The organism is Erwinia typographi (assembly GCF_000773975.1).
In the GTDB taxonomy this organism is placed as follows: Bacteria; Pseudomonadota; Gammaproteobacteria; order Enterobacterales; family Enterobacteriaceae; genus Erwinia; species Erwinia typographi.
This window is the reverse complement of record NZ_JRUQ01000037.1, coordinates 115,344-164,333: the sequence shown is the minus strand read 5'-3', so window position 1 is coordinate 164,333 and position 48,990 is coordinate 115,344. Positions and strand designations below refer to the sequence as shown.

Genomic DNA, 48,990 nt, shown 5'->3' with positions numbered 1-48,990 from the left:
AGAGCGGTGCGGCAAGGGCCTGAGACCTTACTGCGAGGTGGCGTATATTACGCTTTCCCCCTTCAGAGTCAACTTCTTTTTAAGAAGATTTCCCCCGGCGGTTCAGCCTGCTGAACCTCTCAACCCGGCGGCCGGTAAGCCGTTGTTCCGTGTCAGTGGAGGCGCATTATAGGGAGTTTCTGACGGCTGACAAGTCCAGATTGAAAAAAAACGCTCAACCGCTCACTTTTCAACCCAAATCACCAAAAACCCCCCTTTTCCGTTCATTTATCGCACAAAAAATGGGCCCGAAGGCCCATTTTTTTCTGCATCAGAGGTTATTGGTGCGCGACAATGACCCCGTCCTTAACATCCATTTCGATCAATTTGCCCGGCACCAGTGCTCCAGAGAGGATCTGCTGCGCCAGTGGGTTTTCGATCTGCTGCTGGATAGCCCGTTTCAGAGGGCGCGCGCCGTAAACCGGGTCATAACCGTTTTCACCGAGCAGTTGCAGCGCGGCTTCGGAGATGTGCAGTTCAAACCCACGATCCGCCAACCGGTCATAAAGACGCTGTAGCTGAATCTTCGCAATCGAAGCAATATGCTGCTCGCCCAGCGGATGGAACACCACCAGCTCATCGATACGGTTGATGAACTCAGGACGGAAGTGCTGACCGACTACCGTCATCACCACATCTTTCATTTCCGGGTAGCTTAACGAACCAAACCGTTCCTGAATCAGATCGGAACCCAGGTTAGAAGTCATGATCACCACAGTGTTACGAAAATCGACCGTTCTGCCCTGTCCGTCGGTCAGGCGGCCATCCTCCAGCACCTGCAAAAGAATGTTAAACACATCAGGATGCGCTTTTTCCACCTCGTCCAGCAGGATCACCGAATATGGACGGCGGCGGACGGCTTCCGTCAGGTATCCCCCTTCTTCATAGCCCACGTAGCCCGGAGGCGCGCCGACCAGACGGGAAACTGAATGTTTCTCCATAAACTCAGACATATCGAGGCGAACCATCGCGTCGTCGCTGTCAAACATAAAGTTAGCCAGCGCCTTACAGAGTTCGGTCTTACCTACCCCGGTCGGGCCGAGGAACAGGAATGAGCCGATGGGACGATTAGGATCGGCCAGACCCGCCCGGCTGCGGCGAATCGCATTCGACACGGCCTCAACCGCTTCGTTCTGCCCAATCACCCGCTGATGCAGATCCTGCTCCATGCGCAGCAGTTTCTCGCGCTCACCTTCCATCATCCTGGCGACAGGTATCCCGGTCCAGCGGGCCAGCACGTCGGCAATTTCGACTTCCGTCACGCGGTTGCGCAGCAGACGCATTGTCTTACCTTCAGACTGCGTAGCCAGCGCCAGCTGTTTTTCCAGTTCCGGAATCTTGCCGTATTGCAGCTCGGACATCTGGGCCAGATCGCCGAGGCGGCGAGCCTGCTCCATTGACAGCTTGGCCTGCTCCAGCTCCGCTTTGATCGTTTGAGTCCCGGACAGCGAGGCTTTCTCCGCTTTCCACTCCTCTTCGAGTTCCGAGTAGTCGCGCTCTTTCTGATTCAGCTCGTCTTCCAGCATTTCCAGCCGTTTAATGCTGGCATCGTCGGACTCTTTCTTCAGAGCCTGCTGCTCCAGCTTCAGCTGAATAATGCGGCGCTCAAGCCGGTCCAGCGACTCCGGCTTGGAGTCAATCTGCATACGGATGCTGGAAGCGGCCTCGTCAATCAGGTCGATGGCTTTATCCGGCAGCTGACGGTCAGCAATGTAGCGGTGCGACAGCGTTGCCGCCGCCACGATAGCCGGATCGGTAATCTGCACATGGTGATGAAGCTCGTAGCGTTCCTTCAAGCCACGCAGGATGGCAATGGTGTCCTCAACGCTGGGTTCAGCGACAAACACCTTCTGGAAACGACGCTCCAGCGCGGCATCTTTCTCAATATACTGGCGATACTCATCAAGCGTAGTGGCGCCGACGCAGTGAAGCTCCCCGCGAGCCAGAGCAGGCTTAAGCATGTTGCCGGCATCCATCGCGCCGTCAGCTTTCCCTGCGCCAACCATAGTGTGCAGCTCGTCGATAAACAGAATAACGTTGCCTTCCTGCTTAGAAAGATCGTTCAGCACGCCTTTCAGGCGCTCTTCGAATTCGCCACGATATTTCGCACCGGCGACCAGCGCCCCCATGTCCAGCGCCAGCACGCGACGCCCTTTCAGACCTTCCGGCACCTCACCATTAATGATTCGCTGCGCAAGCCCTTCCACGATCGCCGTTTTCCCTACGCCGGGTTCACCAATCAGCACCGGGTTGTTTTTCGTACGGCGCTGGAGAACCTGAATAGTGCGACGGATTTCTTCATCACGCCCAATCACCGGGTCTAACTTGCCGGACTCCGCGCGCTCGGTCAGATCGATAGTGTATTTTTTCAGTGCCTGACGCTGATCCTCGGCTCCCTGGTCGTTCACGTTTTCGCCTCCTCGCATCTGGTCAATGGCCTTGCTGAGCTTGTCGCTGGTGGCGCCGCTGGACTTCAGCAGATCGGCCAGCGACCCACGCGAGTCGAGGGCGGCCAGAACAAAAAGTTCGGATGAGATGAAGTTATCAGCACGCTTCTGCGCCAGCTTATCGCAGAGGTTCAGCACGCGAACCAGATCGGCAGAAGGCTGGACGTCGCCCTCCGTGCCTTCTACCTGCGGCAGACGGCTGATAGCCTGTTCAACGCCGCTGCGCAAAGCGGTGACGTCAACGCCGGCGGTGGTCAGTAAAGGACGAACGGAACCGCCTTCCTGAGTCAGTAAAGCGCTCATCAGGTGGAGAGGTTCGATAAATTGATTGTCGCGCCCCAGGGCTAAAGACTGGGCATCGGCGAGAGCAAGCTGGAATTTGTTAGTAAGACGATCCAGACGCATAATTCCCCCATTCAGGTCAAATTGCTACTGGAGATTAAATGAGGTCATCCCTCAAATTTTCAAGTTTAATGACCCAAATATATTGGCGAAAAATACATCATTCTGGACCGTCTTATGGCGCTAGGTTATATCAGCCAGATCAAACTTGCCATACGACCGGTGACGCCATCGCGTCGGAAGGAGAAAAATTCAGCCGGTTCTGAGGCGGTACACAGGCCACCACCCGTGATGTGGCGCACTCCGCTGCAGGCCAGGCGCTCCCGGGCGAGCAGCCAAATGTCGGCATAATATTTTTCGCCGACGGCACGGAAAGCGGCATCAGTGTGCAAATTTTGCGCTAAAAAGGCCTCGCGGACCTCCGGCCCCACCTCGAAAACCGCTGGCCCAATCGCGGGACCGAGCCAGGCGATGATCTCCTGAGGAGGCGCCAGAAAAGTAGCCAGCGTCGCCTCTAAAACCCCCTGACAAAGCCCTCGCCACCCAGCATGGGCCGCTGCCACTTCCCTGCCATCCGCCGAACAAAAAAGCACCGGCAGGCAGTCCGCGGTCATCACCGCGCAGGGTATCCCCCGCTGGCGGGTATAAACCGCATCCGCACGCAAGGAAGAAGGCTCATCGCCGGTCAGCTGGAGCACTTCGCTACCATGTACCTGCTCCAGCCAGACTGGCGGGGAAGGCAGACCGCCAAGCTCAGCCAGGCGCTGCCGGTTGGCCTGCACATGCCGAGGATCATCGCCAACGTGCGCCCCGAGATTCAGTGAATCCCAGGGCGAGAGGCTAACGCCGCCCGCTCGCGTCGAGCTGTATGCCCGCACGTTAGCAGGCGGCGTCCAGTCGGGCTTAATCAGGCTCATTACCAGTCCAGCTGATCCTTAAACTCTTCAGTATCCGCTTTCATGGCGGCGATTAACTCCACCATATCCTGCGGCAGAGGCGCGTGCCATTCCATTTCAATGCCGCTAATCGGATGATACAGGCGAAGCATGGTGGCATGCAGGGCCTGGCGATCAAATTTGCGCAGCGTGGCGATAAACGCTTCCGATGCCCCTTTAGGCGGACGAGGACGGCCGCCGTATAAAGGATCGCCCACCAGCGGGTGGCTGATGTGCGACATATGCACGCGAATCTGGTGAGTGCGACCCGTTTCAAGGCGCAGACGCATCCGCGTATGGGCACGGAAGTGTTCCATGATGCGATAATGGGTAGTGGCCGGCTTGCCCATCGGATGAACTGCCATATGGGTGCGCTTAGTAGAGTGGCGGCTGATAGGTTCGTCTACCGTCCCGCCTGCCGTCATTCTGCCAATGGCTACCGCTTCATACTCACGGGTAATCTCTCTTAGCTGCAAAGATTCCACCAGGTGCGTTTGGGCTGGAACCGTTTTTGCCACCACCATCAGGCCGGTGGTGTCTTTATCAAGGCGATGAACGATACCCGCACGCGGCACGTCTGAAATTGCGGGGAAGTAATGCAACAGCGCATTCAGCACCGTCCCGTCAGGATTGCCTGCGCCGGGATGCACCACCAAACCGCGGGGTTTGTTGATCACCAGGATATCGTCATCTTCATAGACGATGTCCAGAGCAATGTCCTGCGCTTCCCAGCGGGCTTCCTCTTCAATTTCCGCATCAATAGCGATTTGTTCGCTGCCAAGCACTTTTTCTTTTGGTTTATCGATGATTACGCCATTAACGGCGACGCGACGGTCGAGAATCCACTCTTTTATGCGAGATCGAGAATAATCAGGGAACAATTCGGCCAAAGCCTGATCTAAGCGTTGTCCGAGTTGCGATTCGGATACCGTTGCGTTGAGTTTTACTTGTTGTGCCATAAACAGCTTCTTCGTTAACGTTGGGTTTTCACGGCGATGCCGTTTAATATAATGTGCTATTGTACCTGGTCACTATCGGGAGCTACACGGACAGCTTCCTGAATAACACTCTGAGGATAATCAAATCGTCATGACGCGTATGAAATATCTGGTGGCTGCAGCCACGTTGAGCCTGGCATTAGCTGGTTGTTCCGGCTCGAAGGAAACGGTGCCCGACAATCCGCCTTCGGTCATCTATGCCACAGCCCAGCAAAAACTGCAGGACGGTAACTTTAAAGGAGCAATAACGCAACTGGAAGCGCTTGATAACCGCTACCCGTTCGGCCCTTACTCCCAGCAAGTTCAGCTAGACCTGATCTACGCTTATTACAAAAATGCCGATTTGCCGCTGGCGCAGGCCGCAATTGACCGCTTCATGCGTCTGAATCCAACCCACCCGAATATTGATTACGTGATTTATATGCGTGGTCTGACGGATATGGCGCTGGACGATAGCGCACTGCAGGGCTTCTTCGGCATCGACCGCTCTGACCGCGATCCTACGCATGCGCGTGACGCCTTCCATGACTTCTCTCAGCTGCTGCGCGGTTATCCGAACAGTCAGTACGCCACCGACGCAAGAAAACGTCTGGTGTATCTGAAAGATCGTCTGGCGAAATATGAGTTATCCGTTGCTCAATTCTACACGAAGCGCGGGGCTTATGTTGCAGTAGTTAACCGTGTTGAGCAAATGATGAAAGATTATCCAGATACGCAGGCAACCCGCACCGCGCTGCCGCTGATGGAAAATGCCTACCGTCAGCTGCAGCTCACTGCGGAAGCGGACAAAGTCGCCAGCCTGATTGCAATCAATAAGGCTTAAGCGTTGTACATGAAAAATGGCAGCCGGTGGCTGCCATTTTTTTTGCCCGAAGTCGCGCCACGCTGGCGGTTTCTCTTGCGGGTTAACCTGTCAATCATGCCCGCTAAAATGCCGCCAGACAACCCCTCGCTGAGCAATTATCACCCCATCTCACAGATTTTTTACCCTTGACAAAAAGTGACAAAAAAACGTGATTTCGATCACCCATCAGGCCCTTTTTCAAGGTATGCTGGACCCACATTCGACGGAAATGACAGAGAGGTAAGCACTATGGTTCTGAACATTACCAGCAAGCACATGGAAATTACTCCGGCTATCCGCCAACATGTCGAAGACCGTCTGGCCAAGCTCGAAAAATGGCAAACTGACCTGATAAAACCCCATATCGTTCTTTCAAAGGAGCCGAAGGAATTTGTCGCTGATGCCACCATCAATACGCCTAATGGCCCGCTGGTCGCCAGCGCGAAGCATGATGATATGTATACGGCTATCAATGATCTGATCGTCAAGCTGGAGCGTCAGCTGAACAAGGTTCAGCATAAAGGCGAAGCCCGCCGCGCCAACGCCAGCGTAAAAGACCTGAGCGTCGTCGATCAGGAATAAACGTTAAAAGGGAGATAACGCGCCTCAGGGCGCGTTTTTTATTGACAGAGAGAAATTGCAGCGGTTACTTTAAACACTCGCTGGTTCTGGATACCACAATGAAAAAACTGCCGTTCTTCTTCGCATTCTTTTTTACCTTCCCCTGACTGGGAGGCAATTCGTCGTGTAAGAAAGAATGCGAAGACGAACTATAAAGCCTCCCAAACGGGAGGCTTTTTTTTTATGAACATCTGACAGGTAGCATTATGACCCCTGAGAATCCCCTGCTGGGCCTGCGCGATAAAATCAGCGCGCTGGATGAACAACTGCTGAATTTACTTGCCCAACGTCGGGCGCTGGCAGTTGAGGTTGCAACGGCGAAAATGGCCACCCACCGCCCGATCCGCGACATCGATCGCGAGCGGGATCTACTGGAGCATCTGATCACCCTGGGCAAAGGCCACAAGCTGGACGCGCACTACATTACGCGTCTGTTTCAGCTCATTATTGAAGACTCGGTGCTGACTCAGCAGGCGCTGCTGCAAAAGCATCTGAATAACACCACGGCGCTCTCGGCTCGTATCGCCTTCCTCGGTCCGAAAGGCTCTTATTCTCACCTGGCTGCCCGCCATTATGCTGCCCGTCATTTCGATACTTTTATTGAAAGCGGCTGCCTGAAGTTCCACGACATCTTCACTCAGGTGGAAACAGGTCAGGCTGACTATGCGGTTCTGCCAATTGAAAATACCAGTTCCGGCTCGATAAACGACGTCTACGATCTGTTGCAACAGACCAGTCTCTCCATCGTCGGTGAGATGACGATCCCGATCGATCACTGCGTTTTGGTCAATGGTCACACCGATCTACAGCAAATCAAAACGGTCTACAGCCATCCACAGCCGTTCCAGCAGTGTAGCCAGTTTATCAACCGCTACCCGCACTGGAAAATTGAGTACACCGAAAGCACTGCGGCCGCTATGGAAAAAGTCGCCGCGATGAACTCACCTGAAGTGGCCGCCATTGGGAGTGAAGCGGGCGGCGCGCTTTATGGCCTTCAGGTGCTGGAACGCAACCTGGCCAATCAGAAGCAAAATATCACCCGCTTTATCATTCTTGCCCGCAAGCCGGTTGACGTAACGCCACAGGTGCCGGCTAAGACCACGCTGATTATGGCAACGGGTCAACAGGCGGGGGCGCTGGTAGAAGCGCTGCTGGTGCTACGTAAGCACAACCTGGTGATGAGTAAGCTTGAGTCGCGTCCGATTAATGGCAACCCGTGGGAAGAGATGTTTTATATCGATTTCCAGGGCAACCTGCGATCCAATGAGGTTCAGCAAGCGCTCGCAGAACTGTCCCCTATTACCCGATCGCTGAAGGTACTTGGCTGCTATCCCAGCGAAAACGTCGTTCCTGTCGAACCGGAATAGCCCTGAGCCATCAGCCGTCTTGCGGCGGCTGATGCTTCTTTGCGCTGAATCATTTACACCCTGAAGCCTGACGCTATATCATTGCGTACATAACGCTATTCAGGGATATACCATGCCGCACATTTTCAGGGTTTCTGCTCTCACCGTCTTACTCGGTCTTCTCCCCTTCTGCTCCCAGGCTGCTCGTGAGGTTACCGATCAGCTTGGCCGTCAGGTCACAATCCCCGATCGCGTTGACCGCGTAGTGGTTTTACAGCACCAGACGCTTAATCTGCTGGTCCAGCTGGACGCCACCAGCACCATGGTCGGCATTCTTGGCAACTGGAAACAGCAGTTGGGAGATGGCTACGCACGCCTTGTGCCACAGCTTGCCAGTATTCCCGCGCTCGGTGATTTAACCCATGTGGATCTGGAGAAGCTGGTCGCCCTTCATCCACAGGTGGTTTTTGTCACCAACTACGCGCCCACAGAGATGATCGAGCAGATCCAGAAGCTGGGTATTGCGGTGATTGCCATCTCCCTGCGTAGCGGCGATGAGAAACAGCAGGGCAAGCTGAATCCTGAATTACAGGATGAAGATCGGGCTTATAACCAGGGACTTAAAGACGGGATCGAGCTAATCGGCGAGGTGGTTAATCATCAGCAGCAGGCGAAAGCGCTGATTAAAGCCACCTTTGAAGAACGTCAGCAAACGGCAGAGCGCCTCAAAGGTATTCCTGCCGATCGAAGGATTCGCGCCTATATGGCCAATCCTGACCTGACGACTTACGGCTCAGGAAAATATACCGGGCTGATGATGTCCCATGCCGGTGCGCTAAACGTGGCGGCAGCAACGGTGAAAGGCTATAAGCAGGTGTCGATGGAGCAAATTATTGCCTGGAACCCTCAGGTCATTTTTGTGCAGGACCGCTATCCGAAGGTGATTGATGAAATTAATCAGCAGCCCGCCTGGCAGGCGGTCGACGCGGTTAAAAACCATCGCGTCTATCTGATGCCTGAATATGCCAAGGCCTGGGGCTATCCCATGCCTGAAGCGCTGGCGCTGGGCGAACTGTGGATGGCGAAAAAGCTTTATCCTGAGAAATTCAGCGACGTGGACATGCAAACAAGGGCAGACAGCTGGTATCAGCGTTTTTACCGCACCCACTACGCTGGCAATAACTGATGAATGCATTAAAAGTGCTGGCGGCCGGGAGCCTGCGGGTCGTCTGGCCGAAGCTGATGAGGGCATTTGAGCAGGAAAGCGGCCTGCGCGTGCAAACCGATTTTGGCCCTGCCGGGCTACTTTTACAGCGCATTAAGCACGGCGAATACTGCGATCTGTTTGCTTCCGCCAATACCCTGCATCCGCAAGCGCTGATAAAGACCGGAAAGGCTTCGGCCACGGCGGTGTTCACTCATAATCAGCTTTGCCTCAGCGTCACGCCAGCGCTGGCGGCGGAAAACCGTAGCTGGCTGGAACTGCTGCTCGATCCTTCCCTGCGCCTCGCCACCTCAACGCCGCTAAGCGATCCTTCCGGGGACTATACATGGCTGCTGTTCGATCGGATTGAGGCGACGCATCCAACACAGGGTGAAGCATTGAAGCAGCGCGCCCTGAAGCTGGTCGGCGGCCCGCAAAGTGCGGCGGTTCCCGAGGGGAAGCTGGCAGCGGCGTGGCTGCTGGACAGTGGCCAGGCGGAGATGTTTATTGGCTATCAGAGCTATGCGCCCCGGCTGAGGGCGGAGGGAAGCGCGGTATGCCTTAGTATTCCCTCGCCGTGGCAGATAAAAGCAGACTATGCCTTTGCCCGCTGCACGGAAAACGCCGCGCGACTGGCCGACTTTTTGCTGTCGCCACAGGCACAAAAGCTGTTTCAGGAAGCGGGATTTAGTCAGTAAAAGAAAAAGGCCGTTTCCGGCCTTAGAGTATGGTTACTGGCGGCTGTCGTTTGCCTGACGCAGCAGCGTCCGGCTCTCCAGCATAAAGCGCTGGGCGTAATCGCCAAACCAGTGTTCGACCTTACGGAAGCTGTCGATAAACGCCTGCTTATCGCCCTGCTCCAGCAACTTGATAGCTTCACCAAATCGCTGATAGTAGCGCTTAATCAGCGCCAGGTTGCTTTCGGAAGACATAATGATATCGGCATACAGCTGCGGGTCCTGGGCAAACAGCCTGCCCACCATCGCCAGTTCCAGACGGTAGATCGGCGAAGACAGCGCCAGCAGCTGTTCAAGCTGCACGTTTTCTTCCGCCAGATGCAGGCCATAGGCGAAAGTCGCAAAGTGGCGCAGCGCCTGAATAAAGGCCATGTTCTGATCGTGCTCCACCGCGCTGATCCGATGTAAACGCGCGCCCCAGACCTGAATCTGCTCCAGCAGCCACTGGTAGGCTTCCGGCTGGCGGCCATCACACCACACCACCACCTGCTTAGCCAGGCTGCCGCTATCGGGACCGAACATTGGATGCAGCCCTAATACCGGACCGCTGTGAGCAGCCAGCATCGCCTGAAGCGGGCTGTTTTTCACCGATGCCAGATCGACCAGAATGCAGTCCTCAGGCAGCGGCGGCAATTCAGCAATGACCTGTTCGGTCAGATGAATAGGCACGCTGATAATCACCATGCCAGCATCGGCCAGCATGATGTCCGCCTGCGACCAGTCCTCTTTATCAAGGATTTTTACCTGATAGCCAGAAAGCGTGAGCATCTTTTCAAACAGCCGCCCCATCTGGCCTTTACCGCCGACAATCACCACCGGACGCAGGTCGGGATTCAGCGTTTTGAACCCTTTATCGTTTTCACTCGAATATGATTCACGCATCAGCCTGCGCAGAACATCCTCAATCAGATCGGGGGGAACGCCGAGCAGTTCCGCCTCTTTGCGCCGTGAAGCCAGCATTGAGGCTTCACGTTCTGGAACATAAATCGGTAATCCATAACGGCTCTTTACCTCGCCAACTTCAGCGACGAGATGCAGACGTTTGGCCAGCAGATCGAGCAGCGCTTTATCAACTTCATCAATTTGATCGCGTAGCGCGGTCAGTTCAGCCACCATAATTACTCCTCTTGCGCGAGACGCGCCGCCAGCACGCCGTTCAGATCCTGGTGAATTTCACGCAGCAGGGCTTCGGTGGTTTCCCAGTTGATGCAGGCATCCGTCACGGAAACGCCGTAGCGCATCTCGGCCCTGGGCTGCTCGGAAGACTGGTTGCCTTCGTGAAGATGGCTTTCCAGCATCAGGCCCATAATCGAACGGTTGCCGTCTTTGATCTGCGCTACCGCAGATTCAGCCACGCCGGACTGGCGACGAAAATCTTTGTTAGAATTGCCGTGGCTGCAATCTATCATCAAGGAGGGACGGAGTCCCGCCTGACGCATCTCTTTTTCACACTGCGCCACATCTTCCGGGCCGTAATTAGGGGTCTTGCCGCCGCGCAGGATCACATGGCCGTCCGGATTACCCTGGGTTTGCAGCAGACAAACCTGGCCGCTCTGATTGATGCCGACAAACCGGTGCGGCATTGAGGCTGCGCGCATAGCGTTGATCGCCGTACCGAGGCTGCCGTCGGTGCCGTTTTTAAAGCCAACCGGCATCGACAGACCGGACGCCATTTCGCGGTGGGTTTGGGATTCGGTGGTACGGGCGCCAATGGCCGACCAGCTGAACAGATCGCCCAGGTACTGCGGGCTGTTAGGGTCCAGCGCTTCCGTCGCCAGCGGCAGGCCCATCTCAACCAGATCCAGCAGCAGACGCCGGGCAATGTGCAGGCCCGCTTCCATATCAAAAGAGTTATCCATGTACGGATCGTTGATCAACCCTTTCCAGCCAACGGTAGTCCGTGGCTTTTCAAAATAGACGCGCATAACAATATACAGCTGATCCTTCAGCTGGTCAGAGAGAGTTTTCAGATGACGAGCGTAATCCAGAGCAGCTTCAGTATCGTGAATGGAGCACGGGCCGCAAACCACCAGCAGACGGTGATCTTTTCCACTGGTGATATCAGCAATAGTCTGGCGAGAAGCGGCGATTTGCGCCTCCAGGGCAGCATTCAGCGGAAACTGTTTTTTTAACTCTTCCGGCGTGATCAGAATTTGTTCGCCAGCGATATGGACATTATTAAGCGCGTCTTTTTGCATGATGGTCATCCTGTTTCTCTCGTTATGCGTAGTCAGCCCTCAGTGAGGTGGTGAACAATGTATCATATGCGGTACAAAACTCAATCCTTACATGTACACTTTTATTACCATAGACATAAAAGCAATAAAGAACATAAAAATAAAACAACAAAATCAATTAAATAACCAACAACCCACAAAAACAACCCGCAACCAATTCGTAAAATTAACTTTACACCAAACTGTTTGCGTGAAGCCTCTCGTTGAGACAAAGGCTTATCTACGAGGGACTTACGTTGGGCTAAGCGGCCCCGTCAGCAAAACCGCAGGCTGCAAACGGACGCCACTAAAAGACTGAGAAAAGAGACAGAGGGGCTGAGAAGGACTTAATGCAGAGGTAATCTGACAGCTACCGCTATAAACAGCCGGTGACTGTCAGACAAGAACGTAGAAACGGGGCAGGCTCTCAGAGATGAACCAGACGAAGCTTATTTGGCACTGCTAAGCGTTTTCTGGCGATGACCGGTTCCCATCCGGCAGGCGAGGTCAAACGCATTAGCCATCGCGGTGGTTTTGGCGATGCCCTTGCCGACAATCTCATAGGCCGTTCCATGGGCTGGCGTGGTAACAGGAATCGGCAAGCCGCCCTGTACGGTAACGCCGATATCGAAGCCCATCATCTTGGTGGCGATTTGCCCCTGGTCATGATACATCGAGACAATACCGTCAAACTGCCCGTCTCTGGCACGCAGGAAAATAGTATCTGCCGGGAAAGGCCCTTCTGCGGGATAGCCCTGGCTCGCGGCCAGCTCAATACCGGGGGTAATAATTCTGCCCTCTTCATCACCATAATTGCCGTTATCGCCGTTGTGAGGATTTAAGCCACACACGCCGATTTTGGGCTGCGCCACGCCAGCGTCTTGCAGCGCCCGCGTCAACATGCCGATGGCTCTGGCAACCTTCTCAGCGCTTAGCTGGCTGGAAACCGCCGACAGAGGAATATGCGAGGTCACCCGCGCGGTCCAGAGTTTATCCAGCACATTAAATTCGCCACAAACGCCTTTGTAATTCAGCTCATTGGACAGCCAGCGCATCTCATCCTCTTGCTGCATCCCCCCCAGACGCATCGCGCCTTTGTTCAGTGGACCAAAGCACAGCGCATCGGCCTGCCCAGACGCCACCATTGCTACCCCTATTTTTAGTGATTCCAGGATAAATAAGCCGTTTTCCTCGCCCACTTTCGCTGGGGTAATAACACGGTGTAATCCAGGCCACTGTGGAATAGACAACCAGTCAGATTCGGTCGGCAGCGGTACGCCTCTGCTCTTCGCCGCAGCTTCAAGCGCGGGCATATTAGCAATTAACGTTACGTTCGCCTTGCGGGCCGTAAGCGGGTCCGCGAGCAGTGTGACAATGATCTCTGGACCAATGCCCGCGGCATCGCCTACCGCCAGAGCTATATGCGGTTTATCTGTCACGGCGAACTGTTGACGGGCTGTTTCACTTGTCATGGTCATTTGCTCCTCAATGTATAACGGGCAGAGGCGAACCTCTGCCGATGAAATGGAATAAGGGAATAAAGGGGTAAGAGACAGCGTCATCCCACCAGCGATTGTTGCGCAGTGACTTTTTTCTGTTCCAGATGCTCGACTGTTATATCCGGGCGGATCCACTGGGTTAAAATAATCCCAATAATCAGGAAGCCAATCGCCCCCGCAAAGGGCAGCGTCCAGCTCCCGGTCATATCAATCATCAGGCCGAAAATAATCGGTGAAACGATGGTCGCCATCGCGGCGCCGAAGTTGAGCATACCGCTGGCTGTTCCCGCCGTTTTTGGCGAAACGTCCATAGGCACCGCCCAAATCGGGCCGATAGTCAGTTCCAGGAAGAAAAACGCCGCACTCAGGCACAGGGCGATAGTGACGACGTCATGGCTAATCAGTACGGGGATAAAGAAGATCAATCCACCGAGCAGGCTGACCGTGATCACCCCCTGACGAGCCAGCGCCAGGCGGCCAGTGCGTCGCAGAATCCAGTCGCTGACCACGCCACCGGTCAGATCACCCAGTACGCCAGCAAAGAACACCCCTGATGAGTAGAGCGCTGAACTTTTAATATCGAGGTTCAGCGACTGCATGAAGAAGATCGGCATCCAGCTGAAAAACAACGTGTTTGACCAGACCATGCAGAAATAAACCCCGATGGTGGCGCGCATACGACGCAGGATAGTCCACCATGAATGAGGCATTGCGCTGCTGCCTTCCTGAACGCTTTCCCGACGCGGCAGGAGTGCCATTTCTTCAGGGGAAACCCCGGCGTGCTCTTCAGGCGTTTCTTTGAAGTAAACCAGCCAGACCACCAGCCACAACGCCGACAGGATACCCACGACGATGAATGACGCGCGCCATGAATGCCAGGCAATCAGGATGGCTACCAGGGGTGGCGCCACGGCGTTACCCAGCCGGGAAAAGGAGTGCGTTAATCCCTGAGCCATACCGCGTTTAGGTTTGGGCACCCAATTCGTGATAGCTCTGGCCTGAGCAGGGAGAGCGGCCCCCTCACCAATCCCCAGCAAAAGACGCGCCAGGCACAGGGAAACCAGACCGCCGATCAGGCCGGTACAGACAGTGGCAACGGCCCAGATCAGCCCACAGGCGATGATGGTTCTGCGTGCGCCGAAGCGGTCCGCTACCCACCCGCCCACCAGTTGGAAAATGGCGTAGGTATAGCCAAAGGCGGAAAAAGCGATGCCGAGCTGGGTATTGGTAAGTCCGAGTTCGGCTTTCAGTGGCCCTGCGGCAGCGGCCAGGTTGACGCGATCCAGATAAAGGATAAACGACATGGCACAGAAGATAATCAGCATATTCCTGCTGATAGGGGACTGAGTTTTCAAAATTGCCTCCTGCTATTATGTAATTGGGGCAGTAGTTGTAGGGTATGTCGCCCGGTCAACTATGAGGCAATAATTAATACTCAAGCTATTAGCATTTTAGATATACAGCCTTAACAATACGTCAATGCGCAGCCTGGCGGATGCCGCTTAGCAGTGAAAGAATGTTGTCGGTCGCCAGCGCCAGCGAGGCTTGCGGCTGATGGCATAACACGAACTGCCGATTGGCCAGAGGGTCTTGAAGCGGTAAATGCGCAAACTCCGAAGTGGAGATAATCTGGCTGGCAACCGCTTCCGGCATCAGCCCTACCCCGATACCGCAGGAAATCATCGCGGCCATGCTATCGAAGCTACCTACGCGGATGCGCATTTTCAGCGGCTTGTCTAAGCGCCGGGCCAGCTGGGCGAGCATGATCGAAATGGAGGCGCCTTCAGTCAGTCCGATCAGATCGTGCTGAAGGAGTTCTGTCGCCGTTAACGGCTGATGTTGGGCGACCCATTGAGCCAGAGGATGGTCAACCGGCGTCACCACGCAGAGGCGATCCTGACGATAAGGGATCACCGGCAGAGAAACATGGCTTACCGTCTGTTCATAGATACCAATATCCGCCACCCCACGCTGCACCGCCTGAATCACGTTTTCGCTGTTCATCTCATGCAGATCAATATGAATGTTGGGATAACGCTGGTGGCTGATACGCAGATCTTCGGTGAGAAATTGCAACACTGCCGAGGTACAGGCCGCGATGCGCACCACCCCGCGGTTGCCTTGCAGAAACGATTGCATATCATCCTGCATTCGCTCAGCGGAGTGCAAAATAGCCCGCGCATGCGCCAGAATAGCGCGTCCCGCATCGTTCAGCGCCATGCCATGCGGTAAACGTACGAACAGCGCCATACCGAGCTGCTCCTCCAGCTCGCGGATACGGCGGGAAGCGGCGGCGGGAACCAGATGCAACTGTGCGGCCGCATGAGTAATTCCCCCCAGCTCTGCCGTGGCGACAAACAGCCTTAATGTCACCAGATCAAAACGTATGCTGGGGGCGATACGATAAACATTGCCCTCCCTGGACGACAAAGAGACCAGATTTTTGCTCATAGTGTATCCCCTGATAGTCAATGCCACGTCGCATTTTGTCTGCGTCTTATTCGGACAGGGGCTGAGCTAGAGCGGCCCCCCCTGCGGGTGATTCTATTCTGCCACTGAAGACCGAAAGGGTTGCCCCTTAATGTTCAAAAATGTGATATCGCCAGTAATACAATGCACGCATGTTAATTTTTAACAAAAATAAGCGTGATGACTGACATTTTTTCACATATGATGAGGGCCTTCTCATACAAGACTTAGCAGCAGCAGGAGGATATATGGCCTATTTAGGCGTCATTGCTGATGACTTTACTGGAGCAACGGATATCGCCAGCTTTTTGGCACAGAATGGCATGTCGGTAATCCAGTACAACGGCGTCCCCTCCGCAAATTCCGCGGTGAAAGAGGTCGAGGCGATTGTTATCAGCTTGAAATCACGCTCCTGTCCGCCGCAGCGCGCAGTCAGTGAGTCGCTATCAGCACTCAGCTGGCTAAGACAACAGGGCTGTCAGCGTTTTTACTTTAAATATTGTTCAACTTTTGACAGTACTGCTGAAGGAAATATCGGGCCGGTCACCGACGCCCTGCTGGCTGAACTGGGTGAAACCCAGACCATTTTCTCTCCCGCCTTGCCGGTCAATGGGCGTACCGTCTACCAGGGTTATCTGTTTGTCCATCAGCAGTTGCTGTCAGAATCGGGTATGCGCAACCATCCGGTTACGCCAATGCGTGACAGCAATCTGCTGCGCCTGATCGAGCAACAGTCTACGGGGCGAGCCGGGCTGATTCCTCTGGACGCTTTGCGCCAGGGAAGCGAAAACGTGGTCCAGCAACTGGCGCTATTACGCCAGCAGGGAGTCCGCTATGTAGTAATGGATGCAGTCAGTGAAGAAGATCTGCTGATTCAGGCGGTCGCCTCAGCAAATATGCGGCTGGTAACCGGCGGTTCAGGGCTGGCGATTGGCGTTGCTCGCCACTTTTCCGCATCACATCCTGGTAAGAAGAGTGAGCAACGCGGCCTGCCGGTCACGGGGCCGGGAGTCGTGCTTTCAGGCTCATGTTCAACAATGACCAACGCTCAGGTGGCCCGCTATAAACCCCAGGCTCCTCATGTTGCGCTGGAGATAGCCCGTTGCCTCGAAGATAACGATCGGTACGCAACCGAGGTTTGCCAGTGGGTGCGGGCGCAGCGCACCTCTTCTCTGGCCCCGATGGTATTTGCCACCTCTGAACCGGAAACGCTGCAACGTATTCAGCAGCAGTACGGTGCCGATAACAGCAGTCAGGCCATTGAACGCTTTTTTGCCCGGCTGGTCCCTCTGCTGGCAGAAGACGGCATTCAGCGATTTATTGTAGCGGGCGGCGAAACTTCCGGCGTGGTCACTCAGGCTCTGCATATACAGGGGCTGCACATTGGTCCGACTATTTCACCAGGCATTCCCTGGGTCAAAGCCACCGATCGTCCTCTGTCACTGGCCCTCAAGTCGGGCAATTTTGGCGATGAAAACTTTTTCGCCCGCGCACAACTGGAGTTTACGCCATGAATGAACAACAAATGCGTGAGGCGCTGGTCAGCCTGGGACGCTCGCTTTTCCAGCGCGGCTATGCCACCGGTTCGGCAGGCAATTTGTCAGTGTTGCTGGAAGATAACACCCTGCTGGCAACGCCAACTGGCTCCTGTTTAGGAGAACTGGATGCGGAGCGCTTATCTAAAGTAACCCTGGATGGCGAGCTAATTTCCGGTGATAAGCCCTCTAAAGAAGTCAGTTTTCACCGTGCGGTTTACCTGAATAATCCCAGCAGTAAAGCCATCGTCCATCTTCACTGTTTGTATCTGACGGCGCTCTCCTGCCTGGAGGATCTGGATACCAGCAACTGCATCCGCCCTTTTACGCCGTATGTAGTGATGAAGATGGGCGAAGTGCCGGTGGTCCCCTATTTTCGCCCTGGAGACAGGCAGATCGGTGAACATCTGGCCAGGCTTGCGCCGAACCACAACGCTTTTTTACTGGCAAATCACGGTCCGGTTGTCAGCGGCAAAACCCTGCGCGAAGCGGCCGATAATCTGGAAGAGCTCGAAGAAACGGCTCGCCTGATATTCACCCTCGGTGACCGACCGATACGTTATCTGACCCCGGCCGAAATCACTGCATTGAGGAGCTGAAAATGCCGAAATTCGCTGCTAACTTATCAATGATGTTTACCGAACTGCCTTTTATTGAACGTTTTTCCGCAGCGGCCCGCGCCGGGTTTGACGCTGTTGAATTTCTGTTTCCCTATGATTATTCTCTCAGTGACCTGCACTCTGTGTTACAGCAGACCGGGCTGAAGGTGGTGCTGTTTAACACTTGCGCTGGCAACATTGATCAAGGCGATTGGGGAATTGCGGCCCTGCCTGGACGGGAAGCCGAAGCCCGCCGCTATACGGACGAGGCGCTGGAGTATGCGCGGGCGATGAATTGCCCATCAGTACATGTTATGGCCGGCGTGATACCCAGTAATTTTTCGGCCGCCGCATGTCTGACCACCTTCGTTGAAAACCTGCGCTACGCGGCAGAACAATGTGCCGGGGAGAATATCCAGCTGCTGGTTGAGGCGCTCAGCCCAAAAACGCGCGCGGGTTACCTGTTTTCCAGTCAGTATCAGGCTTTGGAAATCATTAAAAAGGTCGATCGGCCCAATGTTAAACTGCAATTGGATCTGTTCCATGCCCAGCAGGTGGACGGTAACCTGAGCCATTTATTGCGTCAGTACGCCGGGCAATATGGTCATATTCAAATTGCTTCCGTCCCCGATCGTCATGAGCCTGACGAAGGTGAAGTGAACTATCCCTGGCTGTTTGAACTGCTGGACAGCCTCAACTACCATGGATGGGTAGGCTGTGAATATCAGCCGCGGGCGTCCACCGAAAATGGCCTCGGCTGGTTAGCGCCCTGGCGTCAGCCATGAAGCGACGGATGTCAGTACCGGAAAGGAGTGAAACCGCATGAAAATCCTGTACCGCCCTTATGCCAATTCAGATGCCCGAGACTTCGCCAGCGCCGTTAATGCCTCGCTGGATACGCTCAAGCCGTGGTTAGTTTGGGCCCACGAAGGATTTAGCGAAGCCGAAGCCCGCAGCTGGTTTGCCGCCACCCATACTTTGCGGGAAAAAGGGTTAGCGAACGAGCTGGGTCTGTTTACAGAAGAGGGGCGTTTACTGGGCGGTGCTGGGCTGCACTATTCGAGCGATCCGACTAATCACTGCTCAATTGGCTACTGGGTGCGCAGCAGCGAACAGGGTCAGGGTGTTGCCAGCCAGGCCGTTCTCTATTTGGTCAATCTGGCGTGGCAAAGTCCGGAAAGGGATACGGTGGAAATCCTCGCGGTGGAGGAGAATGCCGCCAGCCGCCGCGTGGCAGTGAAATGCGGCGCGGAATTTATCGGCATTCAGCATGGTTTGATCGTACTGGACAGCGGTCCGGTTAATACCGCGATCTACCACTTCCGACGTCCGCAGTAGCGTCGACAGGCATGGAGGCCCGTTAGCCCGCGGGGAAGAAATGACTAAAAGGTTCGAGATTGTCAATTGATGGGGCCTGCTGTAGCATCCTCTTTTACCTGTACAGGAAATTGAGATGAACCAGCCTATCCGCCTTGCCCTTGTTGGTGATTATCGTTCTTCTGCCGTTGCCCATCAGGCCATCCCGCCCGCCACCGAACTTGCCGCCGCCTGGCTGAACCTTCCGCTGAGCGCAGAATGGCTGCCGACTGAATCCGTGACCAGCCCTGCCGTCCTGGCGAATTTCGACGCCATCTGGGTGGTTCCCGGAAGCCCGTATAAAAACGATCGCGGTGCATTTATGGCTATCACCTATGCCCGTGAAAATAACGTGCCCTTTCTAGGTTCATGCGGGGGGTTCCAGTATGCCGTGGTGGAATATGCCCGCAACGTTATGGGCTGGAGCGATGCCGCTCATGCCGAGACTGACGCCGAAGGCCGCGTGGTCATTGCCCCGCTGAGCTGCTCGCTGCTGGAAAAGATGGGCGATATCGTGTTTGAGCCCGGCTCGCGAATTGCCAGCGCCTACGGCAAGCTGGAAACCTGCGAAGGCTACCACTGCAATTTCGGCGTTAACCCGGAATTTGTAAAAGAGCTGGCGGATTTCCCGCTGCGTATTACCGCATGGGATCGTGAAGGGGACGTGCGCGGCATTGAGCTGCCGGAGCATAAATACTTCGTCGCCACGCTGTTCCAGTCCGAACGCGCCGCGCTGCGCAATGAGCTGTCACCGCTGGTTGTCGAGCTTATTAAAGCCACCCAACGCTAATAACAGTCATAAAAAAAGGGCCAACCTCTCGGCTGGCCCTTCGTTCGCTATTAACTTAAGAAGCTGCTTTAGCGCCCAGACGTTCTTTGATACGTGCAGACTTACCGGTACGCTCACGCAGATAGTACAGTTTGGCCTTACGTACGGCGCCACGACGTTTCACAGCAATGCTGTCGATAACCGGTGAGTGAGTCTGGAATACACGCTCAACACCTTCGCCGTTAGAAATTTTACGAACAGTGAATGCAGAGTGCAGACCGCGGTTACGAATAGCGATAACCACGCCCTCGAATGCCTGCAGACGTTTCTTAGAACCTTCAACGACCCATACTTTCACTTCCACGGAATCACCCGGACGGAATGAAGGTACGTCCTGTTTCATCTGCTCTTGTTCAATTTGCTTGATAATGTTGCTCATAATTTAATCTCTTATCCTGGGTAAACTGATATTCAGGCGCGCGGCTACTGCCGTACATGCCCATCATCGTTATGTTGCCGGTTGAATTCCTTTTGGAATTCTCTGAGCAACTTTGCTTGCTCTTCAGTCAGAGCCAGGTTTTCCAGAAGTTCAGGTCTTCTTAGCCAGGTACGACCCAGCGACTGTTTCAAACGCCAGCGGTGAATTTCAGCATGGTTGCCCGACAGCAGTACTGGCGGAACCTCCATCCCTTCTAACACTTCAGGTCGGGTATAGTGCGGACAATCCAACAGGCCTTCGGAAAACGAATCTTCCTCGGCTGACGCCTGCTTGCCCAGGACGCCGGGTATAAACCGGGCGACCGAGTCAATCAGCGTCATCGCTGGCAGCTCCCCACCGCTGAGAACGTAATCGCCAATCGACCATTCTTCATCGATTTCGGTTTTGATTACGCGCTCATCAATCCCTTCATAACGACCGCACACCAGAATTATCTTCTGATGGGTCGCCAGTTCGCAAACTCCTTGCTGATCGAGTTTACGCCCCTGAGGTGAAAGATAAATCACCCTGGCGCCTTCCCCTGCCGCCGCTTTTGCTGCGTGGATGGCATCCCGTAAGGGTTGAACCATCATTAGCATTCCCGGTCCGCCGCCGTAAGGACGTTCGTCCACGGTACGGTGCCGGTCATGAGCGAAGTCACGAGGACTCCAACTCTGAATGCTGAGCAGGCCATTTTTTACTGCCCGGCCGGTTACTCCGTATTCGGTAATCGCGCTGAACATCTCCGGGAACAGGCTGATAATGCCAATCCACATCGATGACGCTGGCGTCATACCGTCTTTTACGGAGCTCAAAAACCAGGATCCCAATCTACTTCAATACTGCCGGTAGCGAGATCGACATTCTTGATAACCTGTCCATCAAGGAACGGAATCAGCCGCTCCTTCGCACCGAATGCATCCTTCAGGTTTGCCCTCACGACGAGCACGTCGTTCGAACCGGTTTCCATCAGCTCAGTGACTTTACCCAGCTCATAGCCTTGAGTGGTGACTACCTGGCAACCAATAAGGTCTTTCCAGTAATAGTCGCCGCCGTCCAGCTCCGGCAGCTGCCCGGAATCCACGACAATTTCGCAATTAGTCAGCAGACCGGCAGTATCACGATCGTCAATGCCTTTGACTTTGATGATCATGTCCTGATTGTGGCGCTTCCAGCCTTCCAGCTCGACAAGCTGCCATTGACCCGCACGTTGGATAAACCACGGCTGATAGTCAAAAATGCTTTCGGCATCTTCGGTGGAGGAAAACACTTTGAGCCAACCACGGATACCGTAGGCAGATCCCATTTTCCCTAAAATTAAAGGGGTAGCAGGAGACTGCGCGGTGAGTTGCTTGCTCATGTTGACCACCGTGACAGATTAAGCTGCTTTCTTAGCTTCTTTGATCAGCGCACCAACGCGATCGGAAAGAGTAGCGCCCTGGCCAACCCAGTGCTCAATGCGATCCAGATCCAGACGCAGTGCTTCAGCCTGACCAGCAGCGATCGGGTTGAAGAAACCCACGCGCTCGATGAAGCGACCGTTGCGAGCATTGCGGCTGTCGGTGACGACTACCTGATAGAACGGACGCTTTTTAGCGCCGTGACGTGCCAAACGAATTGTTACCATAACATCCTCTTGAGTTAATAAAACAACCGGGCCCCATTGAGGGAACGGGGCCCGGATGCAATATAAAAAGCCCGAAAATTTTACTCATTTTGGCGTAAAAAGCAATCTAATTCGCCAAAGCGCTTTTCCGGCTGACTTAACGGCCAGGGAAGCCTGGCGGCATCATGCCCTTCATGCCGCGCATCATCTTCGCCATACCGCCCTTTTTCATCTTCTTCATCATGCGCTGCATGTCGTCAAACTGCTTCAGTAAGCGGTTAACGTCCTGCACCTGCATGCCTGAACCTGTTGCAATGCGACGCTTGCGGGAACCTTTAATGATCTCCGGCTTTTCGCGCTCTTTACGCGTCATGGAGTTGATCATCGCTTCCATTCGCACCAGCACTTTATCGTCCATCTGCGACTTCACGTTGTCCGGGATCTGACCCATGCCCGGCAGCTTGCCCATCAGGCTGGCCATGCCGCCCATGTTGCGCATCTGCTTGAGCTGGTCGAGGAAGTCGTTCAGATCGAAACCGTCGCCCTTTTTGAGCTTGCTGGCTAGCTTCTCAGCCTGCGCACGGTCAACTTTGCTTTCGATATCTTCAATCAGCGACAGAACGTCGCCCATGCCGAGGATACGGGAAGCGATACGTTCCGGGTAGAACGGCTCCAGGGCTTCGGTTTTCTCACCAACGCCCATAAATTTAATGGGCTTACCGGTGATTTGACGAATCGACAGCGCGGCGCCGCCGCGGGCGTCACCGTCCACTTTCGTCAGGATCACGCCGGTTAACGGCAGCGCTTCGTTAAACGCCTTCGCCGTATTCGCGGCATCCTGGCCGGTCATGGCGTCGACCACAAACAGCGTTTCAACCGGATTGATCGCGGCGTGAACCTGTTTGATTTCGTCCATCATCGCTTCGTCTACGTGCAGACGACCGGCGGTATCCACCAGCAGCACATCGTAGAATTTTAGCTTAGCCTGCTGTAAAGCGCTCGTAACGATATCCACCGGCTTCTGACTAAGGTCAGAGGGGCAGAAATCCACGCCGACTTGTTCGGCCAGCGTTTCCAGCTGTTTAATCGCCGCAGGGCGATAGACGTCGGCAGAGACGACCAGCACTTTCTTCTTGTGCTTTTCGCGCAGGAACTTACCGAGCTTGCCCACGCTGGTGGTTTTACCGGCCCCCTGCAGGCCCGCCATCAGCACCACGGCCGGTGGCTGAGCGGCAAGATTGAGCGTGTTGTTCTCCGCGCCCATCGCCACGACCAGCTCGTTCTGCACGATCTTGACGAACTCCTGGCCTGGCGTCAGGCTTTTGTTGACATCCTGTCCAACCGCCCGCTCTTTCACCCGGTTGATAAAGTCGCGCACGACCGGCAGCGCAACGTCCGCCTCAAGCAGCGCCATGCGCACTTCACGCAGGGTGTCCTTAATGTTGTCTTCTGTCAGCCGTCCACGGCCGCTGATATTGCGCAGGGATTGCGACAATCTGTCGGTTAAATTATCAAACATCGTCTCTCGCTCAACGTAATGAGAGGTCGCCAGGCGACACAATGGGACGGATTATAACATGAAGCCACGGCGATCTCAGCCATCTGCGTTGAGATCGTTTGGAGCCAGCAGCGGCTGGCGCTATACTGATTTTTTTCTTATCCAGCCGGTACCTGACAACATTTATGTCCGTTTTCGCGATTCTGGCGCTACTCGCCTACTCCTCCAGCCTTGCTTTGATCATTCCGACGCTGCTGCGCAAGCAGAGCGCCTGGCGGCGTCTGGCGATGATCTCGGCGGTTATTGCGCTGGTCTGCCACGGCATAGCGCTGCAGCAGCGCATTTTTGCCATCGACAGCGGCCAGAACCTCAGCCTGCTGAACATTGGCTCGCTGGTCAGCCTGCTGATCTGCGCCATCATGACCATTGTCGCCTCGCGCAACCGGGGCTGGATACTGCTGCCGATTGTTTACAGCTTTGCGCTGATCAATCTGGCCTTTGCCACTTTTGTGCCGAATGCCTTTATCACCCACCTGGAGACCACGCCGGGGATGATGGTGCATATCGGCCTCGCGCTGTTTGCCTATGCAACGCTGATCATTGCCGCGCTGTATGCCCTGCAACTGGCCTGGATCGACTATCTGCTGAAGAACAAAAAGCTGGTGTTCAACAGCGATATTCCGCCGCTGATGACCATTGAGCGCAAAATGTTTCACATCACTCAGGTAGGCGTGGTGCTACTGACGCTGGTCTTGTGTACCGGGCTGTTTTATATGCACGATCTTTTCAGCCGCGAGAACGTCGATAAAGCCGTGCTGTCGATCCTTGCCTGGTTCGTCTATATCGTTTTGCTGTGGGGTCACTATCATGAAGGCTGGCGCGGACGCCGCGTTGCCTGGTTCAACTGCGGTGGGGCTTTTTTGCTGACAATGGCCTACTTCGGTAGCCGGATGCTACAGCATTTCCTCACCTCCTGACCGCTCACTACAAGGAATTCCCTCGTTGGCAGATGTTTCAACTACCACCCTGATTATTATTCTGGTGATCATGGTTATGGTTTCGGCCTGGTTCGCCGGTTCTGAAACCGGCATGATGACGCTTAACCGCTATAAGCTGCGCCATCAGGCCAAGAACGGCAGCCGCGCCGCCCGCCGCGTGGAGAAACTGCTGCGCCGTCCCGACCGTTTACTCAGCCTGGTGCTGATCGGCAACAACCTGGTCAATATTCTGGCCTCCGCTCTGGCAACCCTCGTCGGGATGCGCATTCATGGCGATGAGGGCGTGGCGATCGCCACCGGTATTCTGACCTTCTGCGTGCTGGTGTTTGCCGAGGTGCTGCCCAAAACCATCGCCGCGCTCTACCCTGAAAAAGTCGCCTTTCCCAGCAGTTTTCTACTGGGGCCGCTGCAAATCGTGATGATGCCGCTGGTCTGGCTGCTGAATACCATTACCCGGCTGCTGATGCGCCTGGTCGGCATGAGAACCGAAGGCGCGATCAACTCCGCGCTGAGCAAGGAAGAGCTGCGTACCATCGTCTACGAATCGCGCTCGCTGATGTCCCGTCGCAACCAGGACATGCTGCTTTCGGTGCTGGATCTGGAGAAAGTGAACGTTGATGACATTATGGTGCCGCGCAATGAAATCGTTGGCATCAATATTAACGATGACTGGAAGTCGATTGTCCGCCAGTTGACCCACACACCGCATGGCCGGGTGGTGCTCTACCGCGATTCCCTTGATGACGCCATCAGTATGCTGCGCGTGCGTGAAGCCTATCGCCTGATGACCGAGAAGAAAGAGTTCACCAAAGAGGTGATGCTGCGCTCGGCTGACGAAATTTATTATGTGCCGGAAGGCACGCCGCTGAACGTGCAGCTGGTGAAATTTCAGCGTAATAAGAAGAAAGTCGGGCTGGTGGTTGATGAATATGGCGACATTAAAGGCCTGGTAGCCATTGAAGACATTCTTGAAGAGATCGTCGGCGACTTCACCACCTCGATGTCGCCAACGCTGGCGGAAGAAGTCGTGCCGCAGAACGACGGTTCAGTGCTGATTGAAGGCAGCGCTAACGTGCGTGAGCTAAATAAAGCGTTTAACTGGAATCTGCCGGAAGAGGAGGCCCGTACGGTTAACGGGATGATTCTGGAAGCGATTGAGGACATTCCTCTGCCTGACACCACGGTGCATGTTGGTCACTACGCGGTCGATATTCTCGACGTACAGGAAAATATGATCAAACAGGTGAGGATTACGCCGCAGAAGTCACTGAAGGAATCGGTAGGGTCATAACACAACCCCGTCCCCCTCAGAGGAAACGCTCAGCGCTGGAGAGGGACGAATTTACCGCCCCGGAGAGCGGGGCGGTAAAGCTGAATGCGGCGGATAACTAAATGTGCAGCTCTTTCAGCTTCTCTTTCGGCAGCGCCAGCTCGTCGTTATGGTTAACGCGAATGTCGTTGTCGATAATGTGACGGGCAATGTCCTGCGCTTCATCTAAAGAGTGCATTTCATACGTCCCGCACTGGTACTCATTCAGCTCTGGGATGGTGCGCTGGTCAGTGACTTTCAGCACATCCTGCATCGCCGCTTTCCAGGCTTTCGCCACGCGCTGCTCGTCCGGCGTACCAATCAGGCTCATATAGAAACCGGTACGGCAACCCATTGGGGAGATGTCGATGATTTCTACGCCTTCACCGTTCAGGTGGTTACGCATGAAGCCAGCAAACAGGTGCTCCAGCGTGTGGATCCCGCGCTCTGGCATCACTTCTTTGTTTGGCTTGCAGAAGCGCAAATCGAAAACGGTAATGGTATCGCCATGAGGAGTGTTCATGGTCTTAGCTACACGAACCGCAGGTGCCGCCATGATAGTGTGATCGACGGTAAAGCTATCCAACAATGGCATATTGTTACCTCAACTAATGAATTTATTTTTGCAACAGTGAAACTTTCTCTTCCGTGCCCGGTCTGAATCTATGAAAGACGCGCATTTTGTTATCATCATCATCCCTGACAACAGAGATGTTATTTTTGGCCACAGCAATGTGGCCTTTTTCTTTTCTTACCCGCTGCGACTTTTCAAAAAGTCGTCAAAGCTAAGCGTATCACTTTCTTCAATTTCCTGCTGATTAACCTTTGAGCGCACCGCTTCCTGCTCAAACTGCGTTTCCGTCAGAATCTCTAAAGGCTCTTCCGCCAGCTGATGGCGATAATGTTCCGCTAACGCCAGCCCCGTGCCGCTAATACCATTCTCTTTCAGCGCCGTCAGGAAACGAGCGGAATAGGTCAGATCTGGATCGTCGAACGACGCCACCAGACGATCGCACATTTCCTGATACAGGCGATCGCCGTGCTGACTATCGAGCGTCTCGGCAACGCGGCGCAGGTCTTTAAACAGCGTTTTTCCCACTTCAGCCAGCGGATGCTGCGCTTCACCGCAGCCCATGCCTAATAGCAGGCCCGGCTTCCGCCCTTCGAGAATGACGCGGTTCCAGTTAGTGCGCGTGCAGAGCAGCTCATCGCTGCTCATTTCCGGCGCATCGGCCAGCGTACACCAAATCAGGAACAGATCGAGGAAACGAACCTGATTCTCATCCACGCCGACTGGCGAGAAGGGGTTGATATCCAGCGAGCGAACTTCGATATATTCAATGCCGCCGCGCAGTAGCGCGTCAGAAGGATTTTCCCCCGAACGCGTGACGCGTTTTGGCCGAATCGGCGCGTAAAGCTCGTTTTCAATCTGCAGCACGTTAGTATTCAGCTGGAGCCAGTTCCCCTGCTCATCCTTAATCCCCATCCGCTCATACTCTTTGGACGGCGTTTTGATCGCCGCCTTCAGCGCCTTCACATACTCGTTGAGATTATTGAAGGTAATGCCCAGCCCGCTCTGCGACTTGTTGGTATACCCCAAATCGCTCAGGCGCAAAGAGGTGGCGTAAGGCAGATACAGCATACCCTTATCGGTTTCTTCAAACGGCAGCTTTGTTTCTTTGCCCTGTAGGAAAGAGGAGCAGATCGCTGGCGAAGCGCCGAACAGGTAAGGAATGATCCAACCGAAGCGGTAGTAGTTACGGATTAGCCGCAAATACCCGTCGGAAATCGCCTCCTTGCCGCTGTTGGCATCTTTGACATTCGCCCAGGCCTGCCAGAACGAGATCGGCAGCGAGAAGTTATAGTGAACGCCGGAGATGACCTGCATCAGCGCGCCGTAGCGGTTTTTCAAACCTTCCCGATAAAGCGTTTTCATCTTGCCGATGTTGGAGCTGCCGTATTGCGCCAGCTCAATCTGCTGACTGTCTTCAATCAGGCACGGCATACTCATCGGCCACATGCGTTCCTCGCCCAGGTCGCGCGAGGTGTGTCGATGAATATCACGCAAAAAGGCCAGCAGATGATCGATGTTGTCATCTACCGGCGTGATGAATTCAAGCAGCGTTTCCGCAAAATCCGTGGTGATCCACTTATGCGTTAACGCCGAGCCAAGAGATTTTGGGTGCCCGGTAGTGGCCAGATGACCATCTGGTCTGACGCGCAGCGTTTCGCGTTCAATACCGCGACCAATACCTTTTAATGCATCAGGATGAGCTTCCAGCCAGGAAAGCGCCTGTGATACGTCCGGGATCAAATTGACCTCCCGCTCGGAGAAAAATTTATTATTGTTAAGCATAATGTTAACCGTAGCGCCGATTATTCGCGAATCAAAGCCACCATTCCATGCCCTGTAATGTTGCGTACGCCAGCGCTATGTAGCGGAGGGTTTTACCGACGGCGAGAAACAGCACCGTCGGCAGCCAGGCAAAACGAAGCCAGCCAGCGAGAACGCATAGCAGGTCACCAATCACTGGTAACCAGCTAAATAGCAGCGCAGCAGGCCCCAAGCGGTGCAGCCACGCCGTTGCTGTGTGATGCCATCGCCCCTGCTGTTTTACCGGCAGCCAGCGACCAATGATAATATTTGTCAGACCGCCCAACGTGTTACCAAGTGCGGCGATGGCAATAATGCCACTTACTGAGACCTTACCGGCTATCAGCAGACCAGCCAGTAACGCTTCTGAACTGCCCGGTAGCAGGGTCGCACTGAGAAAACTGCTGGCAAACATGGCCCCAAAGGCGAGCCATTCACTCACAGCTGGCGGACGTCCACGAAATCCATCCCTGCAGCCTGCGCCGCCTGAATGCCAAAATCAGCGTCCTCAAACACCACGCAGCGCGAGGGAGCCACGTTGATCAGTTCCGCACAGCGGATAAAGGTTTCCGGCTCCGGCTTGTGGCGCTGCACGTCATCCGCACCGACGACCGCATCAAAATAGTTTCTCAGGCCAAGATGCTGCAACAGCGCTTCTGCCATCGCGTGCTCGCTGCCGGTTCCTACGGCCATAGGACGCCGCCCCTTATAGGCTTTAACCACCTCTATCAGCGGCAGAGGACGCACGGTATCAAAGAGCATCTCTTTCAGCGCGGCGGTTTTTTCACTGGCCAGCTCAAACGGATCGAGCGTGCTTTGCTGACTGGCAATAATCACCTCGGCAATGCGCCACGTAGGTGAGCCGTTCAGGCCAATCACCGATCGCTCATCGAACTGCATACCATGCCGTGCCAGCACCTCATGCCAGGCCTTACGATGCGTTGGTTCCGTATCCAAAATGGTACCATCCATATCGAATATCAAGCCTTCATACCGGTCGTACATCCTTCTCTCCATCCTTGATCAAGCGAACGATTACTTTAGCGTAAAGCCGTCCGCTTGTCGCTGTTGGCATGGTTCCGCAAATGCCTTGAAATACATAGGGATTTTGATTATCAGAAAATGGCGTGAGATAAAGCTCAGAACAAATCTGCGCATCAAAAGTCTATTTTATTGTTTAAAAACAAGAGACTATTCAGGAGATAAAGAGGGTTGTAGCGGCAGTAATGTGCGCTATATCAGTGTAATGGGGCCGTTTGTTCTTTTGCAATAGGGTGCATCCAGGAGGATTATTCGGCGCTGCCTCACCCTTACGGGCCGTTGCCAGGCAACGTTATCATCCTTAGTGCTGGCGGCAATAACCTGCTCTATGCCAGTACGGTAATGCTGCTTTCTTTCTTAAATATGGTGCATCCAGGAGGATTCGAACCTCCGACCGCTCGGTTCGTAGCCGAGTACTCTATCCAGCTGAGCTATGGATGCATTGAAAAACGTGCGGGTGTCGTGCGACAAACCTGAGGACATTCAGAAGGAACTGGCGGCAATAATCTGCTCTATACCAGTACGGTAATGCTGCTTTCTTTCTTAAATATGGTGCATCCAGGAGGATTATTCGGCGCTGCCTCACCCTTACGGGCCGTTGCCAGGCAACGTTATCATCCTTAGTGCTGGCGGCAATAATCTGCTCTATGCCAGTACGGTAATGCTGCTGTCTTTCTTAAAGATGGTGCATCCAGGAGGATTCGAACCTCCGACCGCTCGGTTCGTAGCCGAGTACTCTATCCAGCTGAGCTATGGATGCATAATAATTTTTATAACACCAGGCAATAACCTGAACCTGCTTTATGCCAGTCCGGCAATGCTGTTTTCTTTCTTAAATATGGTGCATCCAGGAGGATTCGAACCTCCGACCGCTCGGTTCGTAGCCGAGTACTCTATCCAGCTGAGCTATGGATGCAAATGGCGGTGAGGCGGGGATTCGAACCCCGGATGCAGCTTTTGACCGCATACTCCCTTAGCAGGGGAGCGCCTTCAGCCTCTCGGCCACCTCACCAGTACGCACTCTTGCGAGCTGTGCTTCTGAACTTTATAACCGCTCATCGGCACTGCGTGGCGCACATATTACTTTCCCGCATTTATAAGTCAAACAATTTTTCCCCCTCCGGGTTCAATTGCACACTTCCCATGCAATCCGGGTATTTTGGCGACAAAAAGATTGAATTATCAACAATAATTCTGGCGTCGCCATACAATTAGTCGTGCGGGATAAAACGCAGCGAAGGGAAGAAAGATGAGGGAAAGAGCGAGAAAATGCGGGAGGAAAGCGGAAAACCGGTAGCGCCTCGCTACAACTAGCGAGGCGCTGGATCCGTTAGTAACTTGTTTGCTGAGTTTTTTCGGCCTGAATCCGCTGATAGATCTCTTCGCGATGGACCGAAACTTCCTTAGGAGCGTTCACACCAATGCGAACCTGGTTCCCCTTCACACCCAGCACCGTTACAGTCACCTCATCGCCAATCATGAGGGTTTCACCAACTCGACGAGTTAGAATAAGCATTCTTTGCTCCTTGAAAGATTAAAAGAGTCGGGTTAACTGCTTCCCGGCATTATCCATCGTATAACGCTAAATGTAGACTATGACAAATACACCACAAGTGCATCACCTTGCCAATACATTCTGCTGATACTTAGTTTAGCCGAAATACACACCGCTAACCTGACTTTGTGTTTTTTAAGCGCGCACCCGATAAGAAAGCGCCATGAGTTCAGCCCCATAGCGCCCTCAGCGTGCATTATTTATAGTGTTACAGTTTTGCAATGACCCATGACTCAACGCCCGCCAGCGCCGCAGGCAGCGCCTGAGCATCGGTGCCGCCAGCCTGCGCCATATCAGGGCGCCCACCGCCTTTCCCGCCAACCTGCTGAGCCAGCTCGCCTACCAGCTCTCCAGCCTTGACCCGATCGGTCAGATCTTTCGTCACCCCGGCAATCAGGGAAACTTTGCCATCCGTCACGGTTGCCAGCACGATGATGGCTGACTTGAGCTGATTTTTCAGATCGTCAACCATCGTACGCAGCATTTTCGGCTCGACATTGCTAAGTTCACTAACCAGCAACTTCGCTCCCTTAACCTCAATTGCTTTACTGCTCAGCGAGGCGCTTTCCTGCGAAGCCTGCTGATCTTTCAACTGCTGCAGTTCTTTTTCCAGGCCGCGCACATGGTCAATCATCGCACGAACCTTTTCATTCAGGTTACTGTTATTGGCCTTAATCAGCTGCGCAATATCCAGCAGCTGCTCGCTCTGAGCATACACCTGCCCCAGCGCGCCTTCGCCGGTCACGGCTTCAATACGGCGAACGCCTGCCGCCGTGCCGGACTCGGAGAGGATACGGAACAGGCCGATATCGCCGGTGCGGCTGGCGTGAGTCCCGCCGCACAGCTCGGTCGAGAAATCGCCCATGCTCAGCACGCGAACGCGATCGTCATACTTCTCGCCAAACAGCGCCATCGCGCCGTGCGCTTTAGCCGCTTCCAGTTCCATGATGGTGGTCTCAATCGGCAGATTGCGACGGATCTGGGCGTTAACAATTTCTTCAACCTGGCGAATTTCCTGCGGCTTCATCGCTTCGAAATGCGAGAAGTCAAAACGCAGGTATTTGTCATTGACCAGCGAACCTTTCTGCGCCACATGATGGCCCAAAACCTGGCGCAATGCAGCATGCAGCAGGTGCGTGGCGGAATGATTCAGACGAATACGATCGCGGCGCGCCTGGTCAACCTGCGCAGCCAGACGATCGCCAACGCGGATCTCCCCAGCCGTCAGTTTGCCAGTATGACCAATAGCCTGACCGTATTTTTGCGTGTCGCTAACGCTAAAGTCAGCATTGCCGCCTTTCAGCTCGCCGGTATCGCCGACCTGACCACCCGACTCGCCGTAGAACGGCGTTTCGTCCAGCACAATCACCCCTTCCTGACCGGCGGTGATTGCCGTCGCAGGCTTGCCGTCGACATAGATAGCGGTCACAGCGGAGTTTAGTTCCAGCCGATCGTAACCTTTGAAAGACGATGCCGTATCAATCTGGATAACGTTGGTATAGTCCGCGCCGAAGCCGCTGGCCTCACGCGCTCGCTGACGCTGCTGCTCCATCGCTTTCTCAAAGCCAGCCTCATCAATCTTGAGATTTCTCTCGCGGCAGACGTCGGCCGTCAGGTCGGCCGGGAAACCAAAGGTATCATACAGGCGGAAGACGGTTTCGCCGTCCAGCGTATCGCCCTGCAAGTTCTCCAGTTCTTCATCCAGCAGGGCCAGGCCCCGCTCAAGCGTTTTAGCAAACTGCTCTTCTTCGGTTTTCAGCACCTGCTCAACCTGAGACTGCTGCTTTTTAAGCTCGTCTCCGGCTGAACCCATCACCTCGACCAGCGGCCCAACCAGCTTCCAGAAGAAGGTGCCCTGCGCGCCCAGCATGTTGCCATGACGGATAGCGCGACGAATGATACGGCGCAGCACATAGCCACGGTTCTCATTCGAAGGGATCACGCCATCAGCAATCAGGAAGGCACAGGATCGAATGTGATCGGCAATCACGCGCAGTGATTTGCTGGTCAGATCGGTACAGCCAGTCACCCTGGCGACGGACCCAATCAGCTTCTGGAACAGATCGATTTCGTAGTTAGAGTTGACGTGCTGTAGCACCGCCGTAATGCGCTCAAGCCCCATGCCGGTATCTACCGATGGCTTAGGCAGCGGCAGCATGGTGCCGTCGGGCTGACGGTTAAACTGCATAAAGACGATGTTCCAGATCTCGATATAGCGATCGCCATCCTCTTCCGGGCTGCCTGGAGGTCCCCCCCAGATATGGTCACCGTGATCGAAGAAGATCTCGGAGCATGGGCCGCAAGGTCCGGTGTCGCCCATCTGCCAGAAATTATCGGAAGCGTAAGCGCTACCTTTGTTGTCGCCGATGCGAATAATACGCTCGCGCGGCACGCCCACTTCTTTTTCCCAGATATCGAAGGCTTCGTCATCCGTCTCGTAAACGGTCACCCACAGTTTTTCTTTTGGCAGGTTAAACCACTGTTCGCCGGTCAGCAGTTCCCAGGCGAAGCTAATTGCCTCACGTTTGAAATAGTCGCCGAAGCTGAAGTTACCCAGCATTTCAAAGAAGGTATGGTGACGGGCGGTATAGCCGACGTTTTCCAGATCGTTGTGCTTACCGCCCGCGCGCACGCAGCGCTGAGAGGTGGTAGCACGGGAATAGCTGCGCTTGTCCTGGCCGAGGAAAACATCTTTAAACTGGTTCATACCGGCGTTGGTAAACAGCAACGTCGGATCATTAGTCGGGACGAGGGAGCTACTGGCTACAACCTGATGTCCCTTGCTCTGGAAAAAGTCGAGAAACGCCTGGCGAATCTCCGCAGTGCTCTTGCTCATAATTGTCCTGGAATCACGCTAACGACTGTCTCGTGAGTCTTGCTCCGCCAGAAAGGTCTCCCCCGGCTGGCAACTCACGAACAAAAAGTGGTGAATAAGATAAATTTTCTTCGGTGGGAAGTAAAATCCCATCGGCGGTCATTCGTCAAAATTTGAGAAAATCGCGCGAATATCATCGGAAAAAAAGCCTTTCGCCATCAGATAGCGTTGTACTTTGGCTTTTTCCTTCCACTCGGTTGGCAACGGCAGGCCAAACTTACGCTCTGCCGCCTCGTAAGCCTGGCGCGTCCAGTCAATGTCGCTATTCGCCATCGCCTCATCCGTCAGCGCCTTATCGATCCCCTTCTGCCCCAGCTCCATGCGGATACGCTGCGGCCCATAGCCTTTCCGGCTGCGGCTGGCGACAAACCGCCCGGCAAAGTGGGCATCATCAAGATAGCGGTTTTCATAACACCAGGCCACAACGCGATCGATCTGCTCCGGCGTCACGGCCTCCGGCTCCTGAGCCTTGTTTTTGGCGTACAGCGCGGCGCGTTCGGCAGACAGGGCCAGCTTACGGCGAAACTCGGCTTCGCTGTGGTCGCGCATGGCAAGGATACGCATCGCCCGATCCAGCAGGCGTGCAAACTGGCTACGTTCAGTGGCGTCAGACATTTTGCTCCACGGTTTATTCAGATTAAAAGAGAGGTCAGAAGATTAGGGTAGCGGGGTCAGACGTAACAAACAAAAAAAGGAACGGATTTTATCCCGTTCCTTTTTTTTCACTCTGACAGGATTTACTCGCTGTCAGCGGCAAAATCAGAAGTTTTCATTGGTTTCGCTGGCTTCATCAACTTCTTCAGCGCTAGCCACAAAGTCCGGCTTGCTGTCCGGGTTGCTCAGCAGCGTGGCGCGCAGTTTCGCTTCCAGCTCGCTGGCAATGGCGGCGTTCTCTTTCAGGAAGTTGCCAGCATTGGCTTTACCCTGGCCGATCTTGTCGCCATTGTAGCTGTACCAGGCGCCCGCTTTTTCAATCAGCTTGTGCTTCACGCCCAGGTCAACCAGCTCACCGTAGATGTTGATACCTTCACCGTACATGATCTGGAATTCAGCCTGCTTAAACGGCGCGGCGATTTTGTTCTTCACAACCTTCACGCGGGTTTCGCTGCCGACCACCTCGTCGCCTTCTTTGATCGCGCCGATGCGGCGAATATCGAGACGGACGGAAGCGTAGAATTTCAGCGCGTTACCGCCGGTGGTGGTTTCAGGGTTACCGAACATCACGCCGATTTTCATACGGATCTGGTTAATGAAGATCAGCAGGGTATTGGAGTTTTTCAGGTTACCGGCAAGCTTACGCATTGCCTGGCTCATCATACGCGCCGCCAGCCCCATATGAGAGTCGCCAATTTCCCCTTCGATTTCCGCTTTTGGCGTCAGTGCGGCCACGGAGTCGACAATGATCACGTCTACGGCGCCAGAGCGCGCCAGCGCATCACAGATTTCCAGCGCCTGCTCGCCGGTATCCGGCTGAGAGCAGAGCAGGTTATCGATATCAACGCCCAGCTTTTTAGCATACACCGGGTCCAGCGCGTGCTCGGCATCAATAAAGGCGCAGGTTTTACCTTTGCGCTGCGCGGAGGCGATCACCTGTAGCGTCAGCGTGGTTTTACCTGAAGATTCCGGGCCATAGATTTCAACAATACGCCCCATTGGCAGGCCGCCCGCCCCCAGGGCGATATCCAGCGACAGGGAGCCGGTGGAAATGGTCTCCACGTCCATGGTGCGATCTTCACCCAGGCGCATGATGGAGCCTTTACCAAATTGCTTTTCAATCTGGCCCAGCGCTGCTGCCAGTGCTTTCTGCTTGTTTTCGTCAATAGCCATTTCTACTCCTAATCACGCGGGGTAAAGCACACGCACACGCGGCTTTGTATAACATAATATGGGGCTGATTATACTGTATAGTCATACAGTATCAAGTTTAATTTTCGAGAAAATGATCGCGCAGGGTCAGGAGCGCCCAGGCCGTGGCCTGACGGCGCACCGTTTCCCTGTCGCCAGAAAAAACCTGTTGCCGGGTCAGCGTCGGCCTGCCGACGGCCGCGAAGCCAAACCACACGGTGCCAACCGGCTTTTCCGCCGTACCGCCATCCGGCCCGGCTATCCCACTGATGGAAAGCGCAAAATTGGCATCAGCCAGCCGACGCGCGCCCTCGGCCATTTCCCTCACGACCTGCTCGCTGACCGCGCCAAAGCGATCCAGCGAGGCGGCCGTGACGCCAACCAGCTCCTCTTTCGCCTCGTTACTGTAAGTAACGAAGCCGCGTTCAAACCACTGTGAACTGCCGGGAATATCGGTGAGCACTTTAGCAATCCAGCCGCCGGTACAGGACTCGACCGTGGTCACAGTAGCCCTGAGGCGCAGCAAATGCTGACCCACTTCCGTACTCAGCTGCATTAATTCCACATCCGTCATGCTGGTTCCTCTTATCCTTCAGGGATGGAACCGCAAGAATACCACTGTTTGGCGGCGAAAAGAGGCGAAGGCTGCCGGTTTGCGAGCGGCCTTCCAGTAAAAATCCACGCGTCTCAGGCTTTGCTTGCCACCATAAATAGCCGTGGGAAAGGCATCAGCACGTTGCCATCCTGACGGAGCGAATAGGCCGCTTTTAGCTCGTGCAGGTACTGCGCCTGAAAAGCGGCCTGGTCCTGCTCGTCCAGCGGAGAGAGAAACGGCCGCAGGCCAGTAGCCTTCAGCCAGTCCACCATCGCCTGATGAGAAGGCATTACATGATAGTAGGTGGTTCGCCAGATATCGACCTTGCAGCCAACCTGGCTCAGCAGGTCATAATAGGCCTCGATACCGAGTATTTTCTTGCGCCCGGCCGCGCCCGGGCCGATTTTTTCCGCCCAGTGGGGCATTGCCGCCACTTTGCGCATCAGGCTGTGGGTCGGTTCATCGAGGTTATCGGGCATCTGAATAGCCAGCACGCCGCCGGGGGCAAGCTGGGCCACCAGGTGCGGAAACAGCTGCTGGTGATCGGTCAGCCACTGTAGCGAAGCATTGGCGTAGATCACCTCCTGCGGGACTTCGGCCTGCCAGCTACGGATATCCGCCTGAATAAACTGGCAGTCCGGCAGACGCTTCAGCGCCTGCTCAAGCATCGCCTGCGAACTGTCCAGACCGGTAATCTGGGCCTGTGGCCACGCACGATACAGCAGCTCGGTACTGTTGCCCGGCCCGCAGCCAAGATCGGTGGCATGGCTGACCTTATTCAGGGGAATTCGGGAAAGTAATTCGGTGGCAGGACGAGTCCGTTCCGCTTCAAACTGTCGGTAGAGATCCGGGTTCCAGTCTTTCATAAGTTCCTCTTGTTCACGGTCAACCCTGGCTTTAACTGTAGAGGATGGCGAACCAACAGCAAAGCGCTCCGTAACAATCGATCGGGCAGAGCTGGCACAACAGGCTGTTTTGCCTCTATAAAGAAGGCTACGACAGAATGCCCCGCAACCGCCGCTGGCCTGGAATAAGAATTGCATGATTCCATGGCTCGCATGTTGACTGGAGAGAACTATGCGCCACCTTGATAATGATACCCTGGCCGCGTTTGTCGCGGTGTATGACTGCGGGAGCTTTACGCAGGCCGCCGAACAGCTGGGCAAAACCCAGGCCGCCGTCAGTATTATGCTGAGCCGGCTGGAAAAGCATCTGGGCCAGCGTTTGCTGGAACGCTCACGCCAGGGAATTAGCCTGACCTCTTCCGGTGAGAAACTGATTGGCTATGCCCGGCGAATGCAACAGTTGGAAGAGGAAGCGCTAACGGCGCTCGGCTGCTTTGACGCAAAATCACGCATCCGCATAGGGATGCCTGACGACTATCTGGGCACTATTGGTGCAGAGCTGATCGAGAAATTCTCCCAGCGTAATCCTCAGCTACAGGTCGAAATCGTTAGCGACTTCTCTTATAAGCTGGAAAAGCAGCTGAATGACGGCCATCTGGAAATGGCCATTGTGACCCGCCAGCCAGGCGAGCAGAACGGCGAGTTTCTTCGCCAGGAGCCTCAGCTGTGGTGCACCGCGCCAAACTGTTATCCGGAGCAGCAAACCACGCTACCGCTGGTGCTGTTCCCTGAAGGCTGCCGCGCCCGACCACAGGTGATCAGAGCGCTGGATAAAGCCCGGCTGCGCTGGCATATCGTTTGCACCTCCTCACACCTCGCTGGCGTACAGACAGCCATTCGCATTGGCCAGGCGCTGACGGTGCTGCCCGCCTCCGTCATCCCGGACGACTGGCGTATTCTGGGGCAAAACGAGCAGCTTCCTGCCCTTCAGCCGCTGAATTTGGCGCTGATAGTGCCCGGAGATGCCCACGTAGGCACGCGCCGCCTGGCCCAGTTCATCCGTGAACTGGCGGCGGTTGCGCAGCCGCTGCCTATGCAGACCGCGCTATAATTGCGGCGCTACAGGCTGAAGCCAGCGCGTCTGTCGCCTGCTGGTCGTGGCTGAACGACAGGTAATAGCGGCCAAAGGCTGACGGCATTGACAGGATCTGCTGCTGCCGTAGCGCAAGATGGATCGCCATACTCCAGTCGTGATCGGCGGCGGCTACCGCCTGAGCATAGTTTTCCGGCGCGCAGGCCTGGGGCCAGAAAGTGAAGACCGTTCCGTAGCCTGAGCTGGCGAGCGCGATGCCTTTAGCCTGGCAATCCGCAATAACCTTGCGACACAGCTCGTCACCGCTGCGCAGAAGCTGCATATAATCTTTTCCGGCCAGCTCTTTCAGGGTGGCAATCACCGCCGCACAGACCGGAGGATTGCCGCTGTAGGTGCCAGCCCGGACGGCGCGACCGTCTTCAAAGACCGCCATGCAGTGCGCTTTCCCGACCAGCGCGGCGACCACCGTACCATTGCCGATGGCTTTACCGACGGTGGCAAAATCCGCGTCTACGCCGAATAAATGCCCGCACAGCCCGACATGCAGACGGAATCCCATCAGGACTTCGTCCAGCACCACCAGCGCTCCGGCGCGATGCGCGGCCTCTGCCAGATACTTCAGATAGCCTTCAGCCGGTTCAATACAACCAGCGTTAGCCATCACCGGCTCGATTACCACTGCGGCTATATCCGCATGTCCGGCAAAAAGCGCGTCGACATCCTGGAAATCGTTATAGCGCAGCAGCAGCATCCCTTCCTTTTCCGGACGGGAGGAGTGCGGCATCTTAGCCACCGGCGAACCGGCATTACCAAAGGCCACCTGATCGAACCAGCCGTCGTAGCCGGCGGCAAATTTCACCACCTTCTGACGGCCAGTAGCGGCCCGCGCCGCACGGCAGGCCAGGTGAACGGCTTCGCTGCCTGAATTGACGAAAATGACCTTGTTCAGTTCCCCGGTGAAGGCACTTAACGCAACGGCGGCCTCTTCTTCCAACGCATGTGAAAAGGCTGGCATCATCATTTTCTTTACGGTTTGCTGCACCGCATCCACTACCGCAGGCGGGTTGTGCCCCAAAAGGGTGGCACCAAAACCCAGTGCGGTATCCATCCAACGCTGGCCCTGCGAATCCCACAGCCAGGCCCCTTCAGCTCTCTCAATCATCAGCGGCTGACCGTTGATTTCAGGCAAAGCGCGGCCAGCGCTGGATATTCCACCAACTAAATGTTTCATCACAGTTCTCGTCTGTTTGACTGTCAGTAACCCAGCGTTTTGGGCAACCACCCGGTTAATGAAGGAAAGAAAATCAGCAACGCAATGGCAAAGGCGGTCGCGAACCAGAACGGGATCAGCCTGCGAGAGACCGGCCCAATGTCGATTTTTGCCACGTTGCAGACCACGAAGATATTGGTGCCAATCGGCGGGGTAAATAGCCCCCAACCCAGCGTCAGCGTGAAGATCAGGCCGATCTGGTAAGGATCAAATCCTGCCGTTTTGGCAATAGGCACCAGGATCGGTGCCAGAATGATCATCGCCGGTCCCAAATCGAGCCAGAACCCCACAACCTTCAGCAGCAGGATCACCAGCAGCATGGTGACCACCGGCCCGGCATGGAGGCCGCCAATCCACGCTGCCGCCAGATGCGGCACCTGGGTCACGGTCAGCAGCCAGCCAAAGGGAACGGCCACGGCCATGATGATCATCACCGAGCCGGTCAGCGCCACCGACTCAATCACTGCCGGAATCAGGTCGCGCCAGCTCAGCTCACGGTAATACAGGCCGCCGACCACCAGCGCATAAATGACGGCCAGCGCCGAGGCTTCCGTGGCGGTGACAAAACCGGCCACAATCGCGCCGAGCACGAAAACGGGCATACACATCGCTGGCAGCGCCCGCCAGAAATCCCGCCGGAACGCCGCAAACTCAAACTTGCCCGCCACCTTAGGGAAGTTTTCCCGCACGCCGATATACCAGGCGGTGAGCATAAACACTACGGCCAGCAGGCAGCCGGGGATCACCCCAGCAACAAACAGCCCGCCGATGGAGGTATTGGTGATCACGCCATACAGCAGCAGGATGACGCTGGGCGGCACCACAATGCCGAGCGTGCCGGAAGCGGCCGTTACCGCGGCGGAAAAATCGCGCGGATAGCCTTTTTTCTCCATGATGGGGATCATGACCTTGGCCACGGTGCTGGTATCAGCCGTCGCCGAGCCGGTCAACCCGCCGTAGACGAAAGCCGTCGCCACGTTGACCAGCCCTAACCCACCGCGAAAGCGCCCAAAAATGTGCTCCGCGACGTGCATGATACGGTGAGTCAACCCGCCGCGGTTCATCAGCTCCCCGGCAAACAGGAACAGCGGAATGGCAATCAGCGAAGTGGTATCCGCCCCGCGCAGCGTCTGCTGAGCCAGCCAGGCCAACGGCATCGGGAAGTCACCGAAGGCCAGCGCGGCGATACTGCCGCCAGCAATGGCCCAGGCAATAGGTACGCCGGTAAACAGCAGCAGCAGAAAAGCGCTAATAAGGATCGCTATGGTCATAAAGCGTCATCCTCTCGCGCGAAGAAAAAGTGCCAGATCCGCCAGAGCGACAGGAAGAGCAGCATCAGAGCGAATCCCACCAGCGAGCAGGTAATCACCGCGTTAGGCAGCCGTAACACCGGCGTCGGCACCCAGCCAGAGGTTTGCACTATCTTAAGCCCGCTGCTGAGCAGCCAGCCGCTAAGGCCAAGCAGCACCAGCGCAGAAAACAGCCTCAGCCAGCGCTGAACCTCCGCTGAGCACAGCGTGACCAGGCTGGAGAAGCGCACGTTCTCGCCACGGATTTCGGCCAGCACCGCGCCGAGAAACGTCACCCAGATAAACGAAATTTCTGCCGTTTCGAAGGTCCACTCCAGCCCGACCCAGCCGAAGTAGCGGGCAATAATGCCCAGCAGCGTTGAGCCAAACGTCACCATAAACATCAGGCCGCCACTCCACATCAGCAGCAGGGTGAGCCAGCGAGGGCCGCTGGTTGGCGCATAATGAACGGGCGTCATCAGCGTTTACTCAGCGCCAGCGTCAGTGCGCAGCTGCTTAATGAAATCTGCGCCCCAGGCCTTGCTGAACTGGTCATAGACCGGCCCCACTTTCGCCAGGAATGCCGCGCGATCGACGTCGTTAAAGTCGACTTTTTTGCTTTTCAACTGGTCGGTCAGGCGGGCGTAAACCTGATCGAGCTGGCCGCGATACCAAGCGGTCGTATCCGCAACGGCGGCCTTCAGTACTGCCTTATTGTCCGCGCTGAGCGCATCCCACGCGGGCTTATTCATGTACCAGAAGTTGGCCGACCAGATATAGTTCGCCATTGAGACGTGTTTAACCACTTCATACCAGCGCTGATCGCTGAAGTCGCGCAGTTCGGGTTCCACGCCGTCGACCACGCCGGATTGCAGCGAGGTATAGACTTCCCCAAAGGGAATCGACTGCGGCAGACCGCCAAGCTGTTTGATCGTTGCCAGGATCACCGGATTCGGCGGCGTGCGAATCTTCAGGCCGCTGAGGTCTTCAGGCTTGACGATGGCGCGCTTGCTGTTAGCAAACTGGCGAAAGCCCGAATCCAGCGCGGAGAGCATAACGTAGCCACGGCTTTCGCCCATCGCGAGAAATTTATGGCCTGCCTCGCTGTCAAGAAAATGGTGAACCGACGCGGCATCTTTAAACAGGAAAGGCAGAGACACGGCGTTAAGGCGCGGGTCGATAGCATCGACAACGCCTCCCAGCCCCAGGGTAATGGCGCCGGATCCGGTTGAATCGGCAATCGCGCCTTCGTCACCCAACTGGCCGTCAGGGAAGATCTGAATCTCCAGCGAGTCGTGCGACTTTTGTTTCACTTCATCAGCAAAGCGAATCATGGCCTGGTTGATCAGGCTGTCGCTGCTTGAAGCATGAGCCAGACGCAGCGTTTCAGCCGCCAGCGCGCTGGCCGGATGCAGACCAACCACAACGCCAGCGGCAGCGAGGGCGATGAGATGACGGCGAAAAACCTTCCCCAGAGATGCAACCATGGTCGATCCTCTTATGACTGAATGTGTGCGTAGTTTGCATTCAGCATAGGGATTCTGCGGGAGATGAGAAATAAAGAGTTTTAATAGTGGGATACATATTTTTATACCGCGCGAGCCGCCTCGCAATACTGCACGCCAGGCGGCCTTTATAGCGTATGGCCTGCATGTGGATGCAGGCCTTTTGACAACTTAGCGCGCGTCGCGAACCGCCAGGCCAAGCTGCCATACCGCCATCGCGTAGTGATTGCTGTGGTTATAGCGGGTGATGGCGTAGAAGTTAGGTAGCCCGAACCAGTACTGATAGCGGGTTCCCATGTCAAAACGCAGCAGGCTGACCTGCGGATTACCGTCCAGCGGCAGCTGCGACCTGAAGCCGCCAGCCGCCAGCGATGACAACGAATAGCGGGTTTTAAAGCCGGTTTCCCAGGTGGTTGAAGGTCCGGTTGCCGGCACGGCTACCGTGCCGTTTTTCACCCAGCCGTGCGCGCTGAAGTAGTGGGCCACGCTGCCAATCGCATCTTCCGGGTCCCACAGGTTGATGTGCCCATCGCCGTTGAAATCCACCGCATAGCTTTTGAAGGAAGAAGGCATGAATTGCCCGTAACCCATCGCGCCTGCGTAGGAGCCCCGCAGGTCCAGCGGATCGTCGCCCTCTTCTCTGGCCATCAGCAGGAAGGTCTCCAGCTCCGCGCTGAAGAAGTCGGCCCGCCGGGGATAGTTAAACGCCAGCGTGGCAAGCGCATCGATAATGCGGGTTTTGCCCATCACGCGGCCCCAGCGGGTTTCCACACCGATGATCCCGACGATGATTTCTGGCGGCACGCCGTAGGTCTGGTAAGCCCGCTGCAACGCGCCCTGATATTGATTCCAAAACGCCACGCCGTTCTGCACGTTAGACGGGGTAATGAATTTGGCACGGTAGCGAATCCACGCGCCGTTTGGCCCGGTCGGCCCCTGCGGCGCCGGAGCCTGGCGATCCATCAGCCGGATCACCCAGTCTAGATTGTTAGCCTGCGCCAGCACGTTATGCAGCTGCTGACGCTGGAATCCATGCTCGCGCACCATTTTATCGATAAAGCGCTCGGCGGCGGCATTGTTGGCGAAATCGCCCATCAGCGGAGTCTGATCGTGGGCGGCGTCGAGCTTGAAACCATTGCCAAAGGGGTTGCCCTGTGGCTCAACCGCTGCGGGTGGCTTATGGCTACTACAGGCGGTCAGTAGAACCAGCGCAGGAAGAAGTGTGGCCAGATAACGCATTGAATATCCATAGTGCGAGGCGGAGGAGTAGCCGACATGTTAAAGCATTGCTCAGCGTGAAGAAAAGGAGATGTTATGTAAATAACGGACGGCGCGGGCAGAAAGACGATGAGAGATTACTGAATGCGATCCTGAAAGCTTTCGGGCGGGAATGAAAAAAGGCCGGAAATCTCCGGCCTGTATAACGCGTGGTTGCCCTGCGGCAGAACGATCAGCGACGGTTGCGCACGATCTGATAGCGACGGGTAAGGTATTCCACCGGCGCGCTCCAGATATGCACCAGGCGGCAGAATGGGAACAGCAGGAACAGCGTCATGCCCAGCACCATATGCAGGCGGAAGACGATCGCCACGCCCTCCAGATGCTGAGAGGCGCCGCCGTGGAAAGTCACCACGGCCTGAGCCCAGGCGACCAGCTTCATCATCTCGCTGCCGTCCATATGCTGGGCCGAGAACGGGATGGTCAGCAGCCCCAGGCAAACCTGTACCACCAGCAGCGTCAGGATCAAAATATCCCCTACGCTGCTGGTCGCCCGCACGCGCGGATTGGTCAGACGGCGCTTCAGCAGCAGCGCGCCGCCAATCAGCGTCAGCGCGCCACAGATCCCCCCGGCGACCATTGCCAGCTTCTGCTTAACGTCAATCGGCAGAAAGGCTTCATACATCCAGTGCGGCGTCAGCATCCCGACAATATGACCGAAAAAGATGCCGATAATGCCGATATGGAACAGGTTAGAGGCCAGCCGCATACCTTTTTTATCCAGCATCTGGCTGGAACCTGCCCGCCAGCTGTACTGACCATAGTCGTAGCGCAGCCAGCTGCCAATCAGAAACACGGCCCCGGCCAGGTAGGGATAGATATCGAAAAAGAATTGAGATAAATAGTGCATGATTAGTGTCCTGTGGATCGTGCCGTGGCCTGCGCCACATCCAGATACTGGGGCTTCACCGCGCCGGCAAAGCGCCGCTGGTGCTGCGCCTGCTGGGCAGAGGCACAGCCCTGCTCGCCGAGGAACTTCACCTGCTCCTCTTCCCAGACCGCATCCAGCGCGGCTGGCGTGTCATCGCGGGCCTCTTTAGCCACCTGTGGCTGAAGGGCCTCCTTCTCTACGCCGGAGTGAGAAAGCGACAGCAGCGCATCAAGCAGCACCGCGTAAGGGCTCTCGCGCTGCTGTAGCCGGGCAGCCAGCAGGGCCAGAATGGGCGCGATGTCCTGCAATCCGCCGCGTGCCTGCTCGATCGTGCGGTTACCCAGGTACTCCAGGTAAAGCGGCAGGTAATCCGGCAGCTCTTTAGAGTCCAGCTCCAGCCCCTCCGCACGATACTGCTCCAGCAGATCGACCATCGCCTGGCCGCGATCCCTGGACTCGCCGTGTACGTGCTCAAACAGCAGCAGCGAGGTGGCGCGACCGCGATCGAACAGCTCGCAATAGTCTGCCTGTACGTCCAGCAGTGGGCGGGCGCAGAAAGCGCGGATAAACTCCACCAGCCGGGTGCGGTGCGACGACTCAAGTTCGTCAAAACCTTCCAGCGCCTCGACCAGCTCGGCGCGGTGATCAAACAGCGCCTGGTTCGGGTAATCCAGCAGATGACCAATCACGCGTAGAGCCATCATGAGCGATCCTCCTGCGGCGGCGTTTTACGGCCAATATCGATGGCGTCGATACGGCGGCTGTTGAACAGGTTGAATTTGCTGTCGCTGCCGTGGCAGCCGTCGCCGAAGCTGAAGCCGCAGCCTTTACTTTCCGGGAAGGCTTCACGGGCCAGCTCACGGTGGCTGGAAGGCACCACGAAGCGATCTTCGTAGTTGGCGATGGCGAGATAGCGGTACATCTCCTGCGCCTGCGCTTCCGTCAGCCCAACCTGCTCCAGCGCGCGGGTATCTACTTCGCCTTCGACCGTTTCCGCACGCTTATAGTGGCGCATCGCCAGCATACGTTTCAGCGCCAGCAGCACCGGCGCGGTGTCGCCTGCAGTCAGCAGATTGGCAAGATACTGCACCGGGATACGCAGGCTCTCCACGTCCGGCAGCACGCCGCTGTGCCCCAGTTCGCCCGCGTCGGCCACCGACTGAATTGGCGACAGCGGCGGCACATACCAGACCATCGGCAACGTGCGGTATTCCGGGTGTAGCGGCAGCGCCAGCTTCCAGTCCATCGCCATTTTGTAGACCGGCGAACGCTGCGCGGCGTCAATCACGCTCTGCGGTATGCCGTCAGCCAGCGCCTGCTCAATCACCGCCGGATCGTTTGGATCGAGGAAAATATCCAGCTGGCGCTGATAGAGATCTTTTTCGTTCTCCGCCGAGGCCGCCTGCTCAATGCGGTCGGCGTCATACAGCAGCACGCCAAGGTAGCGGATGCGGCCAACGCAGGTTTCAGAACATACCGTTGGCTGGCCTGCTTCAATGCGCGGATAGCAGAAAATGCACTTCTCAGACTTGCCGCTCTTCCAGTTGAAGTAGATTTTTTTGTACGGACAGCCGGTCAGGCACATCCGCCAGCCGCGACATTTGTCCTGATCGATCAGCACGATGCCGTCCTCACCGCGCTTGTAAATAGCGCCGCTCGGGCAGGTTGCCACACAGGCCGGATTGAGGCAGTGCTCACACAGGCGCGGCAGATACATCATGAAGGTGTTTTCGAACTGGCCGTACATCTCCTTCTGGATGTTATCGAAGTTCTTATCCGCCGAGCGTTTAGAGAACTCACCGCCGAGGATCTCTTCCCAGTTCGGGCCGTTTTCGATCTTCTTCATCCGCTGGCCGGTGATCAGCGAGCGGGGGCGGGCAATCGGCTGATGCTTGCCAGCTGGCGCCGTATGCAGGTTCTGGTAGTCGTAATCAAAGGGTTCGTAGTAATCATCCAGCGCCGGTACGTCCGGGTTGGCGAAAATTTTCGACAGCAGGCCGAGACGGTTGCCCATCCGCGGCTCCAGCCTGCCGTTAATTTTGCGGATCCAGCCGCCCTTCCACTTCTGCTGATCTTCCCAGGCATGGGGATAGCCCACGCCGGGTTTGCTCTCTACGTTGTTGAACCAGGCATATTCCATCCCTTCACGGCTGGTCCAGACGTTCTTACAGGTGACGGAACAGGTGTGGCATCCGATACATTTGTCCAGGTTCAGCACCATGCCGACTTGCGAACGAATTTTCATGGTTGACTCTCCTGCTGGCTGCCCTGGCAATCGTCGGTGCCTTCACCATCCAGCCAGTTAATGTTGTTCATCTTTCTGACCACCACAAACTCGTCACGGTTGGAGCCTACGGTGCCGTAATAGTTAAAGCCGTAGGACTGCTGCGCATAGCCGCCGATCATATGGGTCGGTTTAGGGCAGGTCCGCGTGACCGAGTTATGAATACCGCCGCGCTGGCTGGTAATTTCTGAACCGGGAATATTCACGATGCGCTCCTGAGCGTGATACATCATGGTCATCCCGGCTGGAATACGCTGGCTGACCACCGCGCGGGCGGTTAGCGCGCCGTTGGCGTTAAAGGCTTCGATCCAGTCGTTGTCCTCAATCCCCAGCTCTTTCGCGTCGTCTTCGCTCATCCATACGATGGGCCCGCCGCGCGACAGCGTCAGCATCAGCAGGTTGTCGCTGTAGGTCGAGTGAATGCCCCATTTCTGGTGCGGGGTCAGGAAGTTCAGCGCCTTCTCCGGGTTGCCGTTAGGCTTCTGGTTGAGCAACGGCCTGGCCGCACGGGTATCAACAGGCGGACGGTAAACCAGCAGGCTTTCGCCGAAGGCGCGCATCCACTCATGATCCTGATACAGCTGCTGACGACCGCTGAGCGTGCGCCATGGGATCAGTTCGTGAACGTTGGTATAACAGGCGTTATAGGAGACATGCTCATCTTCCAGGCCTGACCAGGTCGGGCTTGAAATGATCTTGCGCGGCTGCGCCTGAATATCGCGGAAGCGGATCTTCTCGTCCTCTTTATTCAGCGCCAGATGGGTATGATCCCGCCCGGTAATGTCGCTCAGCGCCTGCCAGGCTTTCACCGCCACCTGGCCGTTGGTTTCCGGCGCCAGCGAGAGGATCACTTCAGCCGCATCGATCGCGCTGTCAATATTCGGTCGGCCTGCGGCAGGGCCGTCGGCCTTGACGTAGTTGAGCTGTTTCAGGAAATCGACTTCGGTCTGGGTATTCCAGCTGATGCCTTTCCCGCCGTTGCCCAGCTTGTCGAGCAGCGGGCCGAGCGAGGTGAAGCGTTCATAAGTCGCCGGGTAATCACGCTCTACCGCGATGATGTGCGGAGCAGTTTGCCCAGGGATCAGGTCGCATTCGCCTTTTTTCCAGTCTTTGACCTGGAACGGCTGCGCCAGCTCTGCGGGCGAGTCGTGCTGCACCGGCAGCGTCACCACGTCGGTTTCCACGCCCAGATGACCAGGGCAAAGTTCGGAGAAGGTTTTGGCAATCCCTTTATAGATTTCCCAGTCGCTTTTGGATTCCCAGGCCGGGTCAACGGCAGCGGACAGCGGATGAATAAACGGATGCATATCCGAGGTATTCATATCGTCTTTTTCATACCAGGTTGCGGTAGGCAGCACGATATCAGAATAGAGACAGGTGCTGGACATGCGGAAATCCAGGGTTACCACCAGATCCAGCTTGCCCTCGCCGCCGTTATCCTGCCACTCCACTTCTTCCGGCATCACGCCGCCCTGCACGCCCAGGTCTTTGCCCTGAATGCCGTTCTCGGTGCCCAGCAGGTATTTCAGCATGTATTCATGCCCCTTGCCGGATGACCCAAGCAGGTTGGAGCGCCAGACAAACAGATTCCTTGGGAAGTTCTGCGGGTTGTCCGGCTGCTCGGCCGCGAAGCGCAGTTTGCCCTGCTTCAGGCTTTCGACGGTATAGTCGACCGGCGACAGTCCGGCAGCGCTGGCTTCGGCGGCAATATGCAGCGGGTTGGCGCTCAGCTGCGGGGCGGAGGGCAGCCAGCCCATGCGTTCGGAGCGAACGTTGAAGTCAATCAGGCTGCCGGTGAAGCGGGTTTTGTCCGCCAGCGGCGAGAGAAGTTCTTCCGTGCTCACCGACTCATAGCGCCACTGGCTGGAGTGGTTATAAAAGAACGAGGTGCTGTTCATATGACGAGGCGGGCGCTGCCAGTCCAGCGCAAAGGCCAGCGGCGTCCAGCCGGTTTGCGGACGCAGTTTTTCCTGGCCCACGTAGTGCGCCCAGCCGCCGCCGCTTTGTCCCACGCAGCCGCAGAACACCAGCATGTTGATCAGGCCACGGTAGTTCATGTCCATGTGATACCAGTGGTTCATCCCGGCACCCACGATAATCATCGAGCGGCCGCGCGTCTTCTCGGCGTTTTCAGCAAACTCACGGGCGATGCGGATGATGTTCTGGCGCGAAACGCCGGTAATTTGCTCCGCCCAGGCCGGGCTGTAGGCTTTCAGCTCGTCGTAATTCTGCGCGCAGTTGGCGTCATCCAGCCCGCGATCTAACCCGTAGTTTGCCAGGGTTAGATCATAAACGCTGGTGACCAGCGCTTCGCTGCCGTCGGCCAGCCGCAGGCGCTTGACCGGCAGTTTGTGCAGCAGAATCTCTTCCAGCGCTACGCTGTTGAAATTCTCGCTGGTGATGCCGCCGAAGTACGGGAAGCCCA

Annotated in this window: 46 protein-coding genes, 4 tRNA genes and 1 other annotated feature (1 of these 51 cut by a window edge); of the genes, 14 read left to right on the top strand and 36 right to left on the bottom strand. The window is 55.7% G+C overall.

Features of this window, described 5'->3' with window-relative positions:
- Positions 1 to 317: 317 nt before the first annotated feature.
- From clpB to rluD, 3 genes are all read right to left on the bottom strand, one after another.
- Positions 318 to 2,891, bottom strand: a complete 2,574-nt coding sequence (gene clpB / locus NG99_RS12210) for an ATP-dependent chaperone ClpB (RefSeq protein ID WP_034892849.1) — start codon at positions 2,889 to 2,891, stop codon at positions 318 to 320.
- Between the two features lie 125 nt (positions 2,892 to 3,016).
- The gene (gene yfiH / locus NG99_RS12205; RefSeq protein ID WP_034892847.1) at positions 3,017 to 3,745 is read right to left on the bottom strand and encodes a purine nucleoside phosphorylase YfiH; all 729 of its coding nucleotides are present in this window, start codon (positions 3,743 to 3,745) and stop codon (positions 3,017 to 3,019) included.
- The gene (gene rluD, locus NG99_RS12200) at positions 3,745 to 4,722 is read right to left on the bottom strand and encodes a 23S rRNA pseudouridine(1911/1915/1917) synthase RluD (protein WP_034892844.1); all 978 of its coding nucleotides are present in this window, start codon (positions 4,720 to 4,722) and stop codon (positions 3,745 to 3,747) included. The genes yfiH and rluD overlap by 1 nt, the downstream gene beginning before the upstream one ends.
- A gap of 130 nt (positions 4,723 to 4,852) precedes the next feature.
- On the opposite strand from rluD, the gene bamD reads away from it, so the two are divergent.
- The 6 genes from bamD (at position 4,853) to NG99_RS12175 (ending at position 9,474) form a co-directional block, all read left to right on the top strand.
- Complete coding sequence (gene bamD / locus NG99_RS12195) at positions 4,853 to 5,584, top strand: outer membrane protein assembly factor BamD (protein ID WP_034892841.1); 732 nt, start codon at positions 4,853 to 4,855, stop codon at positions 5,582 to 5,584.
- A 270-nt stretch (positions 5,585 to 5,854) separates the two neighbouring features.
- Positions 5,855 to 6,187 carry a ribosome-associated translation inhibitor RaiA gene (raiA, locus tag NG99_RS12190; protein WP_034892838.1) on the top strand — a complete coding sequence of 111 codons (333 nt, stop codon included), beginning with the start codon at positions 5,855 to 5,857 and terminating at the stop codon, positions 6,185 to 6,187.
- Positions 6,188 to 6,284: 97 nt separating this feature from the next.
- Positions 6,285 to 6,409, top strand: a sequence feature (Phe leader region).
- Positions 6,286 to 6,333 (top strand): pheA operon leader peptide PheL, encoded by a 48-nt coding sequence (gene pheL / locus NG99_RS29705; RefSeq protein ID WP_198138764.1) that lies wholly within the window; start codon positions 6,286 to 6,288, stop codon positions 6,331 to 6,333. (Overlaps the previous feature by 48 nt.)
- Before the next feature lie 23 nt (positions 6,410 to 6,432).
- A complete protein-coding gene (gene pheA, locus NG99_RS12185; protein ID WP_034892835.1) occupies positions 6,433 to 7,593 on the top strand; it encodes a bifunctional chorismate mutase/prephenate dehydratase in 1,161 nt (386 codons plus the stop codon).
- Positions 7,594 to 7,705: 112 nt separating this feature from the next.
- Positions 7,706 to 8,758, top strand: a complete 1,053-nt coding sequence (locus tag NG99_RS12180; protein ID WP_157032619.1) for an ABC transporter substrate-binding protein — start codon at positions 7,706 to 7,708, stop codon at positions 8,756 to 8,758.
- Positions 8,758 to 9,474, top strand: a complete 717-nt coding sequence (locus NG99_RS12175; RefSeq protein WP_084110510.1) for a substrate-binding domain-containing protein — start codon at positions 8,758 to 8,760, stop codon at positions 9,472 to 9,474. The genes NG99_RS12180 and NG99_RS12175 overlap by 1 nt, the downstream gene beginning before the upstream one ends.
- 33 nt (positions 9,475 to 9,507) lie before the next feature.
- Here the strand turns inward: NG99_RS12175 and tyrA are convergent, their stop codons facing one another.
- The 5 genes from tyrA to NG99_RS12150 all read right to left on the bottom strand — a co-directional run bounded on the left by tyrA (position 9,508) and on the right by NG99_RS12150 (position 15,679).
- Positions 9,508 to 10,629 carry a bifunctional chorismate mutase/prephenate dehydrogenase gene (tyrA, locus tag NG99_RS12170; RefSeq protein WP_034892826.1) on the bottom strand — a complete coding sequence of 374 codons (1,122 nt, stop codon included), beginning with the start codon at positions 10,627 to 10,629 and terminating at the stop codon, positions 9,508 to 9,510.
- Between the two features lie 2 nt (positions 10,630 to 10,631).
- A complete protein-coding gene (locus tag NG99_RS12165) occupies positions 10,632 to 11,711 on the bottom strand; it encodes a 3-deoxy-7-phosphoheptulonate synthase (protein WP_034892823.1) in 1,080 nt (359 codons plus the stop codon).
- A 467-nt stretch (positions 11,712 to 12,178) separates the two neighbouring features.
- Complete coding sequence (locus tag NG99_RS12160) at positions 12,179 to 13,201, bottom strand: 4-hydroxythreonine-4-phosphate dehydrogenase PdxA (protein WP_052130678.1); 1,023 nt, start codon at positions 13,199 to 13,201, stop codon at positions 12,179 to 12,181.
- An 86-nt stretch (positions 13,202 to 13,287) separates the two neighbouring features.
- Positions 13,288 to 14,583, bottom strand: coding sequence for an MFS transporter (locus NG99_RS12155; RefSeq protein WP_232298270.1), 1,296 nt, complete (start codon positions 14,581 to 14,583; stop codon positions 13,288 to 13,290).
- Positions 14,584 to 14,704: 121 nt separating this feature from the next.
- The gene (locus NG99_RS12150; protein ID WP_084110508.1) at positions 14,705 to 15,679 is read right to left on the bottom strand and encodes a LysR family transcriptional regulator; all 975 of its coding nucleotides are present in this window, start codon (positions 15,677 to 15,679) and stop codon (positions 14,705 to 14,707) included.
- Positions 15,680 to 15,945: 266 nt separating this feature from the next.
- Between NG99_RS12150 and otnK the strand changes: the two genes are divergently transcribed.
- The 5 genes from otnK to NG99_RS12125 all read left to right on the top strand — a co-directional run bounded on the left by otnK (position 15,946) and on the right by NG99_RS12125 (position 19,977).
- Positions 15,946 to 17,211 carry a 3-oxo-tetronate kinase gene (otnK, locus tag NG99_RS12145; protein ID WP_034892820.1) on the top strand — a complete coding sequence of 422 codons (1,266 nt, stop codon included), beginning with the start codon at positions 15,946 to 15,948 and terminating at the stop codon, positions 17,209 to 17,211.
- Complete coding sequence (gene otnC, locus NG99_RS12140; protein ID WP_034892818.1) at positions 17,208 to 17,831, top strand: 3-oxo-tetronate 4-phosphate decarboxylase; 624 nt, start codon at positions 17,208 to 17,210, stop codon at positions 17,829 to 17,831. Before otnK ends, otnC begins: the two co-directional genes overlap by 4 nt.
- Positions 17,832 to 17,833: 2 nt before the next feature.
- Complete coding sequence (otnI, locus tag NG99_RS12135; RefSeq protein WP_034892815.1) at positions 17,834 to 18,616, top strand: 2-oxo-tetronate isomerase; 783 nt, start codon at positions 17,834 to 17,836, stop codon at positions 18,614 to 18,616.
- A gap of 37 nt (positions 18,617 to 18,653) precedes the next feature.
- Positions 18,654 to 19,169: a GNAT family N-acetyltransferase gene (locus NG99_RS12130; RefSeq protein WP_034892812.1), complete on the top strand. Its 516-nt coding sequence runs from the start codon at positions 18,654 to 18,656 to the stop codon at positions 19,167 to 19,169.
- Between the two features lie 115 nt (positions 19,170 to 19,284).
- Positions 19,285 to 19,977: a CTP synthase C-terminal region-related (seleno)protein gene (locus tag NG99_RS12125; RefSeq protein ID WP_034892809.1), complete on the top strand. Its 693-nt coding sequence runs from the start codon at positions 19,285 to 19,287 to the stop codon at positions 19,975 to 19,977.
- A gap of 55 nt (positions 19,978 to 20,032) precedes the next feature.
- Here the strand turns inward: NG99_RS12125 and rplS are convergent, their stop codons facing one another.
- From rplS to ffh, 5 genes are all read right to left on the bottom strand, one after another.
- The gene (gene rplS, locus NG99_RS12120; protein WP_024965502.1) at positions 20,033 to 20,395 is read right to left on the bottom strand and encodes a 50S ribosomal protein L19; all 363 of its coding nucleotides are present in this window, start codon (positions 20,393 to 20,395) and stop codon (positions 20,033 to 20,035) included.
- Between the two features lie 44 nt (positions 20,396 to 20,439).
- The gene (trmD, locus tag NG99_RS12115; protein ID WP_052130671.1) at positions 20,440 to 21,210 is read right to left on the bottom strand and encodes a tRNA (guanosine(37)-N1)-methyltransferase TrmD; all 771 of its coding nucleotides are present in this window, start codon (positions 21,208 to 21,210) and stop codon (positions 20,440 to 20,442) included.
- Positions 21,211 to 21,245: 35 nt separating this feature from the next.
- The gene (rimM, locus tag NG99_RS12110) at positions 21,246 to 21,794 is read right to left on the bottom strand and encodes a ribosome maturation factor RimM (protein WP_034892800.1); all 549 of its coding nucleotides are present in this window, start codon (positions 21,792 to 21,794) and stop codon (positions 21,246 to 21,248) included.
- An 18-nt stretch (positions 21,795 to 21,812) separates the two neighbouring features.
- Positions 21,813 to 22,061, bottom strand: coding sequence for a 30S ribosomal protein S16 (gene rpsP / locus NG99_RS12105; RefSeq protein ID WP_034892797.1), 249 nt, complete (start codon positions 22,059 to 22,061; stop codon positions 21,813 to 21,815).
- A 136-nt stretch (positions 22,062 to 22,197) separates the two neighbouring features.
- Positions 22,198 to 23,559, bottom strand: a complete 1,362-nt coding sequence (gene ffh / locus NG99_RS12100; RefSeq protein ID WP_034892794.1) for a signal recognition particle protein — start codon at positions 23,557 to 23,559, stop codon at positions 22,198 to 22,200.
- Between the two features lie 164 nt (positions 23,560 to 23,723).
- On the opposite strand from ffh, the gene NG99_RS12095 reads away from it, so the two are divergent.
- Positions 23,724 to 24,515 (top strand): cytochrome C assembly family protein, encoded by a 792-nt coding sequence (locus tag NG99_RS12095; RefSeq protein ID WP_034892790.1) that lies wholly within the window; start codon positions 23,724 to 23,726, stop codon positions 24,513 to 24,515.
- A gap of 25 nt (positions 24,516 to 24,540) precedes the next feature.
- Complete coding sequence (locus tag NG99_RS12090; RefSeq protein WP_034892787.1) at positions 24,541 to 25,827, top strand: HlyC/CorC family transporter; 1,287 nt, start codon at positions 24,541 to 24,543, stop codon at positions 25,825 to 25,827.
- 97 nt (positions 25,828 to 25,924) lie between these two features.
- On the opposite strand, the gene luxS is transcribed toward NG99_RS12090, so the two are convergent.
- The 14 genes from luxS to tam all read right to left on the bottom strand — a co-directional run bounded on the left by luxS (position 25,925) and on the right by tam (position 36,996).
- Entirely contained in the window at positions 25,925 to 26,440 is a 516-nt protein-coding gene (luxS, locus tag NG99_RS12085; RefSeq protein ID WP_034892784.1) for an S-ribosylhomocysteine lyase, read from the bottom strand.
- Positions 26,441 to 26,596: 156 nt separating this feature from the next.
- A complete protein-coding gene (gene gshA / locus NG99_RS12080) occupies positions 26,597 to 28,201 on the bottom strand; it encodes a glutamate--cysteine ligase (RefSeq protein WP_034892780.1) in 1,605 nt (534 codons plus the stop codon).
- A gap of 31 nt (positions 28,202 to 28,232) precedes the next feature.
- Complete coding sequence (locus NG99_RS12075; protein WP_408606405.1) at positions 28,233 to 28,634, bottom strand: YqaA family protein; 402 nt, start codon at positions 28,632 to 28,634, stop codon at positions 28,233 to 28,235.
- A gap of 23 nt (positions 28,635 to 28,657) precedes the next feature.
- Complete coding sequence (gene yqaB / locus NG99_RS12070; protein WP_034892774.1) at positions 28,658 to 29,224, bottom strand: fructose-1-phosphate/6-phosphogluconate phosphatase; 567 nt, start codon at positions 29,222 to 29,224, stop codon at positions 28,658 to 28,660.
- A 400-nt stretch (positions 29,225 to 29,624) separates the two neighbouring features.
- A tRNA-Arg gene (locus tag NG99_RS12065) sits at positions 29,625 to 29,701 on the bottom strand.
- Positions 29,702 to 29,943: 242 nt separating this feature from the next.
- Positions 29,944 to 30,020, bottom strand: a tRNA-Arg gene (locus tag NG99_RS12060).
- Between the two features lie 79 nt (positions 30,021 to 30,099).
- A tRNA-Arg gene (locus NG99_RS12055) sits at positions 30,100 to 30,176 on the bottom strand.
- Between the two features lie 3 nt (positions 30,177 to 30,179).
- Positions 30,180 to 30,272, bottom strand: a tRNA-Ser gene (locus tag NG99_RS12050).
- Between the two features lie 318 nt (positions 30,273 to 30,590).
- Positions 30,591 to 30,776 (bottom strand): carbon storage regulator CsrA, encoded by a 186-nt coding sequence (csrA, locus tag NG99_RS12045; RefSeq protein WP_004155916.1) that lies wholly within the window; start codon positions 30,774 to 30,776, stop codon positions 30,591 to 30,593.
- Positions 30,777 to 31,023: 247 nt separating this feature from the next.
- Entirely contained in the window at positions 31,024 to 33,651 is a 2,628-nt protein-coding gene (gene alaS / locus NG99_RS12040) for an alanine--tRNA ligase (RefSeq protein WP_034892770.1), read from the bottom strand.
- A 138-nt stretch (positions 33,652 to 33,789) separates the two neighbouring features.
- The gene (locus tag NG99_RS12035; protein ID WP_034892767.1) at positions 33,790 to 34,305 is read right to left on the bottom strand and encodes a regulatory protein RecX; all 516 of its coding nucleotides are present in this window, start codon (positions 34,303 to 34,305) and stop codon (positions 33,790 to 33,792) included.
- Between the two features lie 144 nt (positions 34,306 to 34,449).
- Entirely contained in the window at positions 34,450 to 35,517 is a 1,068-nt protein-coding gene (gene recA / locus NG99_RS12030; RefSeq protein WP_034892764.1) for a recombinase RecA, read from the bottom strand.
- Between the two features lie 97 nt (positions 35,518 to 35,614).
- Positions 35,615 to 36,109: a nicotinamide-nucleotide amidase gene (gene pncC, locus NG99_RS12025; RefSeq protein ID WP_034892761.1), complete on the bottom strand. Its 495-nt coding sequence runs from the start codon at positions 36,107 to 36,109 to the stop codon at positions 35,615 to 35,617.
- 113 nt (positions 36,110 to 36,222) lie between these two features.
- A complete protein-coding gene (gene tam / locus NG99_RS12020; RefSeq protein WP_034892758.1) occupies positions 36,223 to 36,996 on the bottom strand; it encodes a trans-aconitate 2-methyltransferase in 774 nt (257 codons plus the stop codon).
- A gap of 211 nt (positions 36,997 to 37,207) precedes the next feature.
- Between tam and NG99_RS12015 the strand changes: the two genes are divergently transcribed.
- Positions 37,208 to 38,086, top strand: a complete 879-nt coding sequence (locus tag NG99_RS12015) for a LysR substrate-binding domain-containing protein (protein ID WP_034892755.1) — start codon at positions 37,208 to 37,210, stop codon at positions 38,084 to 38,086.
- On the opposite strand, the gene NG99_RS12010 is transcribed toward NG99_RS12015, so the two are convergent.
- The 9 genes from NG99_RS12010 to NG99_RS11970 form a co-directional block, all read right to left on the bottom strand.
- Positions 38,067 to 39,299, bottom strand: coding sequence for an aspartate aminotransferase family protein (locus NG99_RS12010; protein ID WP_034892752.1), 1,233 nt, complete (start codon positions 39,297 to 39,299; stop codon positions 38,067 to 38,069). The two genes, NG99_RS12015 and NG99_RS12010, sit on opposite strands and share 20 nt — an antisense overlap.
- Positions 39,300 to 39,322: 23 nt before the next feature.
- On the bottom strand, positions 39,323 to 40,609 hold the full coding sequence (locus NG99_RS12005) for a TRAP transporter large permease (protein ID WP_034892749.1): 1,287 nt from the start codon (positions 40,607 to 40,609) through the stop codon (positions 39,323 to 39,325).
- Positions 40,606 to 41,106, bottom strand: a complete 501-nt coding sequence (locus NG99_RS12000) for a TRAP transporter small permease (protein WP_034892746.1) — start codon at positions 41,104 to 41,106, stop codon at positions 40,606 to 40,608. Before NG99_RS12000 ends, NG99_RS12005 begins: the two co-directional genes overlap by 4 nt.
- A gap of 6 nt (positions 41,107 to 41,112) precedes the next feature.
- Entirely contained in the window at positions 41,113 to 42,114 is a 1,002-nt protein-coding gene (locus tag NG99_RS11995) for a TRAP transporter substrate-binding protein (protein ID WP_034892743.1), read from the bottom strand.
- A 189-nt stretch (positions 42,115 to 42,303) separates the two neighbouring features.
- A complete protein-coding gene (mltB, locus tag NG99_RS11990; RefSeq protein ID WP_034892740.1) occupies positions 42,304 to 43,371 on the bottom strand; it encodes a lytic murein transglycosylase B in 1,068 nt (355 codons plus the stop codon).
- Between the two features lie 211 nt (positions 43,372 to 43,582).
- On the bottom strand, positions 43,583 to 44,260 hold the full coding sequence (gene narI, locus NG99_RS11985; RefSeq protein WP_034892737.1) for a respiratory nitrate reductase subunit gamma: 678 nt from the start codon (positions 44,258 to 44,260) through the stop codon (positions 43,583 to 43,585).
- A gap of 2 nt (positions 44,261 to 44,262) precedes the next feature.
- Positions 44,263 to 44,985, bottom strand: coding sequence for a nitrate reductase molybdenum cofactor assembly chaperone (gene narJ / locus NG99_RS11980; RefSeq protein WP_034892734.1), 723 nt, complete (start codon positions 44,983 to 44,985; stop codon positions 44,263 to 44,265).
- Complete coding sequence (gene narH, locus NG99_RS11975; RefSeq protein ID WP_034892731.1) at positions 44,982 to 46,526, bottom strand: nitrate reductase subunit beta; 1,545 nt, start codon at positions 46,524 to 46,526, stop codon at positions 44,982 to 44,984. The genes narJ and narH overlap by 4 nt, the downstream gene beginning before the upstream one ends.
- A protein-coding gene (locus tag NG99_RS11970) for a nitrate reductase subunit alpha (protein WP_034892728.1) crosses the window boundary here: on the bottom strand, positions 46,523 to 48,990 show its 3' portion. It continues 1,294 nt past the right edge of the window; 2,468 of the gene's 3,762 nt are visible here — the last part of the coding sequence; the start codon falls outside the window, past its right edge — the gene reads right to left on this strand; it ends in the stop codon at positions 46,523 to 46,525. The genes narH and NG99_RS11970 overlap by 4 nt, the downstream gene beginning before the upstream one ends.

What these genes read in the sequence shown, in the direction of transcription:
- yqaB (WP_034892774.1), bottom strand. Translation starts at nt 29,224, where the DNA reads ATGTACGACCGGTATGAAGGCTTGATATTCGATATGGATGGTACCATT.
- NG99_RS12075 (WP_408606405.1), bottom strand. Translation starts at nt 28,634, where the DNA reads ATGTTTGCCAGCAGTTTTCTCAGTGCGACCCTGCTACCGGGCAGTTCA.
- alaS (WP_034892770.1), bottom strand. Translation starts at nt 33,651, where the DNA reads ATGAGCAAGAGCACTGCGGAGATTCGCCAGGCGTTTCTCGACTTTTTC.
- trmD (WP_052130671.1), bottom strand. Translation starts at nt 21,210, where the DNA reads ATGTGGATTGGCATTATCAGCCTGTTCCCGGAGATGTTCAGCGCGATT.
- pncC (WP_034892761.1), bottom strand. Translation starts at nt 36,109, where the DNA reads ATGACGGATGTGGAATTAATGCAGCTGAGTACGGAAGTGGGTCAGCAT.
- rplS (WP_024965502.1), bottom strand. Translation starts at nt 20,395, where the DNA reads ATGAGCAACATTATCAAGCAAATTGAACAAGAGCAGATGAAACAGGAC.
- luxS (WP_034892784.1), bottom strand. Translation starts at nt 26,440, where the DNA reads ATGCCATTGTTGGATAGCTTTACCGTCGATCACACTATCATGGCGGCA.
- NG99_RS12150 (WP_084110508.1), bottom strand. Translation starts at nt 15,679, where the DNA reads ATGAGCAAAAATCTGGTCTCTTTGTCGTCCAGGGAGGGCAATGTTTAT.
- pheA (WP_034892835.1), top strand. Translation starts at nt 6,433, where the DNA reads ATGACCCCTGAGAATCCCCTGCTGGGCCTGCGCGATAAAATCAGCGCG.
- csrA (WP_004155916.1), bottom strand. Translation starts at nt 30,776, where the DNA reads ATGCTTATTCTAACTCGTCGAGTTGGTGAAACCCTCATGATTGGCGAT.
- clpB (WP_034892849.1), bottom strand. Translation starts at nt 2,891, where the DNA reads ATGCGTCTGGATCGTCTTACTAACAAATTCCAGCTTGCTCTCGCCGAT.
- NG99_RS12160 (WP_052130678.1), bottom strand. Translation starts at nt 13,201, where the DNA reads ATGACAAGTGAAACAGCCCGTCAACAGTTCGCCGTGACAGATAAACCG.
- raiA (WP_034892838.1), top strand. Translation starts at nt 5,855, where the DNA reads ATGGTTCTGAACATTACCAGCAAGCACATGGAAATTACTCCGGCTATC.
- tam (WP_034892758.1), bottom strand. Translation starts at nt 36,996, where the DNA reads ATGAAAGACTGGAACCCGGATCTCTACCGACAGTTTGAAGCGGAACGG.
- otnC (WP_034892818.1), top strand. Translation starts at nt 17,208, where the DNA reads ATGAATGAACAACAAATGCGTGAGGCGCTGGTCAGCCTGGGACGCTCG.
- NG99_RS12010 (WP_034892752.1), bottom strand. Translation starts at nt 39,299, where the DNA reads ATGAAACATTTAGTTGGTGGAATATCCAGCGCTGGCCGCGCTTTGCCT.
- tyrA (WP_034892826.1), bottom strand. Translation starts at nt 10,629, where the DNA reads ATGGTGGCTGAACTGACCGCGCTACGCGATCAAATTGATGAAGTTGAT.
- gshA (WP_034892780.1), bottom strand. Translation starts at nt 28,201, where the DNA reads ATGCTTAACAATAATAAATTTTTCTCCGAGCGGGAGGTCAATTTGATC.
- rpsP (WP_034892797.1), bottom strand. Translation starts at nt 22,061, where the DNA reads ATGGTAACAATTCGTTTGGCACGTCACGGCGCTAAAAAGCGTCCGTTC.
- NG99_RS12005 (WP_034892749.1), bottom strand. Translation starts at nt 40,609, where the DNA reads ATGACCATAGCGATCCTTATTAGCGCTTTTCTGCTGCTGCTGTTTACC.
- ffh (WP_034892794.1), bottom strand. Translation starts at nt 23,559, where the DNA reads ATGTTTGATAATTTAACCGACAGATTGTCGCAATCCCTGCGCAATATC.
- bamD (WP_034892841.1), top strand. Translation starts at nt 4,853, where the DNA reads ATGACGCGTATGAAATATCTGGTGGCTGCAGCCACGTTGAGCCTGGCA.
- yfiH (WP_034892847.1), bottom strand. Translation starts at nt 3,745, where the DNA reads ATGAGCCTGATTAAGCCCGACTGGACGCCGCCTGCTAACGTGCGGGCA.
- mltB (WP_034892740.1), bottom strand. Translation starts at nt 43,371, where the DNA reads ATGCGTTATCTGGCCACACTTCTTCCTGCGCTGGTTCTACTGACCGCC.
- otnK (WP_034892820.1), top strand. Translation starts at nt 15,946, where the DNA reads ATGGCCTATTTAGGCGTCATTGCTGATGACTTTACTGGAGCAACGGAT.
- NG99_RS11995 (WP_034892743.1), bottom strand. Translation starts at nt 42,114, where the DNA reads ATGGTTGCATCTCTGGGGAAGGTTTTTCGCCGTCATCTCATCGCCCTC.
- recA (WP_034892764.1), bottom strand. Translation starts at nt 35,517, where the DNA reads ATGGCTATTGACGAAAACAAGCAGAAAGCACTGGCAGCAGCGCTGGGC.
- NG99_RS12165 (WP_034892823.1), bottom strand. Translation starts at nt 11,711, where the DNA reads ATGCAAAAAGACGCGCTTAATAATGTCCATATCGCTGGCGAACAAATT.
- NG99_RS12180 (WP_157032619.1), top strand. Translation starts at nt 7,706, where the DNA reads ATGCCGCACATTTTCAGGGTTTCTGCTCTCACCGTCTTACTCGGTCTT.
- NG99_RS12175 (WP_084110510.1), top strand. Translation starts at nt 8,758, where the DNA reads ATGAATGCATTAAAAGTGCTGGCGGCCGGGAGCCTGCGGGTCGTCTGG.
- NG99_RS12130 (WP_034892812.1), top strand. Translation starts at nt 18,654, where the DNA reads ATGAAAATCCTGTACCGCCCTTATGCCAATTCAGATGCCCGAGACTTC.
- NG99_RS12035 (WP_034892767.1), bottom strand. Translation starts at nt 34,305, where the DNA reads ATGTCTGACGCCACTGAACGTAGCCAGTTTGCACGCCTGCTGGATCGG.
- otnI (WP_034892815.1), top strand. Translation starts at nt 17,834, where the DNA reads ATGCCGAAATTCGCTGCTAACTTATCAATGATGTTTACCGAACTGCCT.
- NG99_RS12000 (WP_034892746.1), bottom strand. Translation starts at nt 41,106, where the DNA reads ATGACGCCCGTTCATTATGCGCCAACCAGCGGCCCTCGCTGGCTCACC.
- narH (WP_034892731.1), bottom strand. Translation starts at nt 46,526, where the DNA reads ATGAAAATTCGTTCGCAAGTCGGCATGGTGCTGAACCTGGACAAATGT.
- rluD (WP_034892844.1), bottom strand. Translation starts at nt 4,722, where the DNA reads ATGGCACAACAAGTAAAACTCAACGCAACGGTATCCGAATCGCAACTC.
- NG99_RS12095 (WP_034892790.1), top strand. Translation starts at nt 23,724, where the DNA reads ATGTCCGTTTTCGCGATTCTGGCGCTACTCGCCTACTCCTCCAGCCTT.
- NG99_RS12125 (WP_034892809.1), top strand. Translation starts at nt 19,285, where the DNA reads ATGAACCAGCCTATCCGCCTTGCCCTTGTTGGTGATTATCGTTCTTCT.
- rimM (WP_034892800.1), bottom strand. Translation starts at nt 21,794, where the DNA reads ATGAGCAAGCAACTCACCGCGCAGTCTCCTGCTACCCCTTTAATTTTA.
- narJ (WP_034892734.1), bottom strand. Translation starts at nt 44,985, where the DNA reads ATGATGGCTCTACGCGTGATTGGTCATCTGCTGGATTACCCGAACCAG.
- narI (WP_034892737.1), bottom strand. Translation starts at nt 44,260, where the DNA reads ATGCACTATTTATCTCAATTCTTTTTCGATATCTATCCCTACCTGGCC.
- NG99_RS12015 (WP_034892755.1), top strand. Translation starts at nt 37,208, where the DNA reads ATGCGCCACCTTGATAATGATACCCTGGCCGCGTTTGTCGCGGTGTAT.